Origin of the sequence: Shewanella vesiculosa (assembly GCF_009994065.1) — a bacterium.
Lineage (GTDB): Bacteria > Pseudomonadota > Gammaproteobacteria > Enterobacterales > Shewanellaceae > Shewanella > Shewanella vesiculosa.
The window spans coordinates 149,187-206,857 of the sequence record NZ_JAACSD010000004.1 but is presented as its reverse complement, the minus strand read 5'-3'; the positions used below and the strand labels follow the sequence as shown (position 1 = coordinate 206,857).

Below are 57,671 nucleotides of genomic sequence, written 5' to 3'. Positions count from 1 at the left end.
TTTCATTGACTACAATCAGTCCGTTGATACTTTTTTCATCCATAATTTGCAGTGCTTGTGCCGCTAGAATACCGCTAGGGCAGGTGACACAATTCTGGGTCATTACCTGAGCTATCGGAGTGGTGCGAAGGTTGACTTCTGCGTCGATAACTCGGCGCAAATCGCCATCAGTAAAAATACCAACCAGTGTTGTTTCGCTGTCGACAACAGCTGTCATACCAAGGCCTTTTTTGGATATTTCATACAGCGTTTCAGTAATACAAATATCATTATGCACTATGGGTAAATCATCGCCTTTATGCATAACATCATCGACTTTTAATAATAATTTTCGTCCCAGAGATCCACCAGGGTGTGACAAAGCAAAATCATCTCGAGTAAAGCCTTTGGCTTGCAATAAGGCAATGGCTAATGCATCACCCATTGCTAAAGTTGCTGTGGTACTCGAGGTTGGTGCCAATCCTAACGGGCATGCTTCTTCTTGTACTTCAATGCACAAATGGATTTTAGATAAACGCGCCATATTAGAGTCTGGTTTACCTGTTACTGCGATAACCGGTACGCCCATTCGCTGTATTACTGGCATTAATGTCAGTATTTCACTCGATTCACCTGAATTAGAAATGGCAAGCACAATATCGTTTTTAGCCAATGCGCCTAAATCACCATGACTTGCTTCACCTGGATGAACAAAAAATGCCGGTGTACCTGTGCTGGCAAAGGTCGCGGATATTTTATTACCAATATGCCCCGATTTCCCCATGCCCATAACAATCACTTTGCCTTTGCACTGCAAGATGAGTTCACATGCTTGACCAAACTCAACTGAGTCTACATATTGATATAAATTATCTAGGGCAGCCTTTTCAATATCAATGACTTTACGGCCCCACTGACGAAATTGAGTTTGATTTACCATACGGTTCTCTCTTTTAGCTGAATACTTTACCTTCATGCCCCAATCTAGTGAGACTGAAATACAATCACTTGGTACGCGATAAAGGTGATTAATAATAGTGTGCCATGCCAACGAGTCAGTTGTTGCTTAGCGCCACTGGATAATACTAAAACGGCTAATGCTGCACTGGTGCCTAATACCATGTAGAAGTCTCTGCCGCTGGCCGATGTATCGATTTCCCCGGGGGAAATTAACCCTGGCAATGCCAACACAGCAAGAATATTAAATAAGTTCGATCCAACGATATTACCAATGACAAGATCGTGTTCTTTTTTTAACACGCCAGCAATGCAGGCTGCTAATTCTGGTAGGCTTGTCCCTACTGCAATAATGGTTAAACCGATGACAAGATCGGACAAACCATAAAACTTTGCAATACCCACGGCACCATCAACCATCCAACCAGCTGATAGCGGGAGTAATATAATACCGACTGTAAGCCAAATGATAGCATGAAAGGTTGGTACATCTTTAGGGATCTCAGAGTCCATTTCAGTATCTAAGCTGTCGGTGGTTTTGTCATGAGTTGCTTGCCAAATAAAATATCCCATTAACCCTAAAAGGGTTACAAGCAGCATGATACCTTCTACTCGTGTTAATACATTATCATGCAAGGTAAAGCCTGCAAATACAGTAGCTGCGAGCATAATAGGTATTTCACGTTTTAAGGTTTGTGAGCCTACACTAATCGCACCCAGTAATGCGGTTAATCCTAAAATTAAGGTAATGTTAGCTATGTTAGAACCTAGGACATTACCAATCGCGGTGTCACGCATGCCATCCATTGAGGCTGTGGCAGCAACAAACATTTCAGGAGCAGAACTCCCCATCGCAACAATAGTGAGTCCAATTAACATGGGAGGTAAGCCTAAATTACGCGCAAATGCGGCAGCGCCATAAACAAATCTATCCGCACTCCAGACTAAAACTGCAAGGCCGACGACTAACATTAGGATATTAACTAGCATGTGATTCCGATAGTGGTAATTAATTGATGAGCATTTTCGCTGGATTTGTATCAAATTGAAAGCATTGCCCAGTAATTGTACTGACAATCATATGTGCTTATATGGATATAGTTGTCGCTTAATCGACAATTACAGTACAATTTGCGCTTAAACTTAATGCAAGGAAGGCTGTTATCTCCTCAACGCCAATGTCTGATATGAGTAAATCGAATAATAAACCTTTGGTCGAAGTTAACCATTTGGCCTTTAGTCATGGTTCGCGCGTTATCTATGAAGATATTTCTTTGTCGATCCCCAAAGGTAAAGTAACAGCAATCATGGGGCCTAGTGGTATTGGTAAAACGACCCTATTAAAATTAATTGGTGGGCAGCTAATTCCCGATAGCGGGCAAGTATTGTTCGATGGCCATGATATACATCAGCTTAAGCGTAAGGATCTTTTTCAACTGCGAAAGCGCATGAGCATGCTATTTCAAAGTGGTGCATTATTTACCGATCTTAACGTATTCGATAATGTGGCCTTTGCCTTGAGAGAACATTCTGGACTTCCAGAAGATGTTATCCGTTCAATTGTATTGATGAAGCTGCAAGCTGTCGGTCTTCGCGGCGCAGCATATATGATGCCAAACGAGTTATCTGGTGGCATGCAGCGAAGGGCCGCATTAGCTCGGGCGATTGCGCTTGAACCTGAAATGGTGATGTATGATGAGCCATTTGCAGGACAAGACCCAATTTCCATGGGTATGTTAGTTAAACTTATTCGTGAGTTGTCGGACTCATTAAAACTCACTTCGGTGGTTGTGTCTCACGATGTTGATGAAGTATTGGGTATAGCAGATTATGTTTATGTGATTGCAGACAAAAAAGTCATTGCTCATGGTACACCAGAGCAATTACGTCAATCTGATAATCCACAACTAGTTCAGTTTATTCAAGGCGCGCCAGATGGCCCAGTGCCATTTCATTATCCTGCAGAGGATTATCAAGAGGAGCTACTTCGTGGGCGCAACTGATTATATTGCCGATATCGGCAAATATGCACTGCAAATAGTGTTGGGCTATGGCCGAGCGGGCATTATGTTATGGCGCGCGATTGTACGTGTGCCTAATTTTAAAAAAGGTATGCCACTTCTGGTTAGACAAGTTTATGTGCTTGGTGTCCGTTCCATGGTGATCATTTTAGTGTCTGGCTTGTTCATTGGCATGGTATTAGCGCTACAGGGGTACAATATTCTTGTTGGGTTTGGTACTGAAGAAAGCTTAGGGCCTATGGTGGCACTAAGCTTATTACGTGAACTCGGGCCAGTGGTTGCCGCGTTATTATTTGCTGGCCGAGCAGGTTCTGCTTTAACGGCTGAAATTGGCTTAATGAAATCGACTGAGCAGTTGTCGAGTCTAGAAATGATGGCGATAGATCCGTTAAGACAAATCATTGCACCGCGTTTTTGGGCAGGCGTCATCAGCATGCCATTGCTAGCGTTAATGTTTAGTTTAGTCGGTATTTTTGGTGGTCATTTAGTCGGTGTAGAATGGAAAGGTATTGATAGTGGTGCATTTTGGTCTATTCTTCAAGCATCGGTTGAATGGCGACAAGACATAGTTAATTGTTTGATTAAAAGTACTATTTTTGGTGTGGTGGTGACATGGATTGCCTTGTACAGAGGTTATGAAGTCCAACCTAATCCAGAAGGTATCAGCCGTGCGACAACTTCAACTGTTGTGCAGGCAAGCTTAGCTGTTCTAGCGCTGGACTTTTTGCTTACGGCAATCATGTTTGGAAATTAAGATTTTTTCATTGTTTAGATTAATTTAAGTGGTTTAATAGTATGTTGACACGGAAAATAGAGTTATTGGTAGGCGTGTTTTTATTGTCAGGTTTGTTGGCTTTTTGCATCTTAGTATTCAATGTTGCTAATGTTCAAGTCAAGTCTAATGACCAGACTTACAACTTGGTCGCTGAATTTAATAATATTGGCGGCTTAAAAGTACGTTCGCCAGTAAAAGTGGGTGGTGTGGTGGTTGGTCGTGTAACCAATATTACTCTCGATACCCATAAGTTGGTGCCAATAGTGACATTAACAATGGATAAGCGCTTTGATCAATTTCCGGAAACAAGCAGCTTAGCTATTTTGACTTCAGGACTCCTTGGCGAGCAATTTATTGGTTTAACGCCTGGGTTTATGGACGATGATATTTCGATGCTTGCCGATGGCGATAAAGTACATGACACACGTGGTGCATTGATTTTAGAAGATTTAATTGGTCAGCTTTTATATAGCATGTCATCTAAAGATAAATAGGATCCCAATTATGAAAACATTTTTTAATCATGTTATAGCGCTATGCCTAATAGGCAGTGCGGTTATCAGCCAAGGTGCAATGGCTGCTAATGATGAGGTCAATACCCGTGATCCTTATGAGATGATCAAACAAGTCGCCAATATGACTTTTGATCGTTTTAAAGCAGATAAAGCCTTAATTAATGATGATTTAAGTCATTTAAAAGTTATTGTTCGTGAAGAGCTTATGCCTTACGTCGATTATAAATATGCTGCTTATAAAGTGATGGGGCAGTATTTAAGTGATACGACCGTCGATCAACGTAATCGTTTTGTGGATGCCTTTGAAGGCTATTTAGTGGCAACCTATGCACAAGCATTAACCGAATATACTGATCAAAAAGTGGCTTTTGACCCGCCGAGTGATTTCAGCAATGAAAAAATAGTTGAAGTGAATGTTCAAATCCTTGAGCAAGGTCGTCCACCGATTAAAATTCAATTTAAAGCGCGTCGTTTAAAAGACGATACGTGGAAAGCGTTCGATTTAGTGGCAGAAGGTGTGAGTTTATTGGCTTCTAAACAGTCTGAAATCTCTAATTTAATCCGCCAGCAAGGTATTGAAGCGGTGATTACCATGCTGAATGATAAAACCCAACAGACTATTGATCGCCAACCAGCAAAAGAAGCTGCAGCTGCGTGATTACCTTTAATCAACAAGATCAACGTTGCATCGTCAGCGGTCGCTTAACCCAAGATGAAGTAAAACAATTGTGGCCAAAACGCCATGAATTGTTTACTGCATCAACTCAAGTGGTAGACTTATCAGCATTAGAATACGTCGACAGTGCGGGTGTTGCACTGTTATTAGCGTTAATCAAACTACATGCGACAAGTAGCCCAGAAACAAGTGTAATACATCAGTTGGTTAATCCAAGTGAACAGCTCAAAAAAATGATTGAGCTTTATGATTTAGATGCTTTTTTCAGCCAAAAATAGAAACGAATAGTAAAGGTAATTGATTCCATGGAATGCAATGTTATAGAACAAATTTTAACCGAGGCGTTGTCGCTCACTGAAGCGCACGTTACCTCTGATGGCAGTCACTACAAAGTCGTCGCCGTAGGTGAGTGTTTTGATGGTATGAGCCGGGTAAAACAACAACAAGCAATTTACAGTCCTTTAGCTGAGCAGATTGCCAGTGGTGAATTGCATGCGTTAACAATTAAAACTTTTACGCCGACTCAGTGGAAGCGTGAAAAACTTTTCAATATGTAACAACAGAGATTCACAGTGGATAAATTAACTATTAAAGCCAGCAAGCCTTTAGCTGGTGAAGTCGTGATCTCTGGTGCAAAAAATGCGGCACTCCCCATTTTAATGGCTGGCGTATTAGCCGAAACAGATTTTATTGTCTCAAATGTTCCCAACTTACGCGACGTGATCACCAGTTGTGAATTATTACGTTGTTTAGGTGCCGAAGTTGAAGACCTCGGCGGTAGCCGCATTCGTATTTCTACCTCTAACTTAAACGAATATTGCGCACCTTATGACTTAGTCAAAACAATGCGTGCATCGATTCTTATTTTAGGCCCACTGCTTGCCCGTTATGGTACTGCAGATGTTTCTTTACCTGGCGGTTGTGCCATTGGTGCTCGTCCGGTGAACCTGCATTTACATGGCTTAGAGTTAATGGGTGCCAAAATTGAAGTCAAGGAAGGCTACATTAAAGCGCGTGTTGATGGCCGTTTAAAAGGCGCTCATATCTTTATGGATATGGTCAGTGTCGGTGCAACAGAAAATTTGCTGATGGCTGCAGCATTAGCTGATGGCACGACAGTCATTGAAAATGCGGCCCGTGAACCTGAAGTGACTGACTTAGCTCATTGCTTAATTGCCATGGGAGCAAAAATCACTGGTGTTGGTTCTGCCACGTTAACGATTGAAGGTGTGGAACGTCTATCGGGTTGTGAATACCGCGTCATGCCAGATCGTATCGAAACCGGTTCATTCTTGGTTGCCGCAGCCGTCACTCGCGGTAAGATTCGTTGTGTATCAGCCGATCCTAAAACCTTAGAAGCGGTATTATCTAAGCTTGAAGATGCCGGTGCTGAGATCACAACTGGCGAAGATTGGATTGAGCTTGATATGAAAGGCCAACGTCCAAAGTCTGTTAATATTAAAACCGCACCTTATCCTGCGTTTCCAACCGATATGCAAGCGCAATTTTGTGTGTTGAATGCACTTGCTCAAGGCACAGGTCGTGTTACTGAAACTATCTTTGAGAATCGCTTCATGCACGTTCCTGAATTAAGCCGCATGGGCGCAGACATAGAGCAAGAAGGTAATACTTGTATCATCCATGGTACTGAGCGTTTAAACGGTGCCCAAGTGATGGCGACAGATTTACGCGCCTCTGCCAGCTTAGTGATTGCAGGCTTAATGGCTGATGGCTTAACTACAGTCGATCGTATATATCACCTTGACCGTGGTTACGAGCATATTGAAGCCAAGTTTCAAGGTTTAGGTGCTGAAGTTGTTCGCGTGAAGAACTCTTAGGTTTATCTCGCTCTCAGCAGAAAATACCTCATAAAAAAGCCATTCAAATGAATGGCTTTTTTATAACGTTGATTTAATTAGTAGTAGGTCTTACTCAGGCGCTGTGGCTTTTTCTGCAATAATGACTGGCAGTATTTGACGCTTACCCTCACGTATAATGGTCATGTTGACTTTAGTTCCTGGGGGGGTCTCTGCAATTCTGTCCATCAACATTTCAACCCCCGGGACATCTTCATCATTATATTGGGTAATGACATCTCTTGGCGTTAAGCGCGCACGAGCCGCTGGTCCGTCAGGATCGATACCCGTCACTAACACACCTTTTAAATCGGGCAGGTTGAGTATCTGTGCCATTACCGGATTAAGTGGTTCACCTGAAATACCTAAAGCACCACGGATAACTCGGCCATGTTTAATCAATTTATCCATAATGCTGTGGGCTAACTTAATGGGGATAGCAAAACTAATCCCATTGCCGCCACTATCATTACCCACTTGGAATGCCGCGGTATTGATACCGATTAATTCACCGCCAGTATCGATTAGTGCTCCGCCTGAGTTACCAGCATTAATGGCTGCGTCTGTTTGCAAGAAGTCGAGGTAACCTGAACTTAAGCCATTACGTCCTGTTGCACTAATAATACCCTGAGTAATTGTTTGGCCAATATTGTATGGATTACCAATGGCTAGCACCACATCGCCTACTTGGGCTAGTTTATCGAGATTAATCGGTACTATAGGTAAATTATCGCCTTCAATTTTAAGTACTGCTAAATCTGTCTCTTGATCAGAACCAACTACTTCAGCAGTAAATTTACGCCCATCTTGTAGCGCAATAACAATCTCGTCGGCTTTTTTTATCACATGATAATTTGTGAGCACATAGCCTTCTTTACTCATTATCACGCCAGAGCCAAGGCCTTGAAGTGAGCTTGAATTGAGCGGATTACGTTGATCAATGCTAAGGCTATAAATATTGGCTACTGCAGGTGCGGCTCGACGAACGGCTTTAGCGAAAGATAATTCTGAGCCACTATTGCTGACATTTGTGAGGCTATTGTTGAATGAGGAATTTTGCATTAACGCTGTTATGGCTAAAAAAACAGCAGCCATAATTAGACCAAATACCACAGCTTTAGTTATATAGATGCAAGTGTCTTTTAGGTTCATGGCTTGAATAATTGTTAAAAAAAATGGCTGTTATATTAACATAGCTCAAATAAATAAGCACCGACCAAAAGTTGGCCGATGCTTCATTCTTGAACGGGTATCACAGACTATAACCTGATGATTCTTATAGCTGTGATGAGGTAAATTAAGTGCCAACTATGTTAGCGTCAACTGTATTAGCGTAAAACAAGGTAGAGTAAGTTATTGTCACGTAATATCTTCAGTGCCACAGAGTTTTTATTGTCTTTTAGCATTTCTTTTAATGCTTTAAGGCTAGTCACTTTACTGCGATTAAGCCCCACAATTAAGTCTCCTTTGACTAAGCCACTCATTGCTGCTGGTGAACCCTGAGCAATATCAGTGATCTCAATACCTTTTTTACTGTCCTCAAGTGTCGCGCCTTGTAACATAGGATGTACGCTACCGGCTTCAGCCTCAACTTTGTCTGCTTCACCTAGTGTCGCTTTAATCTTCTTCGTATTGCCGTCACGAATAATTCCGAATTCAACCTCGGCACCAGCACCCATAGTGGCTACTTTTGCGCGTAATTCCTGGAAGGTTTTAATACTCCGCCCATTGAGGCTGACAATAATATCACCCGCTTTTAATCCTGCTTTATCTGCAGCACTTTTTGGCATCACTTCATTAACGAAACCGCCGTGCTGGGTATCTAAACCAAACGCTTTGGCAAGTTCATTATCAAGATCGCGACCTGATACCCCTAATACGCCGCGTCGTACTTCACCGTGCTCAATAATCTGTTCAACAAGGTTGTTAACCATATTGGCTGGGATAGCGAAACCAATACCAACGTTACCGCCATTTGGGGCGACAATCGCGGTATTAATACCGATGAGTTCACCTTTTAAGTTAACTAATGCACCGCCAGAGTTACCACTATTTATCGCGGCATCAGTTTGGATAAAGTTTTCTAGCATTTCAATGCCTAAACCACTGCGGCCGAGTGCGCTGACTATTCCTGACGTTACGGTTTGGCCAAGCCCAAATGGGTTACCGATGGCAACTGCAAAATCACCAACGCGGATGTCGTCAGAATCAGTTTGCTTAATCGCGACTAAGTTTTTCGCTTCAATTTGCAGCAGGGCAATATCAGACTCTTTATCTGCGCCAATGAGTTTAGCCGTGACTTCGCGACCATCATGTAAACCGACTTTAATATCGTCTGCACCGTTAATAACGTGGTTATTAGTAATGATATAGCCTTTATCAGCATCGATAATGACCCCTGAACCTAACCCTCTAAAAGGACGTTCTTGAACTTGTTCTTGTGGAGCGTTTGGACCAAAGAAGTAGCGAAATACATCAGGGACGCGTTGTTTTGATACTTGAGTACCAGATACTGCTACTGATACCACCGCAGGTGTAGTGCGTTCTAGCATTGGCGCTAAACTAGGAATAGCTTGGCCGTCAACCGCTTGTGGAATGGCAGCGAGCGATAGTGTTGGTGCTATGGCTAACGATGCCGTTAATAACGCAGCAGAAAGTAAACTTAATTTGGTTTTCATCTATGGATAGCTCCTGTATGCATTCAAGCTTTATGACATTAAAATATGTGGTTTGATGACATAAAATATGTGGCTTGAGGGCATTATTTTAAAGTTAAATATCGTTAATCATTTATATTAGTGCTGTTGCGAGCCCGTTTTGAAATGGTGAGCTAATCAGTTCGTTTGCAATAACAAGTAAGTAAAAAATAAGTCAGTTGACGATAATCAATCAGAGTAGTGCTCATCTGGTTAGTTGCATTTTTATTAACAAAGGTTAATTTGATCCTTTGAAGCCATTACTCGTATTTGTTGTTTAATGTTATTATTCGCAGCAATTATTTGATGTAAGAGAGTCGTAATCGTGTCGCAGTTAACCCCTTGGCAGCATTATCAGCAAGACCTTACCCGAGAAGATTTTTCACATGATGCCGCACAAGAAAAAGCGGTAAAATCATTACAACGCGTTTACGATGAATTAATGGTCGCGGTTAAGCCGATATCTGGTATTAATAAATTGTTTGCTGCCGTTAGGGTTAAATCAACACCAGCAGCGGTAAAAGGCTTGTATTTATGGGGCGGCGTTGGTCGAGGCAAAACCTATTTAATGGATACTTTTTTTGATTCATTGCCTATTGAGCAAAAACTACGAGCTCATTTTCATCGGTTTATGCATCAAATCCATCATGACTTAGGCGAGTTAAAAGGTGTACAAGATCCGCTATTGTCTATAGCCAAGAAGATGGCGTCGCAATATAAAATTATTTGTTTTGATGAGTTTTTTGTCTCAGATATTACCGATGCCATGTTGTTGGGGACTCTATTTCAAGCATTGTTCAAAGAAGGGGTTGCACTCGTGGCTACCTCAAACATCATCCCCGATGAATTATATAAAAACGGTTTACAGCGAGCGCGTTTTTTACCTGCGATTGCGTTGATTAATCAACAATGTGAAATTCTCAATGTCGATTCAGGTATCGATTACCGTCTTCGCACCTTAGAGCAGGCTGAGATTTATCATCATCCACTCGATGAACAAGCAGACATCAACTTGTTGCATTACTTTGATCAACTCGCAACCGAATCAGAAAGACTGACCTCCCCGATAGAAATTGATGGCCGTGCCATTCGCATTCGTCAACAGTCACAAGGTGTTCTGTTAATTAATTTTCGTGATCTCTGCGATGGCCCTCGTTCACAGCGAGATTACATGGAAATGGCATGCCTTTATCATACTGTGCTGCTGAGTGGATTAGAGCAAATGGGTTCACAGCAAACTGGTGATGATATTGCCAGACGCTTTTTAGCCATGGTTGATGAGTTTTACGAGCGAAATGTGAAATTGATTATTTCTGCGCAAGTGGAATTAGAGCAGATTTATACCGATGGCCAGTTAACGTTTGAGTTCAGACGTTGTCGCTCAAGACTGATTGAAATGCAATCGAGAGAGTATCTGGCGCTGGAACATTTACCATAGGCTAGCAGTGAGATTTTTAAAAAAAGCAGGCGGTTAATTATTCAGCCGAAATAGAGCAGTTTATTTAAAATATTATCAGAAATCAGGTGATCTTTGCTGTGGCTTTGCGTATAATCTGCGACCTGCCCGCGTTAATCCGCCAATTTGGGCGGAAGTTGTAAGCCAATATTCATGTTCGAAGGGGCAAGAATCGGTAATTTTGTGTTGATTGCAACCTGCAGTCGGCATGTGAGACAGAAAATTAACTTTGGGTTTTTGTAATAATGAAGACTTTTACTGCTACACCAGAAACTGTAACTCGTGACTGGTTTGTTGTTGACGCTGAAGGCAAAACTTTAGGCCGTATCGCAACTGAAATCGCAACTCGCTTACGTGGCAAGCATAAGCCAGAATACACTCCACACGTTGACACCGGTGATTACATCATCGTTATCAATGCTGAAAAAGTGACTGTAACTGGTAATAAAGCAGCCGGTAAGATCTACTACTCTCATTCAGGCTTCATTGGTGGCATTAAGCAAATCAGCTTTGAGAAGCTTCAAGCTCATAAGCCTGAAATGATCATCGAGAAAGCAGTTAAGGGTATGTTACCAAAAGGTCCTTTGGGCCGTGCCATGTTCCGTAAACTTAAAGTTTATGCTGGCACAGAACATAACCACGCTGCACAACAACCACAAGTTCTTGATATCTAAACGGGAGGAGTAAGCAAATGTCTGCAACTCAGTACTACGGCACTGGCCGTCGCAAAACATCTACAGCTCGCGTTTTCGCTAAAGCAGGTAGTGGCAATATCGTTGTAAACCAACGTCCTTTGGATGTTTATTTTGGTCGTGAAACTGCTCGTATGGTTGTTCGTCAACCATTAGAATTAGTTGAAATGACTGATAAATTAGACATCTATGTAACAGTTAAGGGCGGTGGTACTACTGGCCAAGCTGGTGCAATTCGTCACGGTATTACCCGTGCACTATTGCAACTAGACGAAGCTTTACGTCCTACTCTACGTACCGCTGGTTTTGTTACCCGTGATGCTCGTAAAGTTGAACGTAAGAAAGTTGGTCTACGTAAAGCACGTCGTAAGCCACAATTCTCTAAGCGTTAATTCGTTTTTTGGATTCAAAAAACCCAGCTTATGCTGGGTTTTTTATTGCCTAAATTTTATCACTTTACACTGCAGCAATTTTATTCATCAGCAGCTATCAAGCGCTCTTTTGTCCTGCGAGTTCAGCTCTTAATACACTGGATATTAACCGAGTCTGGAATAAGTCACTTCTCCTTACCCGTAAAACAAGTCGCAAGTTTGATATGACATAGGCCGAAAGTGGTTATTTTACCTTACTTAGTTTCATCTCTTATACCAGCGCTTATTTCCCGTTCAGGTTAACTTTTTTGGCATTAGGTATTAGGCATGAGGTTTACAAGCTTGTGACTTATAAGGTCGAAATGCATTGAATAAAGATGTACTACTAATAGTGCTCACTAGATTGAACGTTTTGATTTAAGACAGTAAGGGACTTGGCGTATTAAGGTAATGTATTTATAAGGCAGATTAAACGCAGTTGCCAATCATGCTTAACGTCTTCTTAGGCTAATCAAGCAGATATTGAATATAATAAGGCTCAATAAAAGAGAGGCTAAAACATGAATATACCGTTATTAATGAGTGCATTTGGGTTAGTTTTAATCCTTGAAGGGCTAGGTCCATTACTTTTTCCTAACAAGTGGCAAAAATATTTATTAGAGCTTTCGACACAAAAGCAAAATGTTCTCAGACGCTTAGGTGGCTGCTTAGTAACAACAGGAGCCGTTTTATTGATCATTTTTCAATAAAATACTTGCCTATAACCCCCTAAAACCTGTTAAAATTCTATTTTATACCACAAGACGTTGCAGCTAATAATGGGCAAAAATGTAGTCGTACTCGGCACTCAATGGGGTGACGAAGGCAAAGGTAAGATTGTCGACCTTTTAACAGAACAGGCAAAATACGTAGTTCGTTACCAAGGCGGCCATAATGCTGGTCACACTTTGGTAATTGATGGTGAAAAAACCGTTCTTCATCTTATTCCGTCTGGGATTTTACGTGATAACGTAAAATGCATTATCGGTAATGGTGTGGTTGTTGCTCCTGATGCGTTGATGAAAGAAATCAACATGCTCAAAGGACGTGGCGTACCTGTAGAAGAGCGTTTATTAATTTCTGAAGCATGTCCGCTTATCCTTCCGTTCCATTGTGCATTGGATATTGCTCGCGAGAAAGCGCGCGGTAATCAAGCCATTGGTACAACTGGACGTGGTATTGGTCCTGCATATGAAGACAAAGTTTCTCGTCGCGGTTTACGCATCGGTGATTTGTTTAATGCAGAACTTTTCGCAACTAAGTTAAAAGAAGTGATGAAATATCATAACTTCATGCTAACTGAGTATTACAAAGTTGAAGCTGTTGATTATAAGCAAACACTTGATGATGCATTAGCGATTGCTGATTATCTGAAAAGTATGTGTACTGATGTCAGTGAAATGCTTGATGCTGCGCGTAAAGCGGGTGAGCCGATTCTATTTGAAGGCGCTCAAGGCACATTATTGGATATCGACCACGGTACTTATCCATTCGTGACGTCATCAAACACAACAGCTGGCGGTGTAGCGACAGGTTCAGGTTTTGGTCCTCGTCATTTAGACTATGTTTTAGGCATCATGAAAGCTTACACGACTCGCGTCGGTGCTGGTCCATTCCCAACAGAATTAGCCAACGAAATTGGCGATTATATTGGTGAGAAAGGCCAAGAGTTTGGTGCAACGACTGGTCGTAAACGTCGTCCAGGTTGGTTGGATGCAGTGGCCATGCGCCGTGCGGTTCAAATCAATAGCGTTAGTGGTTTTTGTTTAACTAAATTAGACGTTTTAGACGGTCTAAAAGAAGTTAAAATCTGTGTTGGCTATCAATATCCTGATGGAACAGTTTCTAAGGTAACTCCTTTGGCTGCAGAAGGTTATGATTTAGTTACGCCAATATACGAAACTATGCCTGGTTGGAGTGAAAACACTTTTGGTGCTACATCAATCGAGCAGTTGCCTACCGCGGCAATGAACTATATCAAACGTCTTGAAGAGTTATTAGAGACGCCTATTGATATTATCTCTACTGGGCCGGACAGAAATGAAACCATGATTTTGGTTAGTCCGTTCAAGTAAACTAAAGAGGCCGCGATAAGCGGCCTTTTTAATGAGCCTAATTAACGCTTGTAACAGTTTCTACTCAAGAAATACGCTATACTGCCGATGGATAAACCATGAAAGTGTCAGCGAGAATCCTTATGTTGCGTATCTGTTTATTGTTATTGAGTGTCGTTTCCATCAATGTATTTGCGGTGACAGAAGCCGTCGATATCTATAGCGATCAACAATTGATTTCGCTCATCCGCTCAAATCAATATTTACAACGCGTCAAAGCAGACGACTGTCAGTTGGTTCAAGATATTGAAGCCCGTGCTGAAGTATTACAGCAACCCATGTATCAGTTTTTATGGGGTGAAATGCTTAATAACGGTGTGTGTGTTAAGGCTCATCCTTCACGCGGTATGGCATTGCTGCAAACTTCTGCCGAGCAAGGCAGTGCCGAAGCGATGGTAAAATTGGCAGATTATTATTATCGCGGTAAACTAGTGGTTAAAGATCCCAATCGTGCAGTGCAATATGTGTTGCCTGCGGCAGCTAATGGGGATTTAACCGCAAGAATGACATTAGTTCGTTTGTTTGGTGAAGGCTATGGAAGTCCTGCCGATTACGAACTTGGCTATCATTGGTTATATAACAGTATATTTGATGACGATGCTCAACAGAAAAAAGCTTCGTCTTTATTACAGATGCTCGCTGCAAAAATGCCTGCCAGTATAGTGGCCAGGGCACAGCAGCCACAGCTGTACACACGTTAAAGGCTCCACAATATGGAGCGAATTATTTGGAAATTGAATGATCAACGATCCTCATTTTGAGAGAGAACAAGACAAGTACGACAATCCTATTCCTAGCCGTGAGTATATTTTAGAATACTTGCGTGCCCAAAAGTCTCCTGTTACCCGCGATAAAATAGCTGAAGCATTATCCATTACCGACGAAGTGCCATTAGAAGCACTTCGTCGTCGTTTACGTGCGATGGAACGTGATGGCCAGCTAGTCTTTACTCGCGGGCAAAGCTATGGCTTACCTGAGCGTATGGATTTATTGTCTGGTACCGTTTTAGGCCACCGCGATGGATTTGGCTTCTTTAAGCCTGATGAAGGCGGTGACGACTTATTTATCAGTAATCGCGATATGCTGATGTATTTTCATGGTGATAAAGTGCTAGCACAAAAAGCGGGTACTGATCGTCGTGGTCGTCGTGAAGCTCGAATTGTGCGCTTAGTTCATGAGCGAACGGCTGCCTTAGTTGGCCGTTACCACGTCGACGCCGGTATGGGCTTTGTGATTGCAGATGACAGACGCATCACCCAAGAAATATTAATCGCCAGTGAAGATACCCTAGGCGCCCGCGCCGGTGATGTGGTGGTGGTTGAGTTAACCCGTCGCCCTGGTCGTTTTGTTAAAGCGGCAGCGAAAGTGACCGAAGTCTTAGGTAAGACCATGGCACCGGGTATGGAAATTGAAATTGCCTTACGTAATTATGATTTACCCCACACTTGGTCAGCGATTATTGAGAAAAAACTCAAACGTATTCCTGACGAAGTCACCGAAGAAGATAAATTAGGTCGCGTCGATTTACGCCATTTACCCTTGGTCACTATTGATGGCGAAGATGCCCGTGATTTTGATGATGCGGTATATGCTGAAGCAAAACCAAGTGGCGGCTGGCGTTTATGGGTGGCGATTGCTGATGTGAGTCATTATGTACGTACTGATTCAGCATTAGATACTGAAGCGCGTGCACGTGGTAATTCGGTGTATTTCCCGTCGCAAGTTATTCCTATGCTACCTGAGAAAATATCTAATGGCTTGTGTTCATTAAAGCCAAAAGTCGACCGTTTATGTATGGTTGCTGAGATGACAATTTCTGCAGCGGGTAAGTTATCGGGCACCAAGTTTTATCCAGCAGTAATGCATTCTCATGCTCGTTTTACCTATACCCAAGTTGCTGACATGCTAGAAGGTGGCCCAATAGCCCCTGAGCATGAAGCGCTATTCCCACATTTATTATGTTTGCAGTCGTTATATCTCACTTTAGATGAGCGTCGTGCTGAACGTGGTGCTATTGCATTTGAAACCTTAGAAACGCAGTTCATCTTTAATGAGCAGCGTAAAATTGACAAAATCGTCCCACGAGGCCGCAACCAAGCGCATAAAATCATTGAAGAATGTATGATTTTAGCCAATGTGGCTTCGGCAAAGTTTGTCAAAAAACACAAAGGTGAGGTGCTGTATCGTGTGCATGAAGCGCCGTCAGAACAAAAACTGGCTAACTTTAAAGAGTTTCTTGCTGAGCGCGGCTTAAGCATGGACGGTGGCTTAGAGCCAACCCCGACTGACTATCAAAATCTGATGTTAAAAATTGCTGACCGTCCTGACTTTGAGTTAATTCAGGTGATGTTATTGCGCTCAATGCGCCAAGCAGTCTACAGCCCAGATAACGAAGGCCATTTTGGTTTAGCATTAGAAGCGTATTCGCATTTCACTTCGCCAATTCGTCGTTACCCTGATTTGATTTTACATCGAGTGATTAAGTATTTACTCGCAAAAGAGCAGGGCGATGTCACCGACAAGTGGACTCAAGATGGCGGTTATCTTTATCAGCTTGAAGAGTTAGATCTATTAGGTGAAGAATGTTCAACCACCGAGCGCCGCGCAGATGAAGCCACTCGCGATGTCAGTGATTGGTTAAAATGTGAATACATGCAAGATCACGTCGGTGATACCTTTGATGCCGTCATTGCTTCAGTCACCAGCTTTGGTCTGTTTGTTAGATTAAACGAATTATTTATTGATGGCTTAGTGCACATATCAAGCCTTGCCAGCGACTACTACCAATTCGATCCAATGCGTCAACGACTGGTTGGTGAAAACACTCGCCAAGTGTATCAAGTGGGTGACGCTGTTACTGTTAAGGTTGCTGCGGTTAATCTTGATGATCGTCAAATTGACTTGTTGATGGTGGGTGACAATAGTAAAGGCGCAGGCAAATCGGCACGTAAAGGCAGCAAGCCTTCAACGGCTCGTGAACGAGTGAATGTTGAAGGGGCTAAAGCCGCACGTAAAGGTAAGTCGACAGATAAACCTAAGTCAGACAAATCTAAGTCGGATAAGCCTAAGGCCAGTAAACGTCGCTCAAGCAATAAAGCGTCATCGCCTGCGAGCAAGCCAGTGGCGGCAAAGAAGTCCACCGCGGCAGAGCAAAAAGCTGATACCACAAAACCGAATTCTAGCGTTAAGAAAACCCCTGCCAAGCGCAGCAAGAGAAAGTAATTAAATGAAAAAACAAGATACCATTTTTGGCATTCATGCCGTTGAAGCATTATTAAATCATAGCCCTGAACGTGTGATTGAACTTTGGCTGTTACAAGGCCGTGATGACGAACGCTTAACGCCATTGATTAATATCGCATCAACTTTTGGTACTACATTGCAACGTGCTGCACGTAAAGTGTTAGACGACAAAGCGGGTAGCTCACAACACCAAGGTATTGTCGCGCGTGTAAAAGCGGTAAAACCTTTGACAGAAACTGATTTAGACGCATTACTTGATAAAACAGAAGTGCCTTTTTTACTCATTTTAGACGGTGTAACCGACCCACATAATCTTGGTGCTTGCTTACGTAATGCTGATGCCGCTGGGGTACATGCGGTGATTGTACCTAAAGATAATTCAGTTGGATTAACCTCAACCGTCAGCAAAGTGGCTTGTGGCGCAGCAGAAACGGTACCGTTATTCCAAGTGACCAATCTTGCTCGTACCATGCGCCATCTTCAAGACAAAGGTGTTTGGATTGTCGGCACAGCAGGCGAAGCAGATGGTAATGTATATCAAGCGGACCTTAAAGGGCCTCTAGCGATTGCTATGGGTGCTGAAGATAAAGGTTTGCGTCGTTTGTCACGCGAAGGCTGCGATTCGTTGGTTTCAATCCCAATGGCTGGCAGTGTGTCGAGCCTTAACGTGTCCGTTGCCACTGGGGTATGCTTATTTGAAGCCGTCAGGCAGCGTTTAGGTTAATTATTGCCTGCAGTAGAACGACATAAAAAAAACGGCGATATTTATCGCCGTTTTTTATTATCTCGAGTTCAGCTTGTGTTGGGTTATTGATGGGTGTCAGTCTTTAGCTTTTACAATCAAAGCCAGAGTAAACATTAGCGTCTGCCAATTTCGTTATCGACATCTTCGTCATCTAACTCCTCTGGTATCAAGGTTTCTTCGCTCACACTGGCATAAGAGGTATTATATTCAGCTTGCTCATCAGCATCATCAAACTCATCATTGGTTGATTCCGGTTGGACATCGAATGCATCTTCAGCGGGATTGATCATTTGTTCGTTGACCATTTCAATGTCAACACGTGGATCAAATGATGCTGCTAATGGCGAGCTGACTAAGTCGCCCCCGGCCATCATGTAATCTCCAGTACTTGTTTGCTCAGCTTTTTGACGCACATTAATCCACAGTAGCCTTGCCAGTAAGGTGAATGAGCACATCGCCATAAATCCATATAGCATTTGATCACCTAATGCTTGCATTAAGCCAGAAGCGACTAAAGGACCAATACTTGCGCCAATACCAAAGGTGACTAAGATTGTGGCAGATAGCCCTACCCGCTCATGTTGTTCAACGCGCGAATTGGCTAATGCAGTTGCTAATGGATACAAGGTAAACGCTAAAATACCAAATAAGCTGGTTAATATTAACGAAGACACTGCGTGGAACGGGATTATCGTAATGATCAACACTATGACGCCTAATAAAGCGCAGTTAATTCGAATTAATAAGCTACGAGAGATGACATCGGATAATTTACCCATTGGCCATTGGGCTAGCAATCCTGCAAAAATGGTACACGACATATAGAGCGCAACGTGCTCAGGATCAATACCTTTAGCCGTGGCATAAGAGGGAGCCAAACCATAAAAACAGCCGACTATCATGCTTCCTAAGGCTATGGTTGTCAGAGCTTGGGGCGCTCTTTTCCAATAGAGTCCCATTTGTAATGGGGCTGGTGTTAACGGTTCGGGGTGAATTCTGCGCGTGATCGAAATCGGTACGATACATAAGGCAAAACAGATGGCAATCAACAGCAGTGGCTCTAAGCCTAAATCGGGATATAAACTAATGGCTCCTTGCCCAGCCATTAGCGCTAAGTAAGATACGATCATGTAGCTCGCAAAAACAGTACCACGTTGGTTGTTTTCTGCCTGCTCGTTGAGCCAGCTTTCTAATACCATATATTGGCACATCATTCCCATACCTACTGCGAGGCGCAATACTAGCCAAATGGCTAAATTATCGATGAGGGCATGACCCAATGCAGAGGCAGTCACTATGCCCGCACAGGCAACAAAAGCACGAATATGACCAACTTGCGCAATCAGTTTATGGCCAACTTTAGAGCCGCAGACTAGGCCAATATAGTAAGCTGACATCATGCCACCAATCCATATTTGTGGCACCTGCATTGTGGTAAGACTTAGGCCTAAGTATGTGGTCAGTAGACCTGCAGCAAGCACCATCAAAAAGGTGGTGCTATATAATGAGGCAAAACTGCGTAGCGGGCTGTCCATAACTTGGCCTTTATTTTTTCAGTAAGGCCTCGTTTGCCTCATTGATTAATGGTCTTGTTTCGCTTCATTTAAGGTCAATAATTATTGAAACGTATACAACAAGTTGAATGTGGTGATGGTGTCAGTATTTTTACTGTCATCAGGAACCACTTCAGTGTACTTGATGTTCATACCTATTTTAAATGCCCAATCTTGAATAAAGGTGTTTTTATAACTCATATCAAGGGTTAAGGTATTATTAGTCTGACCTGTTTCAGCTGTCACATCAGCATTAAAGCTAGTGTACTCTTGCAGTTTAACTGTGTATTTGGCCGCCGAACGTAAAATAATATCGCGGTTTGCATCAGGATCGGGTTCTGCAACACTGCCTTGTGGTTGGTCGTAACGATAACCCGGACCAGCTTCAAGGCTCAGTTTTGTTCTATTGTTCTTAATTAAATCAAAACCATAACCTGTTGAAATAGTAGATATTCGAGTGTACGAACCAAATTGATCCCAAGTAAATTCACCACGGCCAAATATATAACCGCGCTCTAGCTTGTAGTTAGACTGTAAGTATAATTCGTAACGCTCAGCAGTAGACTCATTACCATCAGCAGCATAATAGGCCTTTAATGTTGCTTCTTGCTTAGTGTTCTTCGAATCATAAGTTAAATAAGTTCGACCGTTGAAGTTTTTAGTTTCGTTGTTACCGCTATTTAATTGCAAGCCAGCTTCTACCTCAGCATTAAAACTGCTGGGTGGTTCCTGATAATCAGGTGGAACTAAGGCCCATGCCGGAGCAGACAATAAAAAGAGGCAGCATGTTGTTACTATGTTTTTCATGGTCATCATTAAAGTGTTTTATTCTTGATGGCGTAAACGCGGTATTTCGGACTGCGGCCATCATACCTGTAATCAAGATTGCTGAAAAGAGTGAGTTAGTGCTTGAGTTTATCGTACACTTTATGTATCATCGCGCGCTCAAATCAGTCACTTTAATTCGTTCCTTGCCTCCACATTGGTCTGACTGAGCCAGAAAAGAGGCTACTTAACCGTAAGGAGCAATAAATGCGTCATTATGAAATCGTATTTATGGTTCACCCAGATCAAAGTGAACAAGTCCCAGGTATGATTGAGCGTTACACCGGTGTTATCACCGCTGCTAATGGTACAATCCACCGTTTAGAAGATTGGGGCCGTCGTCAATTGGCTTACCCGATCCAAGACCTACATAAAGCTCACTATGTTCTTTTGAACGTAGAAGCATCTGCAGAGTCTATCGAAGAACTAGAAACAGCTTTCCGTTTCAACGACGCTGTTCTGCGTAACATGGTAATGCGCACTAAAGTGGCCGTTACTGAAGCTTCTCCTATGGCAAAAGCAAGAGACGAACGTGATTCACGTCGTTCACCTTCTGATGACCGTAATGCAGAAGAAAGCGCTGAAGAAAACGCTGAATAATTTTTTTGAATAATCACTTAGTGTTGTCTGGCACGATAACTCGTACAAGACGATTAGATAGCCCAAGCGGGATTGCCCATGTGGTGATAACGGTAGAGCATAAATCACAGCGGCAAGAAGTAGAAATGTTGAGAAACGTCTACTGTTTGATCCAAGTGATATTAAGTGGTCCGCGCTTTAATAGCGTAGCAAATAAATTACAAGCAGGTGTGCAAGTTGATGTTGAAGGGTTTCTTTCACTACAACAAGGGCGAAATGGACAAAACCGTTTAGTCTTGCATGCTGAAAATGTCGAATTGAAAACTTAGGAGACTGTCAAAATGGCACGTTATTTCCGTCGTCGCAAGTTCTGCCGCTTCACCGCTGAAGGTGTTGTGGAGATTGATTATAAAGATATCGTTACTTTAAAGAACTACATCACTGAAAGCGGCAAGATTGTTCCTAGCCGTATCACTGGTACCAGTGCTAGATATCAACGCCAACTAGCTCGCGCTATCAAGCGTGCTCGTTATCTTTCTCTACTGCCATATACTGATTTACATCAGTAATATTGCAGTATTAATTCCTAATAGAATATAGAGGATTTGATAATGAATGTTATTTTGCTAGATAAAGTTGCAAACTTAGGTAGCCTAGGCGACCAAGTTTCTGTTAAAGCTGGTTATGCTCGTAACTTCCTTTTACCTTATGGTAAAGCAGTTGTAGCAAACGCAGCAAACACTGAAGTATTTGAAACTCGTCGTGCTGAATTAGAAGCTAAAGTAGCTGCTGAATTAGCTGCTGCGACAGTTCGTGCTGAAAAATTAACTGCATTAGAAGTTGTTGTTATTGCTTCTAAAGCAGGTGATGAAGGTAAATTATTCGGCTCAATTGGCAACCGTGATATCGCTGATGCAGTTACTGCAGCTGGCGTAGCACTTGCTAAATCTGAAGTTCGTTTACCTTTAGGTGCTTTACGCACTACTGGTAGCTTCGAAGTTGAAGTTCAAGTACACACTGAAGTTAAAGCTGTTGTTAAGATTTCTATCGTTGCAGAAGCTTAATTACGTTTTAGCGCCATAAAAAACACCGCCTCCGGGCGGTGTTTTTTTATGTGTATCATTTAATACTCATCCACTTCCAACAACACTTCCATGCACTATCTGGTTATATCGCGGTCGTTTAAATGTGTTATCTAATGAATGTTAACCAAGTAAACATTGCTATAAGGTTCACTTGGTTATGGTTTATTTAAGCTCAATCAACCACAGTCGGTTTCTTTTCTGGTATGTCAGTGACAGCTTTAGTTACTGATCCAGTTGCGAGATCAGCTTCTGCTTGTGTTTCATTAGTTGCTTCGTTGATGACTTCAGCTTCTACTTCACTTGCTGCTGGAGGTTTATTGGCGGCTTTATTTGCGACCCCTGCAGCGGCTTCAGTTGTCGCTTGGTTAGGTAACTCAGCTTTATCTTCAATATCTACAGTAGGGACCAATTTAGGTGCTGATTCACTCGAGAGTTCAGATTCTGCTTGTGCTTCATTAGTTGCTTCGTTGATGACTTCAGCTTCTACTTCACTTGCTGCTTGAGGTTTATTGGCGGCTTTATTTGCGACCCCAGCAGCGGCTTCAGTTGTCGCTTGGTTAGGTAACTCAGCTTTATCTTCAATATCTACTGTAGGGACCAATTTAGGTACTGATTCACCCGAGAGTTCAGATTCAATCGCAAGTTCTGTTGCAGCCTCTGCTTCATCAGTTGCTTCATTGAAGGCTTCAGTTGCTGCTTGAGGTTCATTGGCGGCTTCATTTACAACCTCTGCAACGACTTCAGTTGGCGCTTGGTTAGATAACTCAAGTTGATCTTCAGTATCTTCTGTAGAGACTAATTTAGGTGTTGATTCACTCGCGAGTTCAGATTCAATCGCGACTTCAGTTGTCGCTTGGTTGGATAATTCAACTCTATCTTCAGTATCTACATCTTCAGTAACAGCATCTCCAATATCTACTGTAGGGACTAATTCAGGTGCTGATTCATCACTGAGATCAGTTGTTACTTGTGCTTCTGTCGTGGCTTCAATTGCTTGGTCAAAGAACTCAGCTTTATCTTCAGTATCAGCTGTGGTGGTTAATTCAGGTACTGACTCAGTGATTGTTTCATTATCAACATTGGTATTCGCTTCGATAGTGGCCTCAGTTGCTGTATCTGCTGGTATCTCGGTTTCTCCTGCAGTATTAGTCACTAAGGTTAATTCTTTTATCAAGTTATCAGCGTGATCGACTTTATCCATCATCCACAAAATATAACGAATATCGACATGCACGGCGCGAGTGATCGTGGGGTTAAAGAACCAGTCTTTAGTGATCGCTTCATAAGTTGAGTCGAAGTTAAGCCCAACTAATTCACCTTTACCATTAAATACCGGTGAGCCAGAGTTGCCGCCAGTGGTGTCGGCGCTGGATAAAAAATTAACCGGTACAGAGTTAAAATCAGCAGGCTTATCTAAACAAGACATAAACTGACAACTGCTTTGCTGTCTATAGACTGAAGTGACGCGATGTTTGCCTAAGTCGTCAGCTTTAATTGCATCTAACAGCTTAGTCGGGGCATTGTAGGGCGCTTCACCGGTGTTTTTAGCTAGAATGCCTGCTAAAAGAGTAAATGGCTGCTTGTATAACGCATCTTTAGATTGGTAACCATCAACCATGCCATAAGTTATGCGTAAGGTACGGTTAGCATCAGGATATACAGGCCAGTTATTTGATTTGTAATAGTCAATAATCGCCTTCATGTATTCCGGACGAACAGATGAAAGCTTACCGTAAAGTAATTTTTCGCTCTTTTCCATGGCCATATTGGTATCGTAAATAGCCACAGCTAATCGAATAAATGGGTCTCCGCTAACTTCAAACTCCTCTGCTGTTTTACTCATCCATGCAAGACGTTTAGCCTGATCAGTGAGCTCAGTGAGTGCATATAAGCCTTCAACTTTTGACTCTAGCTCTTCAAAATCATCTGAAATGCTTAAGGCATTATCAAACACTTTGTTTTTAAGTGGTTGGCTGATATAGGCTTGTAAGTCTTGTAACCACAAGATTTTATCAACCACCGGATCAAAGCTACTATCGATACGTTTAAGTGCCGCTTTAAACATTTTCATATCACGAAGCTGAAACCCAGATTCACGTTGATCATTGGGTTTCTTTCTTTCTTGAGCTAAACGGTAAAGCTTGCTCGCGGCTTGGAGCATTTCGCTAGATTGGGCATTTTTAAAGAAATAAGTGGTTTGCATTTGTTGATGTTGTTCGGCGAGTAACGCTTCAAGGTTATTGATTAACTCTTGGTTAGCGCCAGGATCTTTTTTAAGCCAAGCGAGAAAGTCATTTTCACGTTGCTGCTTAATGCCGACAATATCGGTGGCGCTGAAACCATCTAATAAGCCATTGAGTTTCTTCATCCGGTTAGCCATAGAGGCGATTGTACCGGCATATTTAAGCGCGATATCGTTATCGACATCACCCATTAAAGTGATAGTGTCAATTTGTAACTGGTAGCGTTTTGCGTAAGTTGGGTATATCCAATCACTGGCAAATTGTAGTTCACTGGTTAAATTGTAACGGCTGGTAGAACCTGGAAAACCGGCAACAAAGATACCATCGCCAGCTTTTACTCCATCGGCATTAATTTTTAAATAGCTTTTAGGCCGGTATGGCACGTTATTTTTATTAAACGTTGCTGGCTTGCCGTCTTTACCCACATAGGCGCGTAAAAAAGTAAAATCGCCAGAATGACGAGGGTATTCATAGTTGTCGATGTCGCCGCCAAATCCGCCAACACTCTTGGGTGGTGCATACACCAAACGCACGTCTCTAATAATTAACTGTTTTGTCAGATAATATTCTAATCCATGATGAAAGCTGTTAACCGAACATCGATAGTTGTCATCTGCTTCACAAAGTTTAATTAAGGCTTTACTGTTAGTTTCTATGCCTTCAAAGCGAGCCATAGGTTCGGTGCTTAAGTTAGCCATTACTTCATCGGTCACATTGGTGACTGCTTGGGTAATGTATAAACGTTCATTCGGCCCTGCGGAAGGTTCCTCTGCTTGGGTGTTTGCTAAAAAGCCATTTGCGAGGTAATTATGTTCTTTTTTACTGTTATATTGTATGCCGCGATAAGCACAATGATGGTTTGTGACAACTAGGCCTTGGGGGGATACAAAACTGGCGGTACAATAGCCCAAACTGACGACTGCATTCATTGGGTACTGCCCTAAGTCGGCCAGTTGTGATGCGGGAATATCAATACCACGTTGCTGAAGTTTGTCTGCAATGGATGGCATTTGATATGGCTGCCATTGGCCTTCATCGGCCAAAGCTAGGCCAGATGTCAGCACCAGTGCTGCAACGAGTATGATACGCATGTATTTTTCCTTAAATGATTATTTGCGTTTGACGAAGTTGTCATTTGAATTCGTAATGACAGCGAAATAAGCTACACCACGGTGTTATACCATATTTTATAAAGTCGTTGTAAATTGGGAGTGTTAATGTCACAGCAAGGTGCTTTTAAAGCAAGAAACAGGCAGAGAGATGTAGAAGTTAATGCCTTAAAATTGCCTCCTCACTCTATTGAAGCTGAACAATCCGTGTTAGGTGGGTTGATGCTAGATGCTGAAGCGTGGGATCGTGTTTCTGAAGCGGTTGTGCCAGAAGATTTTTATTCTCGTTCTCATCGAATGATTTTTACGGCAATGCAACGTTTAATGGAATCTGGCCAACCGCTGGATTTGATTACCGTATCTGAACAACTCGAAATTGAAGACCAATTAGATGATGCTGGCGGCTTTGCTTACTTAGGCGAAATTGCCAAAAATACTCCCAGTGCCGGTAATATTTTATCTTATGCGGATATCGTGCGCGAACGTGCCGTGGTGCGTGACATGATTGCTGTAGCCCATGAAATTGCTGATGCAGGTTACAATCCTGAAGGGCGTGATTCTGGTGCATTATTAGATTTAGCAGAAACCAAAGTCTTTAAAATTGCTGAAATGCGAACCAATGCCAATGAAGGCCCGGAAAACATTAAAAGTATTCTTGAAAAAACCGTCGATAGGATTGAACAGCTTTATAACAATCCTCATAACGGGGTTACCGGCGTTTCAAGTGGTTTTAATGACTTAGATAAAATGACCGCCGGGTTTCAGTCTGGCGACTTAATTATTGTTGCCGCACGTCCTTCGATGGGTAAAACCACCTTCGCGATGAACTTGTGCGAACAAGCCGCCATGAATGAAGATAAGCCAGTGCTTATTTTTAGTCTCGAGATGCCATCAGAACAGATCATGATGCGTATGCTGGCCTCACTCGGCCGGGTTGATCAAACCAAAATTCGTACCGGTCAATTAGATGATGAAGATTGGGCTCGCGTGTCATCAACCATGGGCATTATGCTTGAGCAAGGTAAAATGTACATCGATGATGGCTCAGGGTTAACCCCCACAGAAGTGCGCAGTCGTGCCAGACGGATTGCGCGCGAGCATGGCGGCTTATCAATGATCATGATCGATTACCTGCAGTTAATGCAGGTGCCAGCGTTAAAAGATAATCGTACTTTAGAAATTTCAGAAATCTCTCGTTCATTAAAAGCTTTAGCCAAAGAGTTAGAAGTGCCTGTTATTGCTTTATCACAGCTTAACCGCTCGCTAGAGCAACGTGCCGATAAGCGCCCAATTAACTCTGACTTGCGTGAATCAGGTGCTATTGAGCAAGATGCCGATTTGATCATGTTTATCTATCGTGACGAAGTGTATAACGACAGCTCAGAAGATAAAGGCACCGCTGAAATCATTATTGGTAAACAGCGTAACGGGCCGATTGGGCGAATTCGACTGGTATTCCAAGGTCAGTTCTCTCGTTTTGATAATTATGCTGGGCCGCAATTCGAAGAAGATTAATCATTGATTAGATTATATTTGTGTTTTTAGTATCGTTATTTATGATACGAGTTTATCTCTGTTAGTGAGGGGTTCTTTATGGCACTAAACCTCCTAACAGGCAGCAAGCCGCGCCATGTTATTTATTGTTAATTAAGGCAATCTATTGAAACCTTTTCCCCGTGCAGAAATCAGTCGTTACGCATTACAAAGTAACCTAGCACAACTGCGTCTTATTGCACCAGATAGCAAAATTATGGCTGTGGTTAAAGCCAATGGTTACGGTCATGGTCTGCTAAACGTTGCAGAAAGTGTTGGTATATTAAATTTTATAGAAAGTGCAGGTAAATATTACGGCGGCGCCGATGGCTTTGGTTTAGCAAGGCTGGAAGAAGCATTGGAGCTCAGAGACGGCGGCGTAAAAGGTAAGCTTCTATTATTAGAAGGCTTTTTCCGCCAGTCCGACTTGCCGTTGTTGGTCACCCATAATATCGACACTGTCGTGCATCATGAATCACAACTGCAAATGCTTGAAACCATTAAGCTCGATAATCCGGTCACCGTATGGATAAAAATCGATACCGGTATGCATCGTATCGGCTTTAGTTTAGAGCAGTTTTCCGGCATATATCAGCGTTTAATGGCTTGCCCACAAGTGGCTAAACCGATCCATTTGATGACCCATTTTGCCTGTGCAGACGAACCTGATAATCAGCTGACTCAAAAGCAGATGGATGCCTTTGAACAACTGACAAGTCACTTAGATGGCGATCGTACTTTAGCCAATTCAGCCGGAACATTATTTTGGCCATTAAGCCAAGCCGATTGGATAAGACCAGGCATCGCACTTTATGGCATATCTCCAGTTGTTGGCGACAAAGGGATTAACCATCAACTGATTCCGGCTATGGAACTGGTGTCTAATTTAATTGCTGTTCGTGAGCATAAAGCCGGTGATAGCGTGGGCTACGGTGCCGTGTGGACCGCGAAACAAGATACCCGCTTAGGTGTAGTGGCTATGGGTTACGGTGATGGATATCCGCGTAATGCGCCAGAAGGTACACCGGTGTGGATTAATGGCCGCAGGGTGCCAATTGTTGGCCGAGTATCGATGGATATGCTAACGGTAGATCTGGGCGCAGATGCGCAAGATAAAGTCGGTGACAGCGTGCAGCTTTGGGGTAAAACCCTCGCGGTAGAGGAAGTGGCTGAGCATATTGGCACTATTGCTTATGAGTTAGTGACTAAATTAACCCCACGGGTAGTGGTTGAGTTACTTGACTAGCAACGTAACCATGCTGCGTTTTGCCCAATACGCTGTTGCGTCTTGGGCATTTTAGTTTATGCGGCACCATTTTAGCTGAAATATCATTCGTCTTTACAAGCTTATACATCTTCAAAACAAATTTCGATAAACACATTGCCGTGCTTATGACTAAAGGGCATCATAATTTTTTTGCCGCGGGCTTTGTGGGAAATAGTATGATTTTTGCCAGAGACGACGGCCGGAGTGGCCATATCAAAATCATACCCTTTTTCACTTAATAAATTTTTAGCTCCACCCGTCACCATATTGGTTATTTCACCGACTAAATCGGTTATGTCCTCGTTAATGGATTCTGGTTTTTCCCCTAGCATATTGTTCATTATTTCAAGAATTAATGACTGTTCGAAGGTAATCGACAGTGAGCCGCGGGTTTTAGGACTTATCATGCCCATTAAGCCTGATACGTCACCTTTTGCAATATCATGATTTTTCAATTGTGGCTTACCAGGCGTTAACTCAATAGTTGCCATGGTTGAGATAACATTGATTAAAGAAACAAGGAATGGGTTAATGAATTCAACGTTCATAGGCTAAGCGATCCTTCTAGATTCAAAAATTGGCGATAGGTCATAGGCAGAGAATAGACAGAACATCACGTTACACGACCCTATCATGATAAACCATCATAGTTACTGATTTTTATAAATGCTTACTATATCAGCAAAATGGAATACAGCTTCAAGCTTAGAACACAAAAATGAAATTGAAAGAGACGTCAGTTGCAAAAATAAATATTAAGTTGAAATTGAGAGATTTACACATTGATAATGTATTTACATTACTGATTTCTTAAGCCTATCTTGTTGATAATTTAATCGTTTTGTATCAATAATATGGTCAATCTAGGATGAGATAAATCAATAGCTTAAGCGGGTTAACTTATCGCTCGAGCCGTTCAATCAGCTTAATACGGAGAAATAGAGATTGATGAAAGTTGACGCTTTTTTGGTTAATTCCTTTACTGCCAATGGAAGCGGAGGAAACCCTGCAGGCGTAGTATTGCAGGCAGATAATTTGTCTAACGAACAAAAGTTAGCAATAGCACAGGTTGTTGGTTATTCAGAAACTGCTTTTGTATCTCAAGATGACGAAGTCGACTTTGGCTTGTCTTTTTTTACCATAACGGGTGAAGTTGACTTCTGTGGGCACGCTACCTTAGCTGCATTCTCAATAATGTATAAAAAAGGAATCATCACCGCAGGGCGATATGTCCAAAGGACTAAAGTCGGTTTACTTGCTGTGACTATAGCGTCTAATGGTCAAATAGTGATGGAGCAAAAGCTACCTAAATATCTTGGGGTTTTTGGGTACGAGGCTATATCAGAGTTAATTGGCATTGACGTGAAAACGTTAGCGTCAACTCAATTACCAATCGAGGTTATTTCAACAGGCCTGCCTGATATTATGGTTCCAGTGCCATTTGGGTATCTTGATAAAATCCAGGTAAATGAACATTTACTCAGTGAATTCTGTAAAAAACATGATTTAGTTGGTCTGCATGCTTTTGAATTGTGCGAGGGAAAAAGCGGCCTGACAGCGAGTTGTCGTAACTTTGCGCCTTTGTTTGGCATACCAGAGGAATCAGCTACAGGGAGTGCTAGCGGAGCATTAGCATGCTACCTAAGTAAATACCTTAGTAGTGAACATATGACTGACTTTACTTTCGAGCAAGGTAGGGCAATGAACTGTGTTTCAATCATTACAGCTTCAGTTGAGTCAAATGAATTAGCGACTCTCAAGGTGTTGGTCGGTGGTTTTGCTCAAGAGATTGGACAGCAGCAAATCTTCGTTTAACAAATAAGGATAGGCCGCGCGAAGTGGCGTTCTTATCTCAAGTGTGAAACCCGCCCAAACACTTGAGATGTACTCTTTATTAAATTAATCACAGATAAAGAGTTTGAGCTGTTTGGTATGGTGTTAAACGGCCAGAGGTTATCAGAACGTCCGTTACATAAGCCGTTAGCACTCAAGGCGATGCAAAATATTTACACTACTCTGGACTATTTCAGCACTTTTCCCTGTCATATATGCAGTCGTGATGGCGCCTTCTTTAAGTAAACAGATAGCATTTATGAGATCCGGTGAAGCATTGTTTAGTTTGTTTTGAATAAGCTGGCGTACTTGTTCTTTGTGGTAACAGCAATAGCGAGAAATATCGCTTTCTGGGTTACTAAATTCTGCTGACGTATTGATGAAAAAGCATCCTCTAAAACCACCTAGTTCAGCTTCATTTCCACTAAACCAACTGTGTAACGATTGGAATAGAACATCGATTAACTCATGGTCGCTTGTTGTTTGTCCTAGCTTACGCTCTAGCCAGTTCATGAAGATTTGATGTCTTTGGTTTAACGCAGCCATGATCAAATCGTCTTTGCCGTTAAAGTGATTGTATAGAGTTTTTTTAGCTACTCCTGATACCTTAATGACTTCGTTAATTCCAATTGAGTTAATACCTTGTCGGTAAAAAAGATCTAGCGCTGTGTTTAACAGTAGCTCACGTTTCTTGCTCATCATGATTTCCATAAAACTAGTTGTCCTTATATTGACAAAAGTAGAACGACTTGTCTACAATTGCCGGTAGACAAGTCGTTCTACTTTTTGGGTGTTTATATGAATCGTTATTTGTTAGCTGTAATTGCTGGGATCGGGGCGTCATTTACCATTGGTTTATTGTCATTAATTGAAGCTAACATGGATAATGCTGTATTAATTATGGCTCCATTTGGAGCTACTGCAGTGCTTGTATTTGGTGTGCCAAGTAGTCCATTGGCTCAGCCAAAAAATGTTATTTTTGGACATTTGATAACGGCATTTATCGGAGTGTTTTTCTACCAATACATAGGCGTAACTCCGGTTACAGTCGCAATAGCGACGGGGTTAGGTGTTACCAGTATGTTGGTTTGCAAAACAACCCACCCACCTGCTGGAGCAAATCCAATTCTAATTATGCTTTCAGGGCAAGGATGGTTGTTTTTGGTTACCCCTGTATTAGTCGGTTCTGTTGTCATAGTTTTGATGGGTAAAGGGCTTCAAAAGCTTCAGGATTACCACTTTAAACCAGAATGCTAATAAAGCATTTAAGAATGGTTCCTAACATTTGGCATTATCAGCTAAAGGCTGGGTTTTATGTTTACGGTGCAATAGTTTCGGTGCTGGCGTTGCTCATACCTCATTACCGCGTTGAACTAAGCTGCTGCGCTGAGCTAAATGGAGCTTCAATTGAGTGTATTATCCTCATTGAATCAGCTAAACTAAAAACAGTGTGATGGAACACAGCAATAAAAAAAGGGATTTCAATGAAAGACTTAAACACTTGTCAGTATCAATCTATTCAAACCTGCTTTGTAAGCGTGAGACCGCGCTCAAAAAACAAAACTCCTACAGTATAAAGTGTACCAACTAATCTGGACTCGGCAATGGCTAAGTCCAATAAGTGATTTATGCTTTGCAAACAGCGCAGTACACAAATACTAGAACGTTATGTAGCACAAGGATCAAGCAAGTGTCGAAATCTGTAGCAATCACCATAAACGATCAATTTTCACGAGTTGAGTTTCTCAAAGATAGAACGCCAGAAACCACTAATGAACAAGCAAAAAATGCTTTTGCACTGTTATCTGAGTATAGCGATGGTGGAGTATATATCGCTCATTATTCTGGGTTTAGTGAGTGGGAAAAGCATCCAAAAGGTGATGAGTTTGTTCAGGTTTTAGGTGGAGAAACTACATTAATCCTTTTGGATGGTAACGTAGAGCAACGTAGCTTTTTATCGACGGGGCAAATGTTGGTTATCCCCAAAGATGTTTGGCACCGTTTTGAATCACCAAAAGGTGTTAAAGTCATGACCATAACACCGCAACCAACTGAGCATAGTATCGAGCAACCAAACGGTATATAACAAATAAAGATAGGTCGCGTGAGACTGGGTTAAGTGCCCGTAGGCGAGAGCTTTTCTATTTGGTTAAGCAAAAGTGCTATCGTGAAAACTGCCGTCTTGAAAAAGTGGTAAGAAGATAAACCTTCGTTTTCTCTGTTTTTGCAACCTTAAACTATTTTTTTGGATTAGGTTTCATAAATTTCAATTTAGTTTTGTTCAGAAATCATACCGTTGTACAATAAAAATAACTAAATAAGAGGTGTTCTATGGATGGAAAATCATTAATCGTTATTTTAATCATGGTGTCTGCTTCTGCTTCCGCAGAAGTATATAAGTGTGCGGATGGTAAATATCAAGCTGACCCGTGCGACGACCAAAGCGAACCGTTAGATTTAAGTAATGTAGGTAGCGTAGTTGCACCATCAAGAGGTTATCCTGAAAACCTAACTAACGAGACTACAGATGCAAGGCTGCAGGATACTAGTGTTAATCCGCGTGATAAAAAAGCTGAAATCGCTCAATACTTACGTAAACAAAAAATTGAACGTGAAATTAGAAACCTTGAAAAAGAAAGGAAAAAAGCGTTCAAAGATCGTGATGACAAGATCGAGCAATTGCGTACAACAGGTAAGCGAGCTAATAATAATTTAGCAGGGGCAACTTGGCAGCAAAGTTTAGCGCAAGAAATGACCGCTGTGATGCAACAGGGAAGTACAGAAGTCGAATCCATAGACCGTCAAATATCTGCGCTTAGGTCTGAATTAAAACAATTATAAACTAAACAAACTAAACAAACTAAACAATAACCGTTGCTACTAATAGATAGCCTTTTTTGCGAATTAAGCAACGGTACTTACTTGCACCATTAGCTTTGTCACTTTTTTGAATGCTTTAAGACGTCATCACTTCTGGTTCTCCATTTCCATTTTTCCAATGTATTATGGTTCCTTAGCGTCTAAAAACGTGTAAATAAACTCAAAATGTGAAAGCCGTTAATTCTTTAAATACAACGAAAAAGCTAGTCATACTAACGTATATGCTAGATCGCACCTTTAACTTTTCCGAAACCTAAATCCGTAGACACTTGTTACTCGATGACGGGTTAATGATATAATTAGCCATTATTTAGGGCTGCCTAGTTGTATTTGCTTAATTTATAACTTCCTTACTGGCTCCTTGTGCATAACCGATTAACTAAATGCAGCTAAAAACGTGCATCAATACCGCAAATTATGAGTGTAAAAAATTCAGTGAATACAACGCCAAAGCTAGTCATACCAACAGATACACTTGATCGCACCTTTTCCATAGCACCGATGCTGGATTGGACTGATCGCCACTATCGTTATTTTGCCCGCTTAATGTCGAGCAAGGCGTTGCTGTATACCGAGATGATTACCACGGGTGCCATATTACAAGGTAAGGGCGACTATTTAGCTTATAGCGAGCAAGAGCATCCAGTGGCATTACAGTTGGGGGGCTCTAACGCGGTGGATTTGGCAGCGTGTGCTAAGTTAGCTGCTGAGCGCGGTTATGATGAAGTAAACCTCAATGTAGGCTGTCCATCTGATAGAGTGCAGAATGGTCGCTTTGGTGCGTGTTTAATGGCCGAGCCTGAGTTAGTTGCGCAATGTGTTGATGCCATGAAGCAAGTCACCGATATTCCGATCACGGTAAAAACCCGTATTGGAATTGACGAGCAAGACAGTTATCAGTTTTTAACTGATTTTATTGAAATTGTCAGCGCACCAGGCTGTAGTGCATTTACGATTCATGCGCGTAAAGCCTGGTTACAAGGATTAAGCCCGAAAGAAAACCGTGAAATTCCGCCGTTAGATTATGAACGGGTTTATCAGTTAAAGCGTGATTATCCACACTTGAACATTAGCATTAACGGTGGCATTAAAACCCTTGAAGAATCTAAGCTGCATTTAGCCCAGCTAGATGGAGTGATGGTGGGGCGTGAAGCTTATCAAAATCCTTATATATTGGCGCAAGTGGATCAGCAGTTGTGTGGACTCAATACACCAGTGATTACTCGTCAGCAAGTGATTGAGCAAATGTTGCCGTATATTGAGGCTCATTTAGCCCAGGGCGGTCGTTTAAACCATATTACCCGTCACATGATTGGTTTATTCCAAGGGTTACCGGGTTCCCGTGGCTGGCGTCGTCATTTAAGTGAGAATGCTCATAAACCTAATGCTGATATTGGGGTTGTGTTAACCGCTGCTGAGTTTGTTGATGCTGAAGCCCTTAGCAGTGACCAAGCTATTTGATATCGCTTTGGTTATTTCACAAGAATATGTGGTGAAATAAACGCCCAAACGTACATGTTGAAAACTGCTATTGTCAGAGAAAAAGCGCCTATTGTTAGGCGCTTTTTCGTTTGTTCCTTTAAGTAACATCGTGGCAATAAACCCTTCATTTAAGGTGATGATTATTAGTGCTATTTTTAGCATAACTCTCAACAATCCTCCTACCCTTAAGCGGCCATCACTCATTAATTAATGGATTGTTACCACAGTAACCCTCGCAGATATCTGAACATTTATTGTCACACGTTATGGCGTGTATCACGGCGAATAAGTATCGGTGGTCATTTTTACTAACTATCTGGTGAATTTTACTACCTGTTGGTTTTTTGCTCACGGATTTAGTTCAGTTGATTAAATAATAATTAATTTATTTGTTTTTAAAATTATATGCTTATGACTATTTTTAAAAGTTGGCACGGCGTTTGTAATACCTATTGTGTAATCAACTAAGCGGGTGTTTAGTTGCAACAAACCAACACAAGAAAGGATGCCATTATGTTTACTTTAACCAACGTGATTCGCCGTAGTGTTCAATTATCAATTGCTGCAGCATTACTTGTCACTGCCAGTGCTTCGGCACAAGCTGATGAAATTTCAATTTCTAACACGGTTGCAGTGCTAGAGCAAAATATGACTCAAGTGAGCCAGGAGATGATTTCAAATGTGAAGCAAGAGTTAATGCTGTCGTTACAAACCCAAATTGCTGAACAAGTTTATGAAATTAATTCGGCATTAGAGTTTGCTAGTTTTGAACAGCCAAAAGTTAGTGCCACTGTTGCTGCTGAGAATAAGTAATGGATTGGCTGATAAATATAGGCTTGGTGCTGCCATTAATGTCGTTATTGTTATTGCCAGTTATCAGTTTTGCACTGTGTGCGACGTTAGTCAGCTGGCTGTTGTGGCCAAGCATTAATGACCAAGCTTAACCGATAAGTCATGACTTACAACAATAAACTTTGTTCAATACGTGAGGATAATATGAACCGTTTAATCAATAGATTACGAGATGAAACCCGAATTGTGTGTGGGGTCTCGTCTAAGTTAGCGAAACAATATGGCTGGTCATTACTTTGGACCCGAGTCGTAACGATAGGATTAGTATTAACAAACCCAAGTATTAGTTTGTTAGCGTACTTTGTGATTGCAGTGGTAATGAGTCAAAAAACATCTCGATTTTAAGGCTTACCCAGTGTTGGGTAAGCGGGGATAGTAGCTTCCCCGCAGAGAGATTATAGTGTCAATGGATTTATTTTTTTAAGAAAGCTTGGAAGCGCTGTTTTGCTTCATCGCTTTGTAGACGCTCTGCAAACTCAACTAATTCTAATTTCATCTGGGCTTTCACTTCAGCCTGGTTATGACGTAAAAGCCGTTTTGATGCTTGCATAGATAAGGGTGGCAGTGCAGCCAATTTTTTTGCCTGGGCTAAACTGAAGCTAATCAGCTCGTCTTGGGCCACCACGCGGTTAATAATATTTAAATCCGCCGCAGTTTGTGCATCGAAGGCTTCGCCAAGTAAAATGAGTTCGGCTGCTTTTTGTTGGCCAACAATTAATGGTAATAATATGCTCGAAGCGGCTTCTGGTACCAAGGCTAAATTAACAAAAGGCATTTGAAATTTAGCATTATTATCGGCGTACACTAAGTCACAATGCAGCAGCAAAGTTGTACCAATTCCCACCGCCGCCCCCGTTACCGCAGCGACCACAGGTTTTTTAAGATCTAATAAACAAAACAAGAATTTAACGGTTGGATGATTATCATCTAAGGCGCCACTTTGGAGGAAATCTACGATATCATTACCAGAGGTAAAACAGTTTTCTGTACCATGAAACATAAAGGCACGAATATCATTGTCTGCTTCACCTTGGATCAGGTATTCTGTAAATTGCTGATACATTTCTAGATTAAAGGCATTGCGCTTTTCTGGACGATTAAAACTGATGATACGTACGCCTTGATCATCTCTTACCTGAATATGATTCATTCGTAGTTTCCTTTAATGAACGCGAGTGGAATTGCATGGAGTTTAAGACATTGAAAGCAATATTCAAACATCTGTTTAACTTTTTAGTGTTATCATCAATATCATTCGCAGCCACAGCTAACGTAATGTTAGTTGATGGGTATGTTAGAGCCATGCCTGCGAGTGTGCCTAACACCGCTGCTTATTTTACCTTAGAAAATCACAACAATAGCGATGTTAAGCTTGTTGGCGTGAAGACAAGTGCGGCAAAAGTGGCACAGTTACACACAATTCTAAAAGAAGATGGCATGATTAAAATGCGCCAAGTTGAAGGGTTTACCATACCGTCTCACGGGGCGTTAACCTTGCAACCTACTGGTGACCATGTGATGTTGTTGTCGTTAATTGCGCCTTTGGCCGTAAATGATAATGTGGCTTTAGAATTAATTTTTGAAGATGGTCAGCAACTTATGATTGAGCTTCCCGTGCTTAAACAAGCCGCGACTCAACATGACGAAACTGCTGAACATCATCACCATCATTAAGGAGTTATATTGATGCAAGTAACAAGGAATAAGATTTTAGCCGTTGTTGGTGTGATTGGTTTAGTACTTTATTTTGTCAGTGTATGGTGGAGTATTGAACCGGATCCGATTAAACCGGCATCGCAGCAAACAGATAGTGGCAAGTTAATTGTGGGCTATGCTACAACAACGTCATTAATTGCCACCATGGAAACCTTGCTGGATAAACCAGGTGGTTGGCTGTCTAATGATATTATGCCTCCGTCGGTAATGATGGATAATATGCCTGCATTTGAATTTGGTGCATTAGAGCAAGTGCGCGATTTAGCGCTCATAATGCGTAAAGAGTTTAGTCGCTCACAGTCGCAGTCTTCTGCAGATAGTGATTTATTAGCGGCACACTCGAAATTAAACATCGATAACACCAGCTGGTTAGTGCCTAGTGCCGAAGGTGAATATCGTGATGCAATCAAATTGCTGAAACTTTATCGCGCTAAAATCAGCGATTCAGATAACAATAATGCCCAGTTTTATGCCCGTGCAGACAACTTGAATGAATGGCTTAAAGAAGTTCAGAAACGCTTAGGCAGCATGTCACAAAATTTATCTGCCAGTGTGGGTCAAGAGCGATTGAATACTGATTTAGCAGGTGATATCTCTGCTCGTCAATCGACTCCTGGTTTAACAAGTAATGAAGTTAAAACCAGTTGGTGGAAAATTGATGACGTATTTTATGAAAGTCGTGGTTCAGCTTGGGCATTATTGAACTTTATGCGTGCCATTGAAGTGGATTTTGCCGACGTATTAGAAAAGAAAAATGCTGAGGTCAGTTTACGTCAAATAATTCGTGAACTTGAAGCAACTCAGCAAACAGTTTGGAGCCCTTTGGTTCTTAATGGAAATGGTTTTGGTTTAGTGGCTAATCACTCGTTGGTGATGGCTAATTATATTTCGCGTGCAAATGCCGCGGTAATTGATTTAACTAACTTACTCTCACAAGGATAATGATGAAAAAGACTCTTCTTGCCACAGCAGTAGTGGGCCTATTAAGTGTGTCATCGGCGCATGCGGCAACTGTATTGGGTTTTAAAGTAGGCGCTGATTACTGGCAGGCTGACACCACAAACACATTTAATGATGATAGTGGTGTTGCTCACAGCTTTAATGATGATTCATCACAAGGTAGCGTGTGGATTGCCGTTGAGCATCCATTACCATTTGTGCCTAATGTTAAAATTCGTGAAAATCGTCTTGAGTCGAGCGCTGGTATTGCCAATGCCAATTTTAACTTTAACGGTCACAATTTTACTGGTGCAACATCGGTTACTAATGACTTAAGTAATACTGACTTTGTGTTGTATTATGAAATTCTTGATAACGATTTAGTGTCTGTTGATTTAGGCGCTGCCTATAAATTAATGAATGGTTCATTACGCATTAGTGATGCTGGCCACCCTGAAGAAGTCAATATCGACAGTGGTATTGTAATGGGATACGCCAGTGCACAAGTCGGTATGATTGGCTTAGGCTTATTTGGCTTTGCTGATGTGATGTTAGGTTTAGATGAATCTAATGTGTATGACTACGGCGCTGGTTTAGGATGGCAGTTTGACGGTTTAGCTGTTGATACTTCTGTTCGTGTTGGTTACCGCGAGTTTAATTTTGATGTGAATAACTTCTCTGGTGTGTCACAAAATACTCAGTTTAGTGGCGCATTTGCTGGTGTAGAATTAGTTTTTTAATTCGACATAGCGTTAAACCGTACTAGGGAATCAGCATAAAATTGATTAACAATATTATGCCAATAAAAAAACCGCCAATAGGCGGTTTTTTTATGTGCGGTTAATGGCTACTGAGCAATCAGTCCGCTGTTAATCGAGATAACATCATCTTCGTTTAACGTACCAGCCGCCTGTTTAAGGGCTAGTATTGAGTTAATGTAGCCATAACGTGCTTGAGATAGTTGGCGCTTTGAATCATATAAGTCACGTGTGCGGTTCAGTACATCAACAATTGTACGAGTACCGACTTCAAAACCCGCTTGAGTCGCTTTCAGTGCACTTTCAGACGAAATCACAGATTGCTCATACGCTTTAATTGAACTGATAGAAGCGGTAACGTTGTTAAAGTTATTACGCACGTTTTTAGTCACGCTGCGATGAGTTTGTTCTAGTTTCTCGCTAGCTTCAACATATCTGAATTGAGCTTGTTTCACTTGCGAAGTCACTTTAAAGCCTTCGAAAAGTGGAATGCTCAAGGTCACACCAATATTAGCATTGTCGTAATCTGGGCCTGGCGTTTGATCAACACCTTTGTTGTAACCAGCATTTAAGTTCAATGACGGCATATGACCTGCTTTGTACAATTTAATGGTTTCGTTGGCGATATCTTTAGCAATACGCTGAGTCATTAAATCGATGCTATTTGTTTCAGCCATTTTTAACCAACCAGCAGATGCTGCTGGGGCAGGAGAACCTGCTGAAAAACGGCTAGTATCAAGAATATTAATTGATTTGTGATCTATACCAGTAATTTCACGTAATGCTTCATAGCTGTTGTCTAAGGTGTTTTGCGCTTGAATCTCCAATGCTGAAGCTAAGTCATATTGTGCTTGTGCTTCATGAACATCAGTAATGGCGGTTAGACCGACGGCAAAGCGTTGTTTAGTTTGCTCAAGTTGACGTTCAATTGCCGCTTTCTCAGCACCTTGGAATTCATAGTTGTCTTTAGCGGTTAAAACATCAAAATACGCTTTCGTGACACGGGTAATGAGTGATTGTAATGTTGATGCATAAGCAGAATCTGCTTGAGATGCTGCCATTTCAGCAAGGTCTAAACCAACCCATGCACTGTGATCGTAGATAACTTGAGTTAAACTAACACCACCGGTTAAACCGTCGGTGTCTTCTAAAGGGTCATTCCACGCTTTAGCATAGCCAACGTTTGCACTTATTTTTGGTAATAACGGTGCACGATTCTCTTGAATGGTTTCGTATAACGCATCACGCTGTGCTTTGGCTTGTAAAACGATAGGGTCGCTAGTAAGTGCTTGCTGATATATTTGAAGTAAATCATCAGCTTGTGCTGCTGGTGCTGCGATAGCAAATGCTAATGCTGCGTATAATGAACCAATTTTGAATTTCATTTGCTGCCCTTTTTAGACAATGCCTCGGTATGCTGAGGTGTTAAGTAACTTATAAATTTGGTCATGCCCTTCATTAAGTGAATGAGTTAACATCATTCATCCTTAACGCGGCAATCTGCGTTAACTGACTTGTTTTATGGTTATGTACAATAATTTGCTAAAGATATCGTGGTTCAATATCGAGATTTATTGCTCATTATTAATGTTCACAATATGTTGTTCGCGATATGCTGATTATCGACATATTGTGCACTAGTTAATAATTGTGCACTACTATGCTCACGACTAATTGTGTACTACTTAATAGTAGTGATTTTTTCATTTTCAAGTCAAATTTGAAGTGTAACAGATTTTATTTTAATTCGGCCTATTTTTGCTTAGGCAAGCTTAAATGCTTAGTTATTAATTATGTTAATTTAAACTGTCAAAATGATAAGACTGTTTACGTTTTGATAGGCAAGGATAAATATGTTCGAGCAACCCGTGGTCCCAAGCTTTGACGCAGAGTCAGGTTTTAGTCTTATATCTAAAAAAGTATTGTATAAAGGTTTTTTTCAGTTAGACGAATACACCTTCAAACATAAGTTGTTTAAAGGTGGTTGGAGCGGTGAAGTTACCCGTGAAGTGTTTGAACGAGGTCATGCGGTGGTGGTACTGCCATATGATCCTGTTCGTGATGAAATTGTACTGATTGAACAAATTAGGGTTCCTGCATTAGCAACCACTAAATCAATCTGGCTTCTTGAGTTAGTGGCAGGTATGATTGAGCCTGGCGAATTACCAGAACAAGTCGCTGAACGTGAATTAGCCGAAGAAGCCGGATTAAGTTTATTAGGGTTAACACCTATAAACAGTTATTTAGTCAGTCCTGGTGGCACTTCTGAGCGTTTTCATTTGTTCTGGGGGCATGTTGATACAACCAAAGCTAGCGGTATACACGGTCTTGAGTGTGAAAATGAAGATATTCGAGTCCATGTTGTCAGTCGCGAACAAGCTTATGAGTGGGTTAATAATGGCCGTATTGACAATGCTTCGACGGTATTAGGTATCCAATGGTTGATGCTCAACTACCAAAGAATTCGTCAGGCACTTTAGTTATTGAACGTGATAATGATCAAGATAGGAACGATCGAGTGGCAGAGTTTAACCTCAAAAAAAAGCAAAAATATCAACCCAACATCAGTGCTTTTTTAGCAGTCTGTGGTCGAAATTATGCGCATATTTTAAAGTGGTTACCTGAACAAATTAACGTCAATGTGCCGTGGCAGGTTGACGGTGAGTTTGGCACTTTATCGATTAATCTTATTGAAAATACTAAGTATACTCAGTTAATCGAAATTTCGCGCCCGATACCAAATGGACATTTTTTTAAATCTCCAAAAGCCATTGTTCGTATCTATCATGATGCGCAATTAGCAGAAGTGTTAACTAGCCAACAGATTTATCGTTTAAAGCCAGTGTATGATTATCCTAATCTACATATGCATCATAGCGATGAAAAATTTCAAGTGAATGCATTCCTTGAGGAGCTGTTGAAGATTGGGTCTAGGAGAGTGAGTTTCCAATCATAGCTTTTTTATTCTTTTTACCATGTTAGGAATCTTTTGTGCTTAAAGACGCAGTGCATTATTCTGTTGCTGAAAATGAGCCTGTGCGATTAGTACAAGTTACTGATCCGCATCTTTTTGCTGATCCTGAAGGTCAATTATTGGGCGTTAACACGGCACAAAGCCTTCAAGCCGTGTTAAATACCTTTATCGCCACTCAATATCCAGCCCATCTTCTATTGGCTACGGGTGATATTAGCCAAGATTATTCACCTGAATCTTATCAGCATTTTGTGCATAAGATTGAGATGTTAGATCTGCCTTGCCATTATTTACCTGGTAATCATGATGACCCTCGCTTAATGAGCTTGCGCATGCAAGGTGAAAAAGTGTTTGGTCAGCAAAGAATTATCATTGGCAACTGGCTGATACTTATGCTCGACTCCACTGTTTCAGGTAAGCCTGGTGGTTATATGGGCGAGCAGCAGTTTGCCTTAATCGACGCAGCTATCAAGGCTGAACCGAATAAGCATGTACTGTTAGTGATGCATCATAATCCTATTTTAATGCAGTGCGCCTGGTTAGATCAGCATTGCATGATGAATGGAGCAGACTTTTTGCAACGTACAAGCCGTTATCCGCAGGTAAAAGGCATTCTGTGGGGACATGTTCATCAGCAAGTCGATAGAACTCATCTTGGGCCTCATGGCCATATTCCATTGATGGCGACACCATCAACGTGTATACAATTTAAGCCATTGTCATCCTATTTCGCCTTAGATCATCTTCAACCTGGTTATCGTTTGCTGGAGTTGGCAGGCGATGGTAGCATTCGTACTAACGTATATCGCGTGCCTGGTAATCGTTTTGCGCCAGATAATGAGGCCAGCGGATACTAGTTTACTGCGTCATCTTATGTAAAATAGGAGGCGCTTAGTACTCATTAACCGTCTCGCGAGGGAATATGCTGCTCTATATACATGGTTTTAATAGTTCCCCGCGGTCAGACAAGGCCATGCAAACCGCACTGTATATTCAGCAACATTATCCACAAGTCGATTTTCAGCAACCACAATTACCGTCATCACCCACAGCCGCAATGATGTTACTGTGCAACATCACTGAGCAAGCTAAACAGCAAGGTCAGGTGTTGCGCTTTATTGGCTCGTCGTTAGGTGGCTATTTTGCCAGTTATTTGGCCGAAACCTATGGTGGCAGAGCGGTATTGATTAATCCGGCGGTAAAACCGTTCGAATTATTTGAAGAGTTTATCGGGCCTCAATATAATCCCTACACCAATGAGCATTATCAGGTGTTACCGCAGCATCAAGATGATGTTGCCTTGTATAATACTCACGTGATCCGTCACCCCGATCGTTTCCTGGTGCTGTTGCAAACTGGTGACGAAGTGTTAGATTATCGACAAGCACTGCATAAGTACCATAGCTGTGAATTACATTTAGAGCCTGATGGCGACCACAGTTTTGTCGGCTATGAACAACAATTAGATAAAATATGTAAATTTATTCAGTTGTAACGTAATACCGTTACATACAATGATCAATTTGAGCTAACTTTGGCTCTATTTAACTCCAAATGTGTGGACTATGAGCAACCAATATACTTCTGACGCTATTGAGGTCCTTAATGGACTTGACCCGGTAAAACGCCGTCCAGGTATGTATACCGACACCTCTAGACCTAATCACCTCGGGCAAGAAGTCATTGATAACAGTGTTGATGAAGCTCTGGCGGGGCACGCGACTAAAATTGAAGTTGTACTCCATAACGATAACTCCCTTGAAGTGACCGACGATGGACGTGGTATGCCGGTGGATATTCACCCTGAAGAAGGCATGCCTGGGGTTGAACTCATTCTGACCAAGTTGCACGCAGGTGGTAAGTTTTCCAATAAAAACTACCAGTTTTCGGGTGGGTTACATGGGGTGGGTATTTCTGTTGTTAACGCCTTATCCACTCGAGTTGAAATTAGCGTTCGCCGTGATGCACAGATATATGAAATGGCCTTTGAAAATGGCTTTAAGGTTGAAGAGCTTGTTGTAACCGGTACTTGTGGACGACGCAATACTGGTACTCGAGTCCATTTTTGGCCCGATGTGAGTTATTTTGATTCACCTAATTTTTCGGTCAGCAAGTTAATTTACATACTCAGAGCCAAAGCAGTATTGTGCCCCGGTTTACGTATTAAGTTCACTAATAAACACAATGGTGAAGTGCACGAATGGTTCTACGAAAGTGGCCTAACCGATTACCTCAAAGAAGCGATTAAAGACTCTATTTTGCTACCTGAAGAGCCGTTTGTAGGCAGTTTTAAAGGTAAATTAGAGGCTGCTGAGTGGGCCATTACTTGGCTGCCAGAAGGTGGCGACAGTTTAAGTGAAAGTTATGTTAACTTAATTCCTACCCCACTTGGCGGAACCCATGTCAACGGCTTTAGGCAAGGTTTACTTGAGTCAATGCGCGAGTTTTGTGAGTTTCGCAATCTTGTGCCCCGAGGCATTAAGCTGTCGCCCGAAGATATTTGGGATCGTGCAGCATTTATCCTGTCGATAAAAATGCAAGACCCACAATTTGCTGGGCAAACTAAAGAGAAATTATCGAGTCGTCAAAGCTCTGCATTTGTTGCGGGTATCGCTAGAGATGCGTTTTCTTTATGGTTAAATTCCAATACTGAGTTAGCTGAACAACTAGCAGAATTGTGTATTGGTAATGCTCTGCGTCGTTTGAAAGCGGCTAAGAAAGTGGCACGTAAAAAGGTCACGTCTGGTCCAGCACTCCCAGGTAAGTTAACCGATTGCAGTGGTCAAGACCCAATGCGAGGTGAGTTATTTCTTGTCGAAGGTGATTCTGCTGGTGGTAGTGCTAAACAAGCTCGAGACCGTGAATTTCAAGCTATCATGCCGTTAAGAGGCAAGATATTAAATACTTGGGAAGTCGATTCTGGACAAGTGTTAGCGTCGCAAGAGGTTCATAATATTTCGATTGCGATAGGTTGCGATCCCGACAGCGATGATATTTCAGAATTACGTTATGGTAAAATTTGTATTTTAGCGGATGCCGACTCTGATGGACTGCATATTGCCACCTTATTGTGTGCTTTATTTTTAAAGCATTATCGTGTGTTAGTCGATAATGGTCATGTGTACATTGCAATGCCACCGCTATTTCGTATTGATATTGGTAAAGAAGTTTTTTACGCCCTTGATGAGGAAGAAAAAACAGCAATTTTAGACCGTATCGCTGCCGAGAATAAAAAAGGCAAAGTACAAGTCACTCGCTTTAAAGGTCTGGGTGAAATGAACCCGTTGCAACTGCGTGAAACTACGATGGATCCTAATACTAGACGCTTGGTGCAATTAACCATAGATGATGCGGATGAAACCGTGGCATTAATGGACATGTTACTTGCTAAAAAGCGTGCTCCTGATCGAAAGAGCTGGTTAGAAACTAAAGGTGACTTAGCGTTACTTTAGTCGTGTTTCTTAATGCCAATAATAAATAACATAAGGCGAAAGATAATTAACATGCATTATATTAGATTACGCTCTTACTCCAATTTTAGTGGGCGGTTAGCCTTCATTGGGGTGCTATTTTTCACCCTATTTTCTACTGCTGCCTCTGCGGCACAATCGGTAATGATCACAGTCACTAAGGGCTTTGGTTTAAGTCTATATGCTTCTGATTTAGGTGATATTAAACAATTAACTGTCGGCGATGAAGGTACTCTTTTTGTCGGTTCGCAAAAAAGTGGCACCGTGTATGCACTAGTTGATAGTGACCAAAATGGCCAAGTGGATAAACGTTATTTGATTGCCAGAGGTTTGGACTATCCGGAAGCATTAGCCTTTCATGATGGTGCGCTTTATGTCACAGAAGACGATCGCATTATTCGCTTTGAAGAAATTGAATCTCGTTTGCGCCGTCCGAGCCGTGCGCGTGAAGTGTATGCGAATTTGCCAAGCTTAGATAAAAAGTATTCTCGCTCAATGCATTTTGGACCCGATGGACGTTTATATATATCCATTGGTTCGCCATGCAATGTGTGTGAAGCCGCTTCACCCTTTGGCAGTATTTTGGCGATTAATGTCGATACCGGAGCCAGTGAACAAATTGCTTCTGGTCTTCGCAGTGTTATTGGTTTTGATTGGTCACCCGATACCAACAAATTATGGTTTGCCGATTTAGGTCGAGATTGGATGGGTGATAATCTTCCTGCTGATGAGATAAACCGTTTAGACGTTAAAGGCAGCCATTTTGGTTTTCCTTATTTACATGGCTCAGATGTAGTTGAACCCGCCTATGACAAGCCGGAAAATTTAAATATCACCTTGCCAGTATTTGAATTACCCGCTCACGTAGCGGCAACCGGATTAAGTTTTTACCGCGGCAAGCAATTCCCTCCGCGCTATCGTAATCAGCTGTTTGTTGCTGAAAATGGTTCGTGGAATCGGTCAAGTAAAGTCGGTTATCAAATTGTGATGCTTGATATTACAGATGGCCAAGTCAGTAAACGTGAAACCGTAGTGAGTTTTTTGGATGGAGAATTTCCGGTGGCACGTCCATTTGATGTAATTAATGCGCCCGATGGTGCCATGTACATTTCAGATGATCTAAAAGGTAATATTTACCGCTTGTTTTATAACGCACCCGAACAATCACAGGAAATGAAATAATGAGTGATGCGATTGAATTAAGCCTTGATGGTGTAGAGCAGATGCCGCTGAGGCGCTTTACTGAAGGGGCTTATTTAAATTATTCCATGTACGTGATTATGGATCGCGCCTTGCCGCATATTGGTGATGGTCTCAAGCCTGTACAGCGTCGTATTATTTATGCGATGAGCGAATTAGGATTATCAGCGCAATCTAAACACAAAAAATCAGCCCGTACTGTGGGTGACGTTTTAGGTAAGTATCATCCCCATGGTGATAGTGCGTGTTACGAAGCAATGGTGTTAATGGCTCAGCCATTTTCGTATCGATATCCATTGGTTGATGGTCAAGGTAACTGGGGCGCGCCAGATGACCCTAAGTCATTTGCTGCAATGCGTTATACCGAAGCCAGATTATCAAAGTTTTCTGAAGTATTATTGTCGGAGTTAGGTCAAGGTACTGTCGAATGGGGGGCTAACTTTGATGGCACCATGAAAGAGCCATTAACCTTACCAGCTCGATTACCGCATATATTATTAAATGGTATTACCGGTATTGCTGTGGGCATGGCAACCGATATTCCGCCGCACAACGTGCGCGAATTAGTCGCAGCTTGTATTGAGCTTATCGATAACCCTAAAACCGAATTAGCACGGTTAATGGAGTTAGTCCCTGGTCCTGATTATCCAACCGAAGCTGAAATTATCACTCCTAGAGCGGATATTGAGCGGATTTATGATACGGGCCGTGGTTCAATTAGAGCGCGTGCGGTTTACAGTGAAGAGCAGGGCGAGATTGTCATTACTTCATTGCCGCATCAAGCCAGTAGTGGCAAGATTTTAGAACAAATAGCTAATCAAATGCAGGCGAAAAAGTTGCCGATGGTGTCTGATTTGCGTGATGAGTCTGATCATGAAAACCCAGTGCGATTAATTATTGTACCGCGTTCAAATCGTGTCGATTGCGATCAGTTAATGACCCATTTATTTGCGACTACGGATCTGGAGAAAAGCTTCCGAGTTAACTTAAATGTGTTGGGGCTCGATGGCCGTCCTAAAGTGAAAGGGTTAAAAACGCTGTTAACGGAATGGTTAGAGTTCCGTATCACCACAGTTACCCGCCGCTTACAGTATCGTCTCGATAAAGTGTTAGCGCGCTTGCACATTTTAGAAGCGTTAATGATTGCGTTTTTAAACATTGACGAAGTGATCGAGATTATTCGTTTTAACGATGAGCCTAAAGCTGAGCTGATGTCTCGCTTTAGCTTGTCAGATAAACAAGCCGAATCAATTTTAGAATTAAAGTTACGCCATTTAGCCAAGCTTGAAGAATTTAAAATCACTGCAGAGCAAAATGAACTGGCAGCAGAACGCGATAAGTTAGAGTTATTGCTAAGCTCAGATCGTCGTTTAAAAACCTTAGTGAAAAAAGAGTTAGTTCAAGATGGTGAGACTTATGGTGACAATCGTCGTTCACCAATTATTGAGCGTATTGATGCCAAAGCACTAACTGAACAGGAGTTAACCCCAACAGAGTCAGTGACTGTTGTCTTGTCTGATAAAGGCTGGGTACGTTGTGCTAAAGGCCATGACGTCGATGTAGAAGGTTTATCGTATAAGTCTGGCGACAGTTACCTGTGTAGTGTGATGGGTAAGAGTAATCAAGCGGCGGTATTTATTGATTCTACCGGTCGCGCATTTGCTACCGACAGTCATACGTTGCCGTCAGCCCGTAGCCAAGGAGAGCCGATTACGACGCGCTTTAATATGGCACCGAGTGCGACAATGCGGCATGTATTGATGGGTGAGGATGAACAATTTTTCTTATTAGCAAGTGATGCCGGTTACGGCTTTATTTGCGCCTATCCAGATTTAGTCAGTCGTAATAAGGCCGGTAAGGCACTGCTGAGCCTGCCATCAAATGCGTGCGTTATGCAGCCAAAGTTAATTAATAAATCTGGCGATCAATCTTTGTTAGCGATTACCTCAGAAGGTCGGATGCTGATGTTTAGCTTGGATGCTTTACCGCAGTTATCAAAAGGTAAAGGCAATAAAATTATTGGTATTCCTAGCGATCGTGCTAAAAATCGCGAAGAGTTACTCTTGCATCTTGATGTAGTACCTCATGATAAGGCTGTGACCTTATGGGCTGGTAAGCGCAAGCTAACCTTGAAGCCAAGTGATTTAGAGCATTATCGTGGTGAGCGTGGCCGTCGCGGAGCTAAATTACCACGAGGATTACAGCGCGTAGACAGTGTTGAAGTCGAGATGGGACCGCTTGACGAGAGTGTTCAAGACGATAATCTGGGCATATAAGCTTAATCGGGGATGAAGCATTAAGCCGCTCCCCGGTTAATAAATTACCCCGTTTAAGCATAAAAAAATGCTGCTCATATGAGCAGCATTTTTTTATACAAAAGTGGACGGGGGATTAGGCCACTTCATAAAAATTAGGTTCGTACTCTAGTTGAGTCTGAATAATTTGAGTTGCCATACGGGCACATTTGCCACATTGGTCTGCAACGCCAAGACGTTTCTTTACGTCAGCCAGTGAACTGTCACCTAAGCTAACGGCAGCTTTAATTTGAGTATCTGTTATGGCATGACAAAGACAAACGTACATAGAGAAAGCCTCTTCATTCAAAATGGACTAGGGCTAAGAAAGTAATCTAATTCTAAATGAAAACAGTTATCATTGGCAATAACTTTTTTCACAAAGAATGATTATTTTTAATACAGTTTGATCAGCTTCACTTTTTTATCAAAATGGCACGCTGTGATGAGAGATTGAGATGGCATGAGAGCAATATGCTTTAATGTTAATTAAATCAATCATCTAGGGTTTTGATGATTGTTGCTCAAGGTATATTAATGTCATCCTTAAGTGCGATCAAGTGGCGCGAATTTAAGTTACTTAGTCGAACTGGAATGATGATTTGATCTTTGACTCACAAGCAAAGATCAAATCATGGTAACTCAGTTTTCTTTAATAGCCTTGATTAGCGTCGACGATATATTGTAATGGTTTAGATTGCTGCCAAAGACAATAATTTTCGGTGAATATTTGTACCACTTGTTGAGGAAAGCTTGGAGCTGCAATATGCGGTGTAATGGTGACGTTATCGCAATGCCACAGGGGATGATTAGCTGGTAAAGGCTCTTGCTCGAATACATCGACAATCGCGCGTCGCTGAGGGCATAGTGTTAACTCAGTTTGCAACGCTGCCAAATCAATTGCGTTGCCTCGGCCAATATTAAATAGCATGGCATCGGGTTTTAATAAGCACAGATTAGCAGCATTTAATACATGTGTGGTGTGTGGGGTATTGGGCAATACACTCACAATCACATCAGCGGCAGGTAAGTAATCTGCTAATTTATCTATGGTATCGATACGATCAAAGTCATTAACGAGCGCGCCTTGGCGATTGAGGCCGCTGACAATCATACCGAAATGATGAGCGGTTCGAGCAAGGTGTTGAGCGATAGAACCTGTACCAAGTATCAGCAGTTGTAATCCTTGTAAAGTGCGGTATTGACCTGGCTGCCAAAGTTGCTGATGTTGCTGTTGAGTATACTGGGCGTGCTGTCGATAATGGCTTAATAGGTAACTAAAAACATATTCACTCATCAATGGGCCAAATACACCGCGAATATTAGTAAGTAAATAATCATGTGGTAACGAAGGCTTCATCAAGGCATCGACACCGGCAAAAGTAGATTGTATCCATTTAAGTTTAGTTGCATGCGGCAGCATAGCAGCCGCTAAATGAGGTTCAGCTAACCAAATATCTGCCTGATGAATGTTATCTGAAATACTGTTGTCTGGGCGATCACCAATGTGATCTGTTATGTCTTCGACAATCTCTAGATCGAATAATGATTGTTGTGCCAGCAATTGCCGATATTGATCATTCTCTCTGGTGAGCAATAATAGTTTATGTGCCACATTCCCCCCGTTAGCATGCATTGAAGAACAGCTTACTTACTCAAACCATCCAGTGTAATCCATTGTTATCGGCATCATGGTTGCTGCAATGGCTTTGTCTGGGTAGTTACTGAAAACACCATCTACTCCCATGGCTTTTAACGCTTGAATATCATTTGGGTTATCCACGGTATAAACAAACACTTTGCCACCACGCTGGTGGGCATCATCAACAATGGCTTGACTAACAAAACTTAGATCTAGGTTGATCGAATAGGCATTGAGAGTGGTCATTATTTTCGCCAAGTCGAGCGGGATCCCGCCGAGTAATGGCGCGATAATCGCGTGTGGAAAGGCGTGTTTTATCGCCGCTAAATACGGGTGATTAAATGATGAGATTAATAGCTGCTCTGGAGCATACTTCAACTGTTTAAGGAGTTGCGGATATAAGGCAATAAAGGGTTGTACGCAGCCAACACCTTTTAATTCGATGTTAACACTGCACAAGCCATTGCTTTTAACGCTGACTCGTTCGAGAACTTGCCACAGGGTGGGAATAGCTTGCCCGCTAACGGTAAACTGAGCCAGTGCTGCTTTTGTTGTTAAGTGGATCAGCCCAGTTCCGGTTGATTTGCCTTCTAAGCGGCGATCATGGAACACGACTAATTCTCCCTCAACGCAATGCACATCTAATTCAATGGCTTTGGCACCCAAGTCGAGTGCTTTATCCATCGCAACTAAGGTGTTTTCAGGTTCATAACCGCTAGCGCCGCGGTGAGCAAAAACGAGCATAGCACTCCTTAATCAATAGCTAGCTTAGCCTTTGTATAATCCAGTAGATTCTTTAGGGGTATGATTAATATGAACTTCCATTTGTGGGTAGGCAAGTTCAACATTGTTTTCTTTGAGCTTTTTATTAATCAGTTTATGCAGGCTATGGCGTAGCGGCCACCGAGCCGACATGTCTTTAGCGTAAGAGCGAATTTCGTAATCTTGAGTATGCTGACCAAAACCGGCAAACCATACTTCTGGTTCTGGCATGGTTAGCGATAATTCACATTCTCGAACCGCTTGATGCAGTAGCATTTCCACTTTGGTTGGGTCGGCATCACGAGATACCGATACCGTGACGATGACGCGAGTTATCGGGTTGGATAGCGACCAGTTAACCAGTTGTTCAGTAATAAAGGCTTTGTTGGGCACAATAATTTCTTTGTGGTCCCAGTCGACAATCGTGGTGGCTCGGATTTGAATTTTACTGACCGTTCCAGACAGGTCGCGGATCGTGACGGTATCGCCAATTCGAATGGGTTTTTCAAATAGGATGATCAAACCAGAAATAAAGTTAGCAAAAATTTCTTGCAGGCCAAAACCTAAACCCACTGATAATGCGGCAACTAGCCACTGTAATTTAGACCACTCCATTCCAAGAGTTGAAAAGCCAAACAGTATGCCAAAAAATACCACCAAATAACTGCTCACAGTGGTAATGGCAAAGCCGGTACCTGGCGATAAATCTAATCTTTGCAATAACGTCAGTTCCATTAATCCTGGGAGGTTTTTAGCAATCACCACCGAGAAGCCCACTAACATGATGCCGAATGAAATTGATTTTAATGTGATTGGCACTTGCTGCTCAATACCATTTACATTGCTGTTGGTGGTCCATAAGGTGATGCCATCTAAAAATGAGAATACTGCGGTATGAGTCTGCGACAAAATACCCAATAAGCTGGCAAAAAAGGCTAAAAATAAAATCGATCGCACTAAGCCGAGCGACTGACTGGAGATGGTTTCTAAATCAACAATTGGTTCTTCATAGGTTTCTATTGGCTCATTGTTTTGCAACTCGCCTCTTTCACGTTGCGCAAGTCGCTCTGCACGTTTGGCTTTAGCGCGATCGAATGCGATTAAACGGCGTTCAATCAGCATCCAGCGTTTAATGAGCTGGTAAGTTAGTAAAAAGCCTAAGCCTAATAATACTGATATTTGCAGTTGTAACAGAAGCTGGAAAGCCGTGAAGTAGTAGCCGACCGCAGCCAAGATGGCGCTAAAAATAGGCGTAACAATCAAGATGGCCCATAGGGCTTTGTGAATGATCGCCATATTCGTCGCGCTAGGCTTATTTTGGCGATATTGGCCAATCAATAACATGACATCTTTGTACAGGAGAAACAGCACAACACAGAAAACGATAAACGCCCCACGGCCAAGACTGTTACGTACTAATGAAGTATCTAATGCTTCAGTGAAGCCCATTAAGCCAATTAAGGGTGCCGAAATGATCACAAATGAAGCCAAGGTTTGCTGTGCTTGTTTGATTATTTTTTTCGGCCGTCTGAAGTGGCTGATTAAAATACCTTTTTCTACCGTTAACAAGAAAAAGAATTGATAAATCAGATAACTGACACCAATAGCTAAAATACCGACTCCCACGGCATGAACCATGTTTTGCTCAGAACGGGAGAAAATAAAACCGGCCACAATAACCGGTAAAGGCTTTATTAAGGCATACACTAAGCTGATGATGAGGGTTTTGATGGTGTATTTAAATTTATCTTGCGTCACGTTACCAACAAATACCGCATAGCGACTAATTGCGGTATTAAACTTAGGGGTAAGCATGTCATGGGCCATCAAGCAGCATAATAATAAAATGCCCCACCAAGCCCAATAATTGCTGTTTTCAGACCATGATTGTTGTAACGCTTGCCACTGGCTAGGTTGCAGTAACCATACACTACTGTGACTTAAATCGATGAGCCACAATGGACCAATGCTGGGGGCATTAGGTACCCAAAATAAATGTTCATTAAGGGTGTTTTTTAATGTGTTATGTAGTTGGTTTAGCTGCTCATAACCAATACGTAACTTGGCAAACTCAGCTAAATATTGATCATAACTTTGTAATAGTTGATCTATGAGTACTTGCTGTGACTGTAAGAGTTTTATCTGGGTTTCATTAAACATTTCACTGTCATCAAGTTGTTGACTGTTTAATGCTTGATGTTGCTCTAATTGATAGCGCTCCAGCCGTGCATCAGCTAATTCTGTTTGCAGTTTGTCTAGGTTGGGCGGTTTAGGTAATGATTGCAGCATTTGCAAAAAACGGTCGCCAAATGCCGAGTTGGTTTTTACCCAAGTAATTTGTTCTAGTACGTTTGAAAGCTGTGCATTTTGAGACTGATAGCGTTTCTCAACCCGCTGTTGCTTCTCTATTGCTGATTTAATATTACTGGTGAGCGTTTGTAATTGTTCAGCATATTGTTGGTTTGATCTACTCAGCTCTTGAGATAAAGGATCGGCTAGCTCTTGGGCATCAACTAAGTTATTGGCTATAGTATCAGCGGTTTTTTGCTGACGAGATTCAATATTGTGTTTGTTGATAAGCTCAATAAAGCTTTCTTGTTGGCTTAATAACAAGCGGTTGAGCTGCTGTTGAAGCTGGGTAATCTCGAGTTGTTTCGGACTCGCTAATCGTTCCGCCTGTAAGGTCGCAATATGCTGAGTGAGCAGTTCGGTTTGAAGCTGGTTTCGTTGGCCTAAAGGTGTCTCAATCGGTACTTGTTGGGTTTTATTGTGCTGAGTTAAGGCATTTTCTGCTTGAACAATTAAATCAGGTAGTTGTCTTTGACGTTGTGAAATAGTTCGTAATTGCTCATTGAGGCTCGACTCAGTCTCTTTTAATTCTGATAAATGGAAATAAGCCATTGAAGCCTGCTGATCCAGATCGATATCATCATCAAGGCTTAATGGGATTTGTGCTTCACGAAGTTGTCCTGCCAATGAGAGCTTGGTTTCACTGTTAGAGCGTTCGATATTGGTATAAGTTTGCTGTTCTATTTGCAGTTTTTCAATACTGCTTTGCAGTTCGGCAATTTGCGATGGTATATCAAGTGGCTGATTTTCGGCTTGGCTATTTAGCCCCAATCGTTTATCAAGGGTTAGGGGAGTGCTAGCAAATACAGAATCTGACAGTGTATTAACTATAAGGAAACACAGGAATAAACACGCTAAACGTAACATAATACTTTGCCCAGATTGGAGTCAGGACATGGTAGCAAATTTGAATGATTATAATCTATATTTTTGATGACTTTAGATCGTTTCAAGCAAAGTTGATTCCACAATAATTATTTCACCTGCAAGCGGTATGATGTTTATTTATTGATGAGCCGCGCAATGATGATTGCCATGATGAGCTAAGTATAAAAGGGAATACGTCACTGGCCAATATAAGCAACTATGCTTTGCTATTTGATTAGGCTCAGGCATCTAAAGCAAGTGTGCTGTAATCGTCTTCGAGTCATTATTTAACTAGTGGTTAATGGTGATTATGCGAGGTATTTCTGCAACCCCACAAGGTAAAAAGAAAATGGAGAGAGGCAGTAAAACAAAGCCGTACTGCTTAAAAACAGTACGGCTTGATGTAGCGATAACACCAGGATACTGGAGTCAGTATCCTGATAATTATATTGATTATGCTTGAGTCAGTTTAGCAAACGGTTGGCCCATACGCGTGGTTTCACCTGGCTCGACCCCATCGGCAAATGTTTCGATGGCGTCTTGTGCAAATAACATCACCACAGTACTGCCTAATTTAAAGCGACCCATTTCAGCGCCCTTTTCTAACGTAACCGCTTCTGGACCTGTAGTGGGATAATCCCAGCTAAACACTTGCTTGCCACCTGGTGGTGTCACAGTACCCGACCATATCGTTTCAATACTAGCAACAATTGTTGCACCGACTAATACCATTGCAAGTGGACCGACTTCGGTTTCAAAGATGGCAACTACGCGCTCATTGCGAGCAAATAATCCGGGTACATTTTGCGCAGTCAGTGGGTTAACCGAAAATAAGTCGCCAGGCACGTAAGTCATTTTTGATAATGTGCCGGTGATAGGCATGTGAATGCGATGGTAATCTTTGGGCGCCAAATAAATGGTTGCAAAATCGCCACCGTCAAAACGTGCCGCATCAGATTTATCACCACCTAACAATGCTTCAGAGGTATAAGTGTGCCCTTTGGCTTGAAAAATATTGCCAGCTTCAATTGGGCCACATTGACTCACAGCTCCATCAACCGGATGTGCCATAACGCTGTTGTCTTGGTTTATCGGTCTGAGTTCAGGTTTTAATGCTCGGGTAAAAAATGCATTAAAGGTTTTGTAGGCTTCGGGCTCAGGTTGCTGTGCTTCAGACATATCAATTTTATATTGTTTGATAAACCATTTGATCCCTGCCGTGGTAATCATTCCAGCTTCAGCAGCAGCAAATTTACCGACTAAGCGCGACAGAAAGTGTTTTGGCAACATGTATTGCAAGGCAATTTTAATTGAGTCCAATGTTTTTCCCTTTTTTCTAAGCAGGTTGAACTAGGAATAGTATTCCTAAAGGTTACTGACTCTAGGAGTCTAATTCATCAATTGCACGAAAGTGTCGTGCATGACGTTGTTCATCTAAACTGGCAATAATACGCTGATAATTGCTAAAGCGGTCTTGAGTTATTTTTCCATCAGCTAGTGCTTGTTGTAAAGCACATCCTGGGTCGTCACCATGTTTACAATCACGGAACTTGCAGGTGCCTAAAAATTCTCTAAATTCAATAAAGCACCAACCGACCCTGATAGCGTCTAAATGCCATAAGGCAAATTCACGTATACCGGGTGAATCGATTAAATCCCCACCGCTAACAAAATGGAGTAACTTTGCGGTCGTGGTGGTATGTTGACCTAAACCTGAGTTATCGGATACATCTCCAATTAATAGTTCAGCTTCTGGCATTAATGCATTGATCAAAGATGATTTGCCAACACCAGACTGACCGGCAAAAACACTGACGCTGTCATTGAGTAATGCTTTGAGGTCTTCAACGCCCTCACCAGTGTGACTACTGACACGGAAAACTTGATAACCAATATTTTGGTAACGCGTTAATGCCGTTTCGATTTCATCACGATTAGTGTCATCCAATAAATCAATTTTATTGAGAATGATGATCGGCGTAATATCTGTGTCTTCTGAAGCCACTAGATATCGATCAATAATTTGGGTGGTAAAGCTAGGTAAAACTGAAGACACAATTAAGATTTGATCGATGTTAGCGGCAATAATTTTGACGCCATCGTATAAATCTGGTCGAGTTAAAGAGGATTTTCGCGGGTGAACGGCGACGACAATACCACCAATACTGGAGCCCGATTGAACTTCAGTCGCGAGTCTTACCACGACCTTATCACCGGTGACTAAACTGGTCACTGCTCGGCGAATATTACAGCGCGAGACCATGCCATCTGTAGTTTCAATATCGGCATGCTGACCGAAACGAGAAATCACCACACCGGCTTGTTCAGGACCTAACAAATTATCCTGTAATTCGGCATGTTGACTATTATCGTCATTACGCTTTAATCGTTTAGTCTGATTGGCGCGCATTCGGCGTAATTGGCCCTGACTTAGGGGTTTCTTTTTACTCACAGGCTTATCTTCATTAAATAGGTGTTTTTTTGTGTATCAAAAAAACAGTATGATACACACTCTTTTATAAAAATGCCTGAATTTAGGCTACAGATAATATAAGGCGGCATAAATGGCTGTTGATGCGAATAATCTAATTTGGGTTGATTTGGAAATGACAGGCTTAGAACCCGCTGTTGATCGAGTCATTGAAATTGCAACTTTAGTGACTGACCAAGACCTCAATATCATTGCTCAAGGCCCTGTTCTAGCCATTTATCAGACAGATGATGTGTTAGCTGGGATGGACGATTGGAACCAAAAACATCATGGAGAGTCAGGATTAATTGAGCGTGTTCGTGCCAGTAAATGTTCTGAACAAGATGCGATAACACAAACGATTGATTTTTTATCTCAGTACGTGCCTAAAGGCGCATCACCAATGTGTGGCAATAGCATTGGTCAAGATCGCCGCTTTTTGAATAAATACATGTTAGAGCTTGAAGAGTATTTTCATTATCGCAACATTGATGTGAGCACCATCAAAGAGTTGGTTCGTCGTTGGAGCCCTGAAACAATGAATGGCTTTAGCAAGAAAAATACTCACCAAGCATTAGAAGATATCAAAGAGTCTATTGCCGAAATGCAGTTTTATCGCAGTGAAGTATTTAAAATTTAAGCAATTGAACAATTTTTTTCAAAAAGGGGGTTGCAGCATAGTAAAATTTACCTATAATGCGGCCTCAACTTTCTACAGAGCGCCAAACTCTGAGGTATAGGAAGTTGTCATGAAATTTGAAAGTATGCGACATTAGTTCAGTTGGCATAGGTTGAAAGACGATACCTTGCTAACTTAATAATGAAGCAACAGTACGCGACATTAGCTCAGTTGG

56 protein-coding genes, 1 tRNA gene and 1 pseudogene (2 of these 58 cut by a window edge) are annotated in these 57,671 nt (G+C 41.8%); 41 read left to right on the top strand and 17 right to left on the bottom strand.

Annotation, left to right across the window (positions count from 1 at the left end):
- A protein-coding gene (locus GW828_RS03175; RefSeq protein WP_124015072.1) for a KpsF/GutQ family sugar-phosphate isomerase crosses the window boundary here: on the bottom strand, positions 1–919 show its 5' portion. 59 nt of this gene lie to the left of the window's left edge; 919 of the gene's 978 nt are visible here — the first part of the coding sequence; it begins with the start codon at positions 917–919; the stop codon falls past the left edge of the window.
- Between the two features lie 44 nt (positions 920–963).
- Complete coding sequence (locus GW828_RS03170; protein ID WP_124015071.1) at positions 964–1,926, bottom strand: calcium/sodium antiporter; 963 nt, start codon at positions 1,924–1,926, stop codon at positions 964–966.
- Positions 1,927–2,114: 188 nt separating this feature from the next.
- Between GW828_RS03170 and GW828_RS03165 the strand changes: the two genes are divergently transcribed.
- The 7 genes from GW828_RS03165 (at position 2,115) to murA (ending at position 6,761) form a co-directional block, all read left to right on the top strand.
- Positions 2,115–2,939, top strand: coding sequence for an ATP-binding cassette domain-containing protein (locus GW828_RS03165; protein WP_124015070.1), 825 nt, complete (start codon positions 2,115–2,117; stop codon positions 2,937–2,939).
- Positions 2,926–3,711: a lipid asymmetry maintenance ABC transporter permease subunit MlaE gene (gene mlaE / locus GW828_RS03160; protein ID WP_124015069.1), complete on the top strand. Its 786-nt coding sequence runs from the start codon at positions 2,926–2,928 to the stop codon at positions 3,709–3,711. The genes GW828_RS03165 and mlaE overlap by 14 nt, the downstream gene beginning before the upstream one ends.
- A 41-nt stretch (positions 3,712–3,752) precedes the next feature.
- The gene (gene mlaD, locus GW828_RS03155) at positions 3,753–4,226 is read left to right on the top strand and encodes an outer membrane lipid asymmetry maintenance protein MlaD (RefSeq protein WP_124015068.1); all 474 of its coding nucleotides are present in this window, start codon (positions 3,753–3,755) and stop codon (positions 4,224–4,226) included.
- 79 nt (positions 4,227–4,305) lie between these two features.
- Positions 4,306–4,905, top strand: coding sequence for an MlaC/ttg2D family ABC transporter substrate-binding protein (locus tag GW828_RS03150; protein ID WP_273057947.1), 600 nt, complete (start codon positions 4,306–4,308; stop codon positions 4,903–4,905).
- Positions 4,902–5,201, top strand: a complete 300-nt coding sequence (locus GW828_RS03145) for an STAS domain-containing protein (protein WP_182722364.1) — start codon at positions 4,902–4,904, stop codon at positions 5,199–5,201. The genes GW828_RS03150 and GW828_RS03145 overlap by 4 nt, the downstream gene beginning before the upstream one ends.
- Before the next feature lie 27 nt (positions 5,202–5,228).
- On the top strand, positions 5,229–5,480 hold the full coding sequence (locus GW828_RS03140; protein ID WP_124015066.1) for a BolA family protein: 252 nt from the start codon (positions 5,229–5,231) through the stop codon (positions 5,478–5,480).
- Positions 5,481–5,495: 15 nt separating this feature from the next.
- Complete coding sequence (murA, locus tag GW828_RS03135) at positions 5,496–6,761, top strand: UDP-N-acetylglucosamine 1-carboxyvinyltransferase (RefSeq protein WP_124015065.1); 1,266 nt, start codon at positions 5,496–5,498, stop codon at positions 6,759–6,761.
- Between the two features lie 90 nt (positions 6,762–6,851).
- Here the strand turns inward: murA and degS are convergent, their stop codons facing one another.
- Positions 6,852–7,931 (bottom strand): outer membrane-stress sensor serine endopeptidase DegS, encoded by a 1,080-nt coding sequence (degS, locus tag GW828_RS03130; RefSeq protein WP_124015064.1) that lies wholly within the window; start codon positions 7,929–7,931, stop codon positions 6,852–6,854.
- A 176-nt stretch (positions 7,932–8,107) separates the two neighbouring features.
- The gene (gene degQ / locus GW828_RS03125; RefSeq protein ID WP_273057900.1) at positions 8,108–9,457 is read right to left on the bottom strand and encodes a Do family serine endopeptidase DegQ; all 1,350 of its coding nucleotides are present in this window, start codon (positions 9,455–9,457) and stop codon (positions 8,108–8,110) included.
- Positions 9,458–9,800: 343 nt separating this feature from the next.
- Here degQ and zapE point away from each other — a divergent pair, with 343 nt between their 5' ends.
- The 8 genes from zapE (at position 9,801) to rlmB (ending at position 18,114) form a co-directional block, all read left to right on the top strand.
- Positions 9,801–10,913, top strand: a complete 1,113-nt coding sequence (gene zapE, locus GW828_RS03120; protein WP_273057901.1) for a cell division protein ZapE — start codon at positions 9,801–9,803, stop codon at positions 10,911–10,913.
- A 263-nt stretch (positions 10,914–11,176) separates the two neighbouring features.
- Positions 11,177–11,605, top strand: a complete 429-nt coding sequence (rplM, locus tag GW828_RS03115; RefSeq protein WP_011638797.1) for a 50S ribosomal protein L13 — start codon at positions 11,177–11,179, stop codon at positions 11,603–11,605.
- A gap of 17 nt (positions 11,606–11,622) precedes the next feature.
- Positions 11,623–12,015, top strand: a complete 393-nt coding sequence (gene rpsI / locus GW828_RS03110; protein ID WP_124015061.1) for a 30S ribosomal protein S9 — start codon at positions 11,623–11,625, stop codon at positions 12,013–12,015.
- A gap of 539 nt (positions 12,016–12,554) precedes the next feature.
- Positions 12,555–12,743 (top strand): DUF2065 domain-containing protein, encoded by a 189-nt coding sequence (locus tag GW828_RS03105; protein ID WP_124015060.1) that lies wholly within the window; start codon positions 12,555–12,557, stop codon positions 12,741–12,743.
- A gap of 69 nt (positions 12,744–12,812) precedes the next feature.
- Positions 12,813–14,108 (top strand): adenylosuccinate synthase, encoded by a 1,296-nt coding sequence (locus GW828_RS03100; RefSeq protein ID WP_273057902.1) that lies wholly within the window; start codon positions 12,813–12,815, stop codon positions 14,106–14,108.
- A 122-nt stretch (positions 14,109–14,230) separates the two neighbouring features.
- A complete protein-coding gene (locus tag GW828_RS03095; protein WP_165870045.1) occupies positions 14,231–14,848 on the top strand; it encodes a tetratricopeptide repeat protein in 618 nt (205 codons plus the stop codon).
- Positions 14,849–14,885: 37 nt separating this feature from the next.
- On the top strand, positions 14,886–17,369 hold the full coding sequence (gene rnr, locus GW828_RS03090) for a ribonuclease R (RefSeq protein WP_182722361.1): 2,484 nt from the start codon (positions 14,886–14,888) through the stop codon (positions 17,367–17,369).
- A gap of 4 nt (positions 17,370–17,373) precedes the next feature.
- Positions 17,374–18,114 (top strand): 23S rRNA (guanosine(2251)-2'-O)-methyltransferase RlmB, encoded by a 741-nt coding sequence (rlmB, locus tag GW828_RS03085; RefSeq protein ID WP_124015056.1) that lies wholly within the window; start codon positions 17,374–17,376, stop codon positions 18,112–18,114.
- Positions 18,115–18,248: 134 nt separating this feature from the next.
- Here the strand turns inward: rlmB and GW828_RS03080 are convergent, their stop codons facing one another.
- Positions 18,249–19,670, bottom strand: coding sequence for an MFS transporter (locus GW828_RS03080; RefSeq protein WP_182722360.1), 1,422 nt, complete (start codon positions 19,668–19,670; stop codon positions 18,249–18,251).
- 81 nt (positions 19,671–19,751) lie between these two features.
- Positions 19,752–20,504 (bottom strand): DUF481 domain-containing protein, encoded by a 753-nt coding sequence (locus GW828_RS03075; protein WP_124015054.1) that lies wholly within the window; start codon positions 20,502–20,504, stop codon positions 19,752–19,754.
- A 216-nt stretch (positions 20,505–20,720) separates the two neighbouring features.
- Here GW828_RS03075 and rpsF point away from each other — a divergent pair, with 216 nt between their 5' ends.
- Genes rpsF through rplI form a run of 4 tightly spaced genes read left to right on the top strand, consistent with a single transcriptional unit; the run spans position 20,721 to position 22,156 of the window.
- Positions 20,721–21,113, top strand: coding sequence for a 30S ribosomal protein S6 (gene rpsF, locus GW828_RS03070; protein ID WP_124015053.1), 393 nt, complete (start codon positions 20,721–20,723; stop codon positions 21,111–21,113).
- A gap of 5 nt (positions 21,114–21,118) precedes the next feature.
- Positions 21,119–21,421 carry a primosomal replication protein N gene (gene priB, locus GW828_RS03065; protein WP_124732151.1) on the top strand — a complete coding sequence of 101 codons (303 nt, stop codon included), beginning with the start codon at positions 21,119–21,121 and terminating at the stop codon, positions 21,419–21,421.
- Positions 21,422–21,433: 12 nt separating this feature from the next.
- Positions 21,434–21,661 (top strand): 30S ribosomal protein S18, encoded by a 228-nt coding sequence (gene rpsR / locus GW828_RS03060; protein ID WP_101085203.1) that lies wholly within the window; start codon positions 21,434–21,436, stop codon positions 21,659–21,661.
- Between the two features lie 42 nt (positions 21,662–21,703).
- Positions 21,704–22,156 carry a 50S ribosomal protein L9 gene (gene rplI / locus GW828_RS03055; RefSeq protein WP_124015051.1) on the top strand — a complete coding sequence of 151 codons (453 nt, stop codon included), beginning with the start codon at positions 21,704–21,706 and terminating at the stop codon, positions 22,154–22,156.
- 1,165 nt (positions 22,157–23,321) lie between these two features.
- On the opposite strand, the pseudogene GW828_RS03050 reads toward rplI, so the two are convergent.
- A pseudogene (locus GW828_RS03050) lies at positions 23,322–25,511 on the bottom strand (S46 family peptidase); the annotation flags it as partial.
- 126 nt (positions 25,512–25,637) lie between these two features.
- Between GW828_RS03050 and dnaB the strand changes: the two are divergent.
- Both dnaB and alr read left to right on the top strand, forming a co-directional pair.
- Entirely contained in the window at positions 25,638–27,044 is a 1,407-nt protein-coding gene (gene dnaB, locus GW828_RS03045) for a replicative DNA helicase (RefSeq protein ID WP_124015049.1), read from the top strand.
- A gap of 145 nt (positions 27,045–27,189) precedes the next feature.
- On the top strand, positions 27,190–28,308 hold the full coding sequence (gene alr, locus GW828_RS03040; RefSeq protein WP_124015048.1) for an alanine racemase: 1,119 nt from the start codon (positions 27,190–27,192) through the stop codon (positions 28,306–28,308).
- 101 nt (positions 28,309–28,409) lie between these two features.
- Here alr and GW828_RS03035 read toward each other — a convergent pair whose 3' ends face one another.
- Positions 28,410–28,877: a chemotaxis protein CheX gene (locus GW828_RS03035; protein ID WP_124015047.1), complete on the bottom strand. Its 468-nt coding sequence runs from the start codon at positions 28,875–28,877 to the stop codon at positions 28,410–28,412.
- Positions 28,878–29,277: 400 nt separating this feature from the next.
- Here GW828_RS03035 and GW828_RS03030 point away from each other — a divergent pair, with 400 nt between their 5' ends.
- Positions 29,278–30,144: a PhzF family phenazine biosynthesis protein gene (locus GW828_RS03030; protein WP_182696715.1), complete on the top strand. Its 867-nt coding sequence runs from the start codon at positions 29,278–29,280 to the stop codon at positions 30,142–30,144.
- A 165-nt stretch (positions 30,145–30,309) separates the two neighbouring features.
- On the opposite strand, the gene GW828_RS03025 is transcribed toward GW828_RS03030, so the two are convergent.
- Positions 30,310–30,861, bottom strand: a complete 552-nt coding sequence (locus GW828_RS03025) for a TetR/AcrR family transcriptional regulator (RefSeq protein ID WP_182696714.1) — start codon at positions 30,859–30,861, stop codon at positions 30,310–30,312.
- Positions 30,862–30,960: 99 nt separating this feature from the next.
- Between GW828_RS03025 and GW828_RS03020 the strand changes: the two genes are divergently transcribed.
- From GW828_RS03020 to GW828_RS02990, 7 genes are all read left to right on the top strand, one after another.
- Positions 30,961–31,419: an HPP family protein gene (locus GW828_RS03020; RefSeq protein ID WP_124015045.1), complete on the top strand. Its 459-nt coding sequence runs from the start codon at positions 30,961–30,963 to the stop codon at positions 31,417–31,419.
- A 433-nt stretch (positions 31,420–31,852) separates the two neighbouring features.
- On the top strand, positions 31,853–32,248 hold the full coding sequence (locus tag GW828_RS03015) for a cupin domain-containing protein (RefSeq protein ID WP_273057903.1): 396 nt from the start codon (positions 31,853–31,855) through the stop codon (positions 32,246–32,248).
- Between the two features lie 245 nt (positions 32,249–32,493).
- Complete coding sequence (locus GW828_RS03010) at positions 32,494–33,003, top strand: hypothetical protein (protein WP_182696712.1); 510 nt, start codon at positions 32,494–32,496, stop codon at positions 33,001–33,003.
- A 456-nt stretch (positions 33,004–33,459) separates the two neighbouring features.
- Positions 33,460–34,503, top strand: coding sequence for a tRNA dihydrouridine(20/20a) synthase DusA (dusA, locus tag GW828_RS03005; RefSeq protein WP_273057904.1), 1,044 nt, complete (start codon positions 33,460–33,462; stop codon positions 34,501–34,503).
- Between the two features lie 534 nt (positions 34,504–35,037).
- A complete protein-coding gene (locus GW828_RS03000) occupies positions 35,038–35,337 on the top strand; it encodes a hypothetical protein (RefSeq protein WP_124018286.1) in 300 nt (99 codons plus the stop codon).
- Entirely contained in the window at positions 35,337–35,468 is a 132-nt protein-coding gene (locus GW828_RS02995; RefSeq protein ID WP_259395234.1) for a hypothetical protein, read from the top strand. Before GW828_RS03000 ends, GW828_RS02995 begins: the two co-directional genes overlap by 1 nt.
- Positions 35,469–35,520: 52 nt before the next feature.
- Positions 35,521–35,721, top strand: a complete 201-nt coding sequence (locus tag GW828_RS02990) for a PspC domain-containing protein (protein WP_182755344.1) — start codon at positions 35,521–35,523, stop codon at positions 35,719–35,721.
- Positions 35,722–35,788: 67 nt separating this feature from the next.
- Here the strand turns inward: GW828_RS02990 and GW828_RS02985 are convergent, their stop codons facing one another.
- Positions 35,789–36,526, bottom strand: a complete 738-nt coding sequence (locus tag GW828_RS02985) for an enoyl-CoA hydratase-related protein (protein ID WP_182755342.1) — start codon at positions 36,524–36,526, stop codon at positions 35,789–35,791.
- Positions 36,527–36,561: 35 nt separating this feature from the next.
- Between GW828_RS02985 and GW828_RS02980 the strand changes: the two genes are divergently transcribed.
- The 3 genes from GW828_RS02980 to GW828_RS02970 are packed head-to-tail and all read left to right on the top strand — an operon-like array spanning position 36,562 to position 38,771.
- On the top strand, positions 36,562–37,050 hold the full coding sequence (locus GW828_RS02980) for a copper chaperone PCu(A)C (RefSeq protein ID WP_182722352.1): 489 nt from the start codon (positions 36,562–36,564) through the stop codon (positions 37,048–37,050).
- A gap of 12 nt (positions 37,051–37,062) precedes the next feature.
- The gene (locus GW828_RS02975; RefSeq protein ID WP_182722351.1) at positions 37,063–38,034 is read left to right on the top strand and encodes a DUF2333 family protein; all 972 of its coding nucleotides are present in this window, start codon (positions 37,063–37,065) and stop codon (positions 38,032–38,034) included.
- 2 nt (positions 38,035–38,036) lie between these two features.
- The gene (locus tag GW828_RS02970) at positions 38,037–38,771 is read left to right on the top strand and encodes a TIGR04219 family outer membrane beta-barrel protein (RefSeq protein ID WP_182722350.1); all 735 of its coding nucleotides are present in this window, start codon (positions 38,037–38,039) and stop codon (positions 38,769–38,771) included.
- A 107-nt stretch (positions 38,772–38,878) separates the two neighbouring features.
- Here the strand turns inward: GW828_RS02970 and tolC are convergent, their stop codons facing one another.
- A complete protein-coding gene (gene tolC / locus GW828_RS02965) occupies positions 38,879–40,174 on the bottom strand; it encodes an outer membrane channel protein TolC (RefSeq protein ID WP_124018292.1) in 1,296 nt (431 codons plus the stop codon).
- 468 nt (positions 40,175–40,642) lie between these two features.
- On the opposite strand from tolC, the gene nudF reads away from it, so the two are divergent.
- The 7 genes from nudF to parC all read left to right on the top strand — a co-directional run bounded on the left by nudF (position 40,643) and on the right by parC (position 48,709).
- Complete coding sequence (gene nudF, locus GW828_RS02960; protein ID WP_124018293.1) at positions 40,643–41,269, top strand: ADP-ribose diphosphatase; 627 nt, start codon at positions 40,643–40,645, stop codon at positions 41,267–41,269.
- Between the two features lie 38 nt (positions 41,270–41,307).
- A complete protein-coding gene (locus GW828_RS02955; RefSeq protein ID WP_124018294.1) occupies positions 41,308–41,745 on the top strand; it encodes a DUF1249 domain-containing protein in 438 nt (145 codons plus the stop codon).
- 35 nt (positions 41,746–41,780) lie between these two features.
- Complete coding sequence (cpdA, locus tag GW828_RS02950) at positions 41,781–42,620, top strand: 3',5'-cyclic-AMP phosphodiesterase (RefSeq protein WP_124018295.1); 840 nt, start codon at positions 41,781–41,783, stop codon at positions 42,618–42,620.
- Positions 42,621–42,685: 65 nt separating this feature from the next.
- Entirely contained in the window at positions 42,686–43,258 is a 573-nt protein-coding gene (locus GW828_RS02945; RefSeq protein ID WP_124018296.1) for a YqiA/YcfP family alpha/beta fold hydrolase, read from the top strand.
- Positions 43,259–43,328: 70 nt separating this feature from the next.
- On the top strand, positions 43,329–45,215 hold the full coding sequence (gene parE / locus GW828_RS02940; protein WP_124018297.1) for a DNA topoisomerase IV subunit B: 1,887 nt from the start codon (positions 43,329–43,331) through the stop codon (positions 45,213–45,215).
- A gap of 162 nt (positions 45,216–45,377) precedes the next feature.
- On the top strand, positions 45,378–46,415 hold the full coding sequence (locus tag GW828_RS02935; RefSeq protein ID WP_273057948.1) for a PQQ-dependent sugar dehydrogenase: 1,038 nt from the start codon (positions 45,378–45,380) through the stop codon (positions 46,413–46,415).
- Complete coding sequence (gene parC, locus GW828_RS02930) at positions 46,415–48,709, top strand: DNA topoisomerase IV subunit A (RefSeq protein WP_273057905.1); 2,295 nt, start codon at positions 46,415–46,417, stop codon at positions 48,707–48,709. The genes GW828_RS02935 and parC overlap by 1 nt, the downstream gene beginning before the upstream one ends.
- 115 nt (positions 48,710–48,824) lie before the next feature.
- Here parC and GW828_RS02925 read toward each other — a convergent pair whose 3' ends face one another.
- From GW828_RS02925 to rsgA, 6 genes are all read right to left on the bottom strand, one after another.
- On the bottom strand, positions 48,825–49,016 hold the full coding sequence (locus GW828_RS02925; RefSeq protein WP_124018299.1) for a bacterioferritin-associated ferredoxin: 192 nt from the start codon (positions 49,014–49,016) through the stop codon (positions 48,825–48,827).
- A gap of 363 nt (positions 49,017–49,379) precedes the next feature.
- Positions 49,380–50,342 carry a D-2-hydroxyacid dehydrogenase gene (locus tag GW828_RS02920; protein WP_273057906.1) on the bottom strand — a complete coding sequence of 321 codons (963 nt, stop codon included), beginning with the start codon at positions 50,340–50,342 and terminating at the stop codon, positions 49,380–49,382.
- Positions 50,343–50,378: 36 nt separating this feature from the next.
- On the bottom strand, positions 50,379–51,113 hold the full coding sequence (locus GW828_RS02915) for a glycerophosphodiester phosphodiesterase (protein ID WP_124018301.1): 735 nt from the start codon (positions 51,111–51,113) through the stop codon (positions 50,379–50,381).
- A gap of 24 nt (positions 51,114–51,137) precedes the next feature.
- Positions 51,138–54,347, bottom strand: a complete 3,210-nt coding sequence (locus tag GW828_RS02910; RefSeq protein WP_124018302.1) for a mechanosensitive ion channel domain-containing protein — start codon at positions 54,345–54,347, stop codon at positions 51,138–51,140.
- 453 nt (positions 54,348–54,800) lie between these two features.
- On the bottom strand, positions 54,801–55,667 hold the full coding sequence (asd, locus tag GW828_RS02905) for an archaetidylserine decarboxylase (protein WP_273057907.1): 867 nt from the start codon (positions 55,665–55,667) through the stop codon (positions 54,801–54,803).
- Between the two features lie 61 nt (positions 55,668–55,728).
- Positions 55,729–56,799, bottom strand: a complete 1,071-nt coding sequence (rsgA, locus tag GW828_RS02900) for a small ribosomal subunit biogenesis GTPase RsgA (RefSeq protein ID WP_124018304.1) — start codon at positions 56,797–56,799, stop codon at positions 55,729–55,731.
- Positions 56,800–56,911: 112 nt separating this feature from the next.
- On the opposite strand from rsgA, the gene orn reads away from it, so the two are divergent.
- Both orn and GW828_RS02890 read left to right on the top strand, forming a co-directional pair.
- On the top strand, positions 56,912–57,457 hold the full coding sequence (gene orn, locus GW828_RS02895; protein WP_124018305.1) for an oligoribonuclease: 546 nt from the start codon (positions 56,912–56,914) through the stop codon (positions 57,455–57,457).
- 195 nt (positions 57,458–57,652) lie between these two features.
- Positions 57,653–57,671: transfer RNA gene (locus tag GW828_RS02890), tRNA-Gly, on the top strand (it continues 80 nt past the right edge of the window).

Coding starts and splice junctions, on each gene's coding strand:
- GW828_RS03170 (WP_124015071.1), bottom strand. CDS start 1,926: ATGCTAGTTAATATCCTAATGTTAGTCGTCGGCCTTGCAGTTTTAGTC.
- GW828_RS03165 (WP_124015070.1), top strand. CDS start 2,115: ATGTCTGATATGAGTAAATCGAATAATAAACCTTTGGTCGAAGTTAAC.
- mlaD (WP_124015068.1), top strand. CDS start 3,753: ATGTTGACACGGAAAATAGAGTTATTGGTAGGCGTGTTTTTATTGTCA.
- GW828_RS03150 (WP_273057947.1), top strand. CDS start 4,306: ATGGCTGCTAATGATGAGGTCAATACCCGTGATCCTTATGAGATGATC.
- GW828_RS03140 (WP_124015066.1), top strand. CDS start 5,229: ATGGAATGCAATGTTATAGAACAAATTTTAACCGAGGCGTTGTCGCTC.
- degS (WP_124015064.1), bottom strand. CDS start 7,931: ATGAACCTAAAAGACACTTGCATCTATATAACTAAAGCTGTGGTATTT.
- degQ (WP_273057900.1), bottom strand. CDS start 9,457: ATGAAAACCAAATTAAGTTTACTTTCTGCTGCGTTATTAACGGCATCG.
- rplM (WP_011638797.1), top strand. CDS start 11,177: ATGAAGACTTTTACTGCTACACCAGAAACTGTAACTCGTGACTGGTTT.
- rpsI (WP_124015061.1), top strand. CDS start 11,623: ATGTCTGCAACTCAGTACTACGGCACTGGCCGTCGCAAAACATCTACA.
- GW828_RS03105 (WP_124015060.1), top strand. CDS start 12,555: ATGAATATACCGTTATTAATGAGTGCATTTGGGTTAGTTTTAATCCTT.
- GW828_RS03100 (WP_273057902.1), top strand. CDS start 12,813: ATGGGCAAAAATGTAGTCGTACTCGGCACTCAATGGGGTGACGAAGGC.
- GW828_RS03095 (WP_165870045.1), top strand. CDS start 14,231: ATGTTGCGTATCTGTTTATTGTTATTGAGTGTCGTTTCCATCAATGTA.
- rnr (WP_182722361.1), top strand. CDS start 14,886: ATGATCAACGATCCTCATTTTGAGAGAGAACAAGACAAGTACGACAAT.
- rlmB (WP_124015056.1), top strand. CDS start 17,374: ATGAAAAAACAAGATACCATTTTTGGCATTCATGCCGTTGAAGCATTA.
- GW828_RS03080 (WP_182722360.1), bottom strand. CDS start 19,670: ATGGACAGCCCGCTACGCAGTTTTGCCTCATTATATAGCACCACCTTT.
- GW828_RS03075 (WP_124015054.1), bottom strand. CDS start 20,504: ATGATGACCATGAAAAACATAGTAACAACATGCTGCCTCTTTTTATTG.
- rpsF (WP_124015053.1), top strand. CDS start 20,721: ATGCGTCATTATGAAATCGTATTTATGGTTCACCCAGATCAAAGTGAA.
- rpsR (WP_101085203.1), top strand. CDS start 21,434: ATGGCACGTTATTTCCGTCGTCGCAAGTTCTGCCGCTTCACCGCTGAA.
- rplI (WP_124015051.1), top strand. CDS start 21,704: ATGAATGTTATTTTGCTAGATAAAGTTGCAAACTTAGGTAGCCTAGGC.
- dnaB (WP_124015049.1), top strand. CDS start 25,638: ATGTCACAGCAAGGTGCTTTTAAAGCAAGAAACAGGCAGAGAGATGTA.
- GW828_RS03035 (WP_124015047.1), bottom strand. CDS start 28,877: ATGAACGTTGAATTCATTAACCCATTCCTTGTTTCTTTAATCAATGTT.
- GW828_RS03030 (WP_182696715.1), top strand. CDS start 29,278: ATGAAAGTTGACGCTTTTTTGGTTAATTCCTTTACTGCCAATGGAAGC.
- GW828_RS03025 (WP_182696714.1), bottom strand. CDS start 30,861: ATGAGCAAGAAACGTGAGCTACTGTTAAACACAGCGCTAGATCTTTTT.
- GW828_RS03020 (WP_124015045.1), top strand. CDS start 30,961: ATGAATCGTTATTTGTTAGCTGTAATTGCTGGGATCGGGGCGTCATTT.
- GW828_RS03010 (WP_182696712.1), top strand. CDS start 32,494: ATGGATGGAAAATCATTAATCGTTATTTTAATCATGGTGTCTGCTTCT.
- dusA (WP_273057904.1), top strand. CDS start 33,460: ATGAGTGTAAAAAATTCAGTGAATACAACGCCAAAGCTAGTCATACCA.
- GW828_RS03000 (WP_124018286.1), top strand. CDS start 35,038: ATGTTTACTTTAACCAACGTGATTCGCCGTAGTGTTCAATTATCAATT.
- GW828_RS02995 (WP_259395234.1), top strand. CDS start 35,337: ATGGATTGGCTGATAAATATAGGCTTGGTGCTGCCATTAATGTCGTTA.
- GW828_RS02990 (WP_182755344.1), top strand. CDS start 35,521: ATGAACCGTTTAATCAATAGATTACGAGATGAAACCCGAATTGTGTGT.
- GW828_RS02985 (WP_182755342.1), bottom strand. CDS start 36,526: ATGAATCATATTCAGGTAAGAGATGATCAAGGCGTACGTATCATCAGT.
- GW828_RS02980 (WP_182722352.1), top strand. CDS start 36,562: ATGGAGTTTAAGACATTGAAAGCAATATTCAAACATCTGTTTAACTTT.
- GW828_RS02975 (WP_182722351.1), top strand. CDS start 37,063: ATGCAAGTAACAAGGAATAAGATTTTAGCCGTTGTTGGTGTGATTGGT.
- GW828_RS02970 (WP_182722350.1), top strand. CDS start 38,037: ATGAAAAAGACTCTTCTTGCCACAGCAGTAGTGGGCCTATTAAGTGTG.
- tolC (WP_124018292.1), bottom strand. CDS start 40,174: ATGAAATTCAAAATTGGTTCATTATACGCAGCATTAGCATTTGCTATC.
- nudF (WP_124018293.1), top strand. CDS start 40,643: ATGTTCGAGCAACCCGTGGTCCCAAGCTTTGACGCAGAGTCAGGTTTT.
- GW828_RS02945 (WP_124018296.1), top strand. CDS start 42,686: ATGCTGCTCTATATACATGGTTTTAATAGTTCCCCGCGGTCAGACAAG.
- parE (WP_124018297.1), top strand. CDS start 43,329: ATGAGCAACCAATATACTTCTGACGCTATTGAGGTCCTTAATGGACTT.
- GW828_RS02935 (WP_273057948.1), top strand. CDS start 45,378: ATGATCACAGTCACTAAGGGCTTTGGTTTAAGTCTATATGCTTCTGAT.
- parC (WP_273057905.1), top strand. CDS start 46,415: ATGAGTGATGCGATTGAATTAAGCCTTGATGGTGTAGAGCAGATGCCG.
- GW828_RS02925 (WP_124018299.1), bottom strand. CDS start 49,016: ATGTACGTTTGTCTTTGTCATGCCATAACAGATACTCAAATTAAAGCT.
- GW828_RS02915 (WP_124018301.1), bottom strand. CDS start 51,113: ATGCTCGTTTTTGCTCACCGCGGCGCTAGCGGTTATGAACCTGAAAAC.
- GW828_RS02910 (WP_124018302.1), bottom strand. CDS start 54,347: ATGTTACGTTTAGCGTGTTTATTCCTGTGTTTCCTTATAGTTAATACA.
- orn (WP_124018305.1), top strand. CDS start 56,912: ATGGCTGTTGATGCGAATAATCTAATTTGGGTTGATTTGGAAATGACA.